Origin of the sequence: Coleofasciculus sp. H7-2, from assembly GCF_042747725.1 — a bacterium.
GTDB lineage: Bacteria > Cyanobacteriota > Cyanobacteriia > Cyanobacteriales > FACHB-T130 > FACHB-T130.
Genome location: NZ_JBHZGO010000015.1, coordinates 1 through 44,025 on the forward strand (window position 1 = coordinate 1; position 44,025 = coordinate 44,025).

Here is a 44,025-nt window from a genome sequence, read left to right on the forward strand (position 1 = left end):
GCACCATTTCTCAAAGCATGGAGGCATTGCGTCGGGTGTAGTTTCCTTCATGGGTATTTTTCAACGTGAACTTCTTATCTGGCATGGATCATAACTCATTTGGTTTTAATTCATTGTTTAAGTCCCGATAAGTGTTTCTGAACCAAGTTTTTTGACCATGATGCCCTAGTTTTTATGCTTAGTGTGCAAACATTGCACTTGGGCTAGTTCACTCAAGGTTCTTAATGTGCTAATTTCACACATCCAATGCCTCAATGTAAAATCAGTTGTGAGCAAAGCACACATCTAGCTTGCTAAGGCGGTTTTACTATGCTGTGAGTGTCATGTTCAGGCACTGGAGCTTAGAGCTATGTCAGATGAATCTGGTAAACGTTCCTCTCGCAAACAACTTCTTTGTAAGGTAGAGGTGTCAACTTCTCTTCAAGGTTTGTCCGCTTCTCGTCGTACTGCTCTCAATTGCCAAATCGAGGCAGTAGATTTAGCAAATCGTCTGCAATCTCTTCAACTGCATGGATGCCTAAATCAAGCAGCCGAGAGAGTTCTAAGCGAAAAAATTGCCAATTGTTTAGATCATGCGGCTTATCACTTAGATCAAGAGCGTCACGCTTTCTGGGATGCTCAGGTTTGTCGAGAGAATGCAAATGCTTTGAGGAGCAATAATTGGGAGTCTCTAAAAACGCTCTATTTGCAGAATTTTGAACAGATTCGACAGCCAGTCATTGTCGCACCTGTCCCCGCCATGCACAACCATCCCGTTTTATGGTCAGGATTTGTGGCTTTGGTCAGGGAGAACTCAATGGCATCTGGCTTAGCTATCAATGATCCTAATCAATTAGCTCGTCTTAACACTACGCTCTACCCCGGTTGTCCAATTGGAATGGTGAGAACTCGGTTTGTGGGCGCGCATACGGTGAAGGCAACCAATATTCATCACCCTCCGTACTTTATTCCTGAATACCTACCAGATCCGCCAGAGATTTGTATCGAAAGTGTTGGCTATTTGTTAAATACCTATACTGCTCAGTCAGTCAACCACACTCTATCCGCTTTAGAGCCATTTTGGCTGCCTGAACAGTTAGCAGAAATTCGCCAACTGTTTGAGTTCTCAGATGCCAATGAGGTTCAAGCAGCTTTGATCAGTTTGCACAACATGACTCATTTTCTTGGTAGTCAGCCTATGAATCATAAGAACAAGGAATCTGCATCGTTCATGAGAGGTGTTGATGAAGAATTACGCGCCGACAGTGGCAGTAATGTTGGTTTGAATGCTCTGGGTTGTAATTTATTCAATCATCAACTCATTCAGGCTGTAACTTTGATGGATATTTTGGATAGAGCTTTCAAGTATACACTTGCTGCACCGAGTCAAAGTCTAGATAGGTTGATCATTTCTCACCACGATGCAGCGGCAGGACAAATGAGACTTAATGCACTTCGCCGTCACGGGGCGCTTAAACAGACTCAATCGAGAGATCAAGTTTTCTACTACCTTGATTATCAAGCCTGCCTTGAGTCTGACCGGATAATCTTGTCTGAGTTGGAAGCTTTGGATCAACTAGGTTTACAAGCCTCAGATTCTTATCAAACAAAGCGTCTGGAGTTTCTCACAAAATATTTGGGAACTAATAAAGAGGAAGACTGGAAACTTGATGCGTTCTATGATGAAGTTCGCGCTGCCAATCCCTGGTTGTCTGCTCAACTGGTTTTTGAGTATCCAGTTGAACTAGAGCTGTTTACAGATTTGGCACATGTAGCCTAAAAAAGGCTGAAAACCAAGTCTGAAATCAGGTTGAGGGGTATGCAACTACAATCACGTTCACTATTAACAATTCAGGAATATCATCTTCGGTTTGCACTGAGCTAGAGTCTATTTCTGCCTTAATCACTAAGTCCTGGTTGACTTTAACAACTATCGGGTAATCCAGGAGATAAGGAATTCCTTTTTCAGTGGTTGGGAATAATGCATAGTCAATGATGTTGAAAAAATACTTTCCGGGAGATAGATCTGCTTGAAATCTACCTGAGCGATCTGTTATCCCAGATACCACATCTTCAGGGCTGTTGATTACCACACCGAGACAGTCCACCGGCTCGATGCTGTCTGGGTCGCTTGTGTTAAAGATCGAAATTGTGACTCTACTCATCCAATCACATAGAGTAAAAGCGATAATTGTTTGGTATGATGCCTAATCATAGCAAGCGATCGCTCTCCGTGGGATGCAAAAGTGAAATGCCATCTAACAAGCCTGGTGCAGCGGACGGTATCAAGATATTGGTGGTGATGCAAAGGTTATCTGCCGCCGCTGAAGGGGAACGTTATGCTTATCCTGAAAAGTTCTCTTAGGATGAGGATGTCACAACAGATTTGTATCCAGGGAGATCACCTGATCGGGTGCCAGAATACCTCCAACTGCGATCGCTTCCAGTCTTCCAGTTTCCTGGGGATGTTACACCTGGAAATGGCGATCTCTATCTGAATATCTGCTCTGATCCAGGTAGTCAATGCAGATCAACGAACTGGAATGTGTGCAAACATCAACGTTCTCAATTCAAACGTGACTCGCGAGAGAGAGTTTAGGAGAATCGTGACCGATAGGATCAGAGCAGGAAAGACGTATCGGGTCTGTCTTGTAGCTGACAACACGCCGACGGGTGCAGGGCGTTGGGTCACTTGCCAAGATCTTAGAGCTTTTGTCCCATCGTCTGGGCAATCGATCGTCATCAACTTACAACAGGCATCGCTACGATTCTTACGCCCTAATCCCTAATTGCAGACGCTAGTAGGGTGAGCATTAGCTTATCCTACCGACCTGTAAAATCTTATAAAGAAGTCTACGCAAGCCGAATAGCTATCAGGAGTCAGCCCATGCAAGCGATTCTGCTAAGCCGCGAAGAAGTTGCGCGACGTGCAAAGCAACTGTACGAGAATGGAATCCGTCAACAGGTCGAGAACGAAGACAACATTGGCAAGATGGTCATCATCGACATTGAGACAGGTGATTATGAAGTCGATAAAACAGGGTTGCAAGCATCTCGTAACCTTAGCAAGAAGCACCCAAACGCCCGACTCTTTGGGATTCGTATTGGATATAATGTTGCTGTCTCGTTTGGTGGTGTCATGGAGCGGGTCTACAAGTGATTTCTGGGACTGTGACGAATAGACACGCAATGGTCGCGTTGACATTCTTGCTGCTGAATGGTTGAAGCATCCCGATTGAGTTTGTCATCGATACAGGTTTCACAGGAGAATTGTGCCTTCCTCCGGAAGCGGTTTCATTGATGGGCTTGACCTTTAGACACGACACTCCTGCAAATCTGGCAGATAACAGTGAAGTCTTGCTACTACTTCACGAAGCGATCGTCCTTTGGGATGGTGCTGAGCGAGAAGTCTTGGTCATTGCAACAGGAAGGCGACCTTTTCTCGGAACTGCTTTGCTAGACGAACAAGAACTTGTCATTCAGTTCACAGAAGGCGGATTAGTGACAATCGACGAGTTGTAACCGCTAATCCAGCGTTACGCAGTACAGGCTAACAACTCAGTGGAGCGGACGGTACAGAGTCTTCGCGCTTCGTTCTAGTTCTTTCGTCGCCGCTCACTTTAGCCGTTATACAGCTCAGGTTATCAGTGGAGAAAGCATCTCCAGGCTATGTACTGGTGCTTATCGTTAAGCGAGGGAGTGGTGAGATAACCCTGTTCTTCCGCTCTCCGTGCCTACTTGAGGCTTGAGTAACCGTATTCAACCACCCTGATCCTTCAAATCTTCATTGACTGCTGATTCCATCAGTCGTCCGTCCGCTCATTTCGCTGGGGTGAATGCGGTAGATTACGACTACTTCCGCTCGTCCCCAAGCGTCAATCCACGTTCGGTTGATGGCAGGTGAAAGCGTTGGATTATGCTTTTGGATAAATTGCCTCGCATGATCGATGTCTGGTTGCTCTGTGAGCCGCTCGGCTTGACCCGTCACAATCACGCTGCGCCAATGAAGCGGGTTGTCAACTTTTTCAACCTGCAAACAGATTTCTGGATTTGCATCTATATCATGGGTCTTCATGCCGACCGTTGTGAACAGATAGATGTCTGAATCTTCGAGATAATAGTGCATTGGCATCACGTAAGGTTTTCCTTCGTGGATATAGCCAAGATGACCGAATCCTACCTCCTGTAGGAAGCCTCGTATTTCTTCTTGTCCCATTTCATCAATGTCTAACATTACAATTTTCCTCTTAAAAATTCAAAAGACAAATTCTATCTCTCACACTTTTATTTCCTCATCAACCATCAGTATTGCTAGTCTGCTTTGCGCCGAGCGATCGAATCAAAAATTTCATGGTCAACTTCTCTAAAGTTGGAGCAAAAGCAGCGTAGTGATCCTCTCTGTCTCCGTCAGACAGTTAATACATAAAGGTCAATGCTTAGAGTCAAGAGATCCTTCAGAAAGTATCAACAAGAATGTCAGGTTTGCCATCGCTTTGAGGGCATGAGGTGTGGCAGCAGGCATAAACACAAAGACTCCTGGTTCCAGGACAATTTCTTTGTCTTCAAGGGTTAACATTCCCTGCCCTTCAATCACATGCACCGTAGTGTTGCGAGGAGACGCATGTTCAGCAATCTCCGTCCCCGCTGCCAGAGACACCAGCATGTATTGGCAACTCACATCCTTCAGTAAAGTTTTGCGCTGTACTCCAGTTTTGGGGTATTCAATCATGTCGGCTAGACAAATTGCGGTTGCCTTCAATGGCAGTAAGGCTGTAGTCATCGGATTACTCCTTAGATTTGCGAATTACGGAAAAACGATTTTGGCAATCGACGCATGTCCCAGAAAAAGATAGGCAGCCGATCGCAGCACGCTTTCGGAGTAAAGAATCTTCTGAATATCTAGACTGGGCGCACGTTTGGCAGTGGCATTATAGGTTGCGATTTCCCCTTCTAGACTAAAGTCACTGTTAGTCAGGTAGTGATCATTGTCATGTATTGCCTGAAAAATGAAGTTATAGATAGGATTGAGTCCTAGTGTCGTGTCATAACTCTCGGCAGATACCCAAACGTGACTTTGCTTAATATCAGCAAACATCTCTACGACACTGGGATAACGCTCATACCATGAGAACTCTACATTCAATGGTAAGCTTTGATACTCACCCCAGAGCCAATCACAAAATTGTGCGATCATTGCATCGGAAATCGTGGCGGGCTTGCTTTCCAAATAGAGCTTGGCAAGAACTTCGACTTTGACCGATGCTGAGCTTGGTTGAATACGCTGAAGCGAGTTGTTTATGCCGATCGCCATATCTTACCTCTCATGAACGACACACACTCATCTTGACACATTCTTCTCAATATGTATCTGGACAATTTCATATCTCATCCTTTTGACAAGCAGTATTGCCGCTTGTGCCCATAGGCGAGTCTTCAATGGAAATTTATCACCGCTGCATAACAACCCCAGTGCAGCGGACTACCAGTATCTGCAGGTGGAGTTGCGAAGGTTATTAGCAGCCGCTAACCGGGAACGTTATGCGTATTGTTATTGAAGAGTCAAATCATGAAAAAGAAATTTGAATACAAGAATATTCGCTTTGATTTCAAAGGTCGTGGCATTACACAAGAAATAAATCTTCTTGATATCGACGGAAAAAGAGTGAAAGGATGGTTGGCTAACACTGAGGAAGTACCTACTCTTCCAAACCTCCTGAATGCTGCTGGAGTCGATGGATGGGAACTTGTATCACATAGCGTCAACCAAGATAACCAAGCTAATGCAGTGACATTTCACTATCTATACTTTAAGAGAGAGGTTGTTTAGTGTCAGATTCTGAACTTGACAGAATTATTGCTTTAACCAGGGCGAAAAAGACAAAAAATAGCAATAAAAATCACATATTCTTTATCGCTTTGGGCATTTTAGTGTTTGCTTTAGTAATATCGAAAAATCTAATCTTTTTGCTTCTTATAGTACTTTTGCTATTCATCTTTGGAATAAGAGAAAGCATAGAGTGGATGGGTTGAGGCGATCGCAAAAGTTAAGAATTGAGAAGCGATCGAGGCATAACAAATCATTGGAGCGGACAAATATGATATTTTAGTTTTGAGTTTTAGGCGATCGCTTGCCGCTCAATTCAGCCGTTAGGCTTATCCTGGGAAGTTCTCTCAGGATGAGAAAGTTATAACTGGTTTGTATCCAGAGAGATTACCTGATCGGGTGCCAGAATACCTCCAACTGCGATCGCTTCCAATTTTCCTGTTTCTTGGGGATGCTGTGTCTTGACCTTAGCGATCGCCTCCTCAATCCCTGCTGCCTGAGCAATGTAGATATGTGAAGCTAGCAAAGATGCAGAGATCAAAGACTTACCGGAAGCTTGAGGAACCAAGGATTCAATTTGACGCTGAATCTGGATTGTAATGGCATCAAAATCCGGCTCCATCAAAATGTGCCCTAAATGCTCTCGCAACAAACGCTTCAGTTTCTCATCTTCGATCGCTATGCCGCGAGTGCTGAAATAACCTTAACTGCCCTAACTGCAAGATTGGCAGAAAGCCCAAATTGTTGTCTGACTTGAGCGTAGACAAGAGTTTGAATCCTGACGTTGTTTGTCAGTTTTGCGTCAACATTCTGATTGATGTAGTTGCAAGCATCTGCTCTCCGCCTGAAGGGTTGCCTGAATCATGTCCGCCTGCTCAGATGTTGGTTGAAGTTTGCAGCTAATATTCAGGATGCTTTTCATCCTTTTAGGATATCACTGCAATGAAAGAAAATATTTACAGGCTGTTTTAACCGCTAATCGCTTACCTCCCCATGTCGCGCATCCAGGGGCTTCCGCTCGTTTTTCGGTGACATGAGTTTTGACTCCCTAGCACTCAATTTCGATCTCCTCAACTCTGCGATAAATTGGGAGGCTAGGAGAAGTTTACCCGCTTAAAAAGGGGCTAAGGCGGGATCGACACCTTAACTGAGACGTATTGCTAGCGCCCTGAAGAAGCGATTTATTGATGCAGATGATAGCTGAAGATTGCATTTGGGCACCCTTGAAATAGAAGTATCTAGCTGCGTGACTTTAATTTCACGCTCACCCCCAGCCTTACTCATGAATTACACCGATAATCAAGAGCTACTTCAACTGTTTATCCAGCAAGCGCCAGCAGCCGTGGCGATGTTCGACCGCGAGATGCGTTACCTGCTGTTCAGTCATCGATGGCTGACGGAGGGCAATCTTGGCGAGGACATTATCGGGCGCTCTTACTATGAAATTGAGAGTGAAGTTTCCGATCGTTGGCAGGCAATCCATCAGCGTTGTTTAGCGGGAGGCATAGAGAAGTTTGAAGAATCTTTACCCCGTACTGATGGGACTGTGGACTGGGTAAGGTGGGAAGTACAGCCGTGGCGCACTGGCACAGGTGAAATCGGCGGATTGATTGTGTTGAGAGAAGCGATCGCCGAGCGCTATCAATTAGAGGAACACCTGCACCTGTTGGAGAACGCGATCGCTGCTAGCAAGAATGGTATTGTCATTAGCGACGCCAACCAGCCAGACAATCCCCTGATTTATGTCAACCCCCGTTTCGAGGAAATGACGGGGTACTCCCACGAAGTCCTAGGGCGCAACTGCCGCTTCTTGCAAGGAACCGATACAGAGCAACCCGCTATCGCCGAGTTGCGAACGGCAATCCGGGAGGGAAAAGAGTGCAATGTCATCTTGCGGAATTACCGCAAAGATGGAACCCTTTTCTGGAATGAACTGCGAATTGCGCCAGTAAAGAATGCCGCAGGGAAACTCACAAACTTCGTCGGCGTACAGACTGACATCACCGACCGCGTGGAAGCCCAAGAACAGCTCGTTCGCATTAGCAAAGCCGTTGAAAATGCCAGCGATGCCATCATCATTACGAACGCCAAAGGGCAGTCCCTATATCACAATCAGGCGTTTGTGGAATTATTTGAATACACCACAGACGAAATAAATGCGGCTGGAGGGCCAAGCATCCGCTACTGCGATCCGAATATTGCTCGTGAAGTCATCAGCGCCATCACCCAAGGCAACTCCTGCTGGAGTGGTGAAGTCGAGATGCGGACTCGTAGCGATCGCACCCTATCAGTGTTGCTAAGAGCTGACGCTATTACCGATGACAATGGCAATGTGGTGGGGTTGATTGGGATTCACACTGACATTACAGCCCGCAAGCACGCTGAAGCAGTTTTACGGCAAATTCTGCGACGAGAGCAGCTCTTAGGAGCCATGCAAGAGCGTATCCGCCAATCCTTGAAGCTGGAGGATGTCCTCAACACCGCCGCAGAGGAAGTGCGGCAGTTTCTTCAGACAGATCGGACGATTCTGTACAGCTTTGAGCCGGATTGGAGTGGCAGTGTCATTGTAGAGTCGGTGGGTGAGGGTTGGATGCCAACTTTAGGCATCAATATTCAGGACACTTGCTTTCAAAACGAACACGCACCCTTATATAAATCCAGTCGAATCCGAGTGATTGATGATATTTACACAGCGGGTTTAGCGCCGTGTCATGTCCAATTGCTGGAGCAATTGCAGGTGCGAGCTAACTTAGTCGTGCCGATTTTGCAAGGAGAACACTTGTGGGGGCTGCTGATTGCCCATCACTGTCGATCGTCGCGGCACTGGCAATTTGAGGAAGTCGAACTGCTAGAGGCACTGAGCGTGCAGATAGCGATCGCCATTCAACAAGCCGCTTTGTTCGAGCAGGTGGAAGCGGAACTTGCGCGATCGCAAGCTGCTCAAACTGCCTTGCGCGATAGCGAGGAACGTCTGCGGACTGTGGTAAAAAGTGCGCCAATCCTTCTATTTGCCTTAGATCGTCAGGGTGTCATTAGCTTTTCAGAAGGTGCGAGAATGGATGCTTTGGGATTGCCAGCGGGTGAGGTTGTCGGTCAATCCATCTTTGACGTGTACCGCCACATCCCCCAAATTCTCGAAGATGTTCGGCAAGCGCTATCCGACAAAGCCTTGACATCACTGGTAAAAATGGGCAAATTGACCTTCGAGGTGCGCTATTCGCCCCTACGAGACGCGAACAACGAAGTGACTGGCGCAATTGGCGTCGCCACCGACATCACCGAACGCATCTTCGCAGAGGAAGCACTCCGCCAAAGCGAAGTCCTGCGCCAAAGCGAAGCCAAAACTCGCGCCCTCCTCGACGCGATCCCAGATTCGATGTTTCGCATCCGCAAAGATGGCACCTTTCTAGACTTCAAAGCGGCTAAAAATGACGTTCGGGCGCTCAGTCCCGATCGAGTCATGGGTCAAACTGTGCAGGAGATTTTGCCAACCGAGGTAGCGCAGCAGATGCTGCATTATGTAGCCAAAGCGCTGTCTACTAACGAGATACAAGTCTTTGAATATCAACTGCTCGCTCCCTTGAATCCCGCTTACCAAATGGGACAAGGCTCTGGGCGCGATTATGAAGCTCGCGTTGTTGTCAACGGAGGGGATGAAGTGCTGGCAATCGTGCGCGACATTACCGAGCGCAAGGAGGTGGAGCAACTGAAAAACGAATTTGTCTCCATCGTCAGCCATGAATTGAGGACGCCGCTAACTTCGGTGCGCGGTTCCTTGAGTTTAATTTCTGGAGGCGTGGCGGGTGAAATTCCAGATGAGGCAAAGGCGTTAGTGAATATTGCTCATAAAAATACTGAGCGTCTGATTCTCCTAATTAACGACATTTTAGATATTGAAAAGATTGAATCCGGCAAAATGGATTTTCATCTCAATCCGGTGGAACTAATGCCACTCGTAGAACAGGCGCTGGAGGCGAACCGTGGCTATGGCGAACAGTATGGGGTGCAGTTGGTATTGGAGTCTGGGTTGCCCGGTGTTCAGGTGAATGTCGATCGCGATCGCCTGATACAGGTACTGACTAACCTACTCTCCAACGCCGCCAAATTCTCTCCCCCCAATGGCACCATCACCCTCTCCGTTTCCCGCTTCCAGAAGCATGAAACAGCAAAAACCAAGGATAAATTAGATTCGGCGGTGGAAGTCATCGCTTCTGAATCTCAGCTTTCAACCGATCAACTCATTCATCCCACCCTTCGGGAAGGACAAAGCCCTACATCCCTCATCCCTAATTCTTTCATTCGAGTTGCCGTTACCGACTGGGGTTGTGGAATTCCCGAAGACTTTCGCCCCCGGATTTTTCAGAAATTTGCCCAAGCGGATTCCTCCGATACCCGTCAAAAGGGAGGAACTGGCTTAGGCTTAAGTATCTGCAAAGCAATCGTCGAAAAACTCGGAGGAGATATTGGTTTTGAAACTCAAACTAATGTCGGGACTACCTTCTACTTCGATTTACCTGAATGGCACGAAGCACTGATATCGAAAATTACGACTTCCAACTCACCGGAAACTCTCCCCATCCTCATCTGTGAAGACGATCCTGATATTGCCACTCTGCTGTCGCTGATGCTAAAACAAGAAGGTTTAAGCGTAAACATCGCCTATAATGCCGCGCAAGCCAAGCAGCTTCTGGCACAAAACTGCTATGCAGCGATGACTGTAGATTTAGCGCTACCCGGTCAAGATGGCATCTCCTTGATCCGCGAACTGCGGGAAGATGAAAATACCCAAAGTCTACCGATTGTGGTTGTTTCTGCCAAAGCACAACAGGGGCGCGAACAACTCAGCGGCGGTGGGTTGCCGGTGATAGACTGGCTGGATAAACCAATCGATCAGGCGCGGTTGATGGCAGCAGTCCGGCAAGCAGTTCGGCAGCACTCAGACAGTAAGCCTAATATTTTGTATGTTGAGGACGATCCGGATTTAACTCAGGTCGTCTCAACTATTTTGCAGAATATAGCCGAAATTGATTCAGCTAAGAATCTTGATGAGGCAAGACACAAGCTAGTTTCTAAAACTTTTGACTTAGTGATTCTTGACCTCAGTTTACCGGATGGTTCTGGTCTAGAATTGCTAGCGGATCTCCACAACCAGACTTGTTCCTCCATCCCCGCCGTCGTTTTCTCTGCCAATACAATTGGTATGGAGGCGGCGCATCAAGTGGCTGCGGCACTTGTCAAATCCCGCACCTCCAATCAGCAGTTGCTGGAAACGATTAAATCCTTAATTGGACGCAATAATTCCACTTCTTAATTCTGAATAATTACTAATTTTTGAACTTCGGAAAATTTGAAAATTTGTTATAAATTCAATTTTGTTTGAATACTCATTATTAAGCTTTCTCAGCTCGGCGGTTAAAATCAACATAATTTGTGGAAGCGGCTAATGGGTAGTTCATGGTTCAGGGTTCATTGGGTAAGAACAATGAACCCTGAACCATGAGCAATTAGCAATTTTCGTTCAAAGACAAGAAATGTAAAATTCTGCTTCTCTACCTGATTTATCCACTCTCTTTTTTTCCACTCAGTTTAAATTAATGAGTAATCAATTAAAAGCAATATGACAACTCCACCTTTAAATCGTATCTTGTTTGTGGAAGATGACCTGGATATTCAAACCGTTGCCTGTTTGGGTTTGAAAGTAGTCGGCGGTTTCACGGTAGAAGTTTGTAGTTCTGGGAGTGAAGCGATTCAGAAAGCGCCGATATTTGCCCCAGATTTGATTTTGCTGGATGTGATGATGCCTGGTATGGACGGGATGACTACGCTGAAGGCACTGCGGGAACTCCCGCCAACTTTAAGCACTCCTGTAATTTTCCTGACTGCCAAAGTGCAAACCCATGAAGTAGTTTATTATAAGCAACTCGGTGTGTTGGATGTGATTGCGAAGCCGTTCGATCCAATGACCCTTTCTGCAACTCTCAATCGTATGTGGTCTCAGTACCATGATTGATGCGCTTCAAGATCCGCAAGATCAACTCAATGCCTTACGCCTTGCGTATAGGCAACAACTGCCGAGTCAAATTGAGCAGATTGAAACAATTTGGCATCAGCTGCTGCTAAGCCTTGAGGAAAGAGGGACAGAGGGAGCCGAGGAGCAAGGGTGTGGGGATGTGGAAACCCCACCCGGCGCAGGAGAGAATCAAGAACATCAGCGCCTCAGCACCTCAGATGTTCATCCCCTCTCGTCCTCTCCCAATCCGCCTCAGTCCCTGCTAGAAGCCGCTGGCTCACCTTTAGAGACGCTACACCACCTGATGCACCGTTTGGCGGGTTCTAGTGGCACGTTTGGGTTGCTGGGGTTAGGTAATGCGGCACGAACCTTGGAACTGGTGTTCAAAGCGATTCTGGATAGTGGAAAGTTGCCAACCGCAGAAGAGCAAGCACAAATCTGCATGCTGGTAGGAGGATTGAAACAGGCGATGACTGTGGAGGACACCTTTGTACTGGATCTAAACCTCCCTCCGCCGCAGTCTCAAGAGCCTTGGTTAGAGAATCGGCTGATTTTTTTGGTGGAAGACGATCCGCATCTGTCGCAGGATTTGGCGCTGCAAATCAGTTGTTTTGGTTATCAGGTTCGCACTTTTGACCAAATTGCTGAATTGGAGGAGGCGATCGCGCAAACGCCACCCGCTGCTGCAATTGTGGATGTTGTTTTTCCCGAAGACAGTCTCGCAGGTCCAAAAACCATTACTGCCATCCAGCAGCACCGCGAGCAACCGCTGCCAGTTTTGTTTATCTCTGCCAGAAACGATCTAATGGCTCGTTTACAGGCGGTGAGAGCGGGTGGAAAGGCGTATTTTCCCAAGCCGATTAACATTGGAGAATTGATTGATGCTCTGGATTTGCTGACTGTGCCGCAAATACCAGAGCCGTATCGCATTTTAATTGTTGACGATGATGCACCTTTGGCATTCTTCTATGGTTGGACTTTGGAACAGGCGGGAATGACGGCTGTGGTGGTGACAGATCCGTTGCAGGTGATGGCACCTTTAATTGAGTTCAGACCGGATCTAATTTTGATAGATATGTATATGCCGGGATGCAATGGAGTGGAACTGGCAGCGGTTATCCGTCAGCAACCGGCTTATGTGGGCATTCCGATTGTGTTTCTGTCGATGGAGACGGATGTGAATAAGCAGCTGGCGGCGATTCAGCTAGGTGGGGATGATTTTTTAACAAAGCCGATTCAGCCAAATCATCTGATTGCGTCGGTGATGCCGCGAGTGCAGCGATCGCGTCTTTTACGTTCGGTGATGGTGCGCGATAGTCTGACTGGGCTGCTCAATCATACGACGATTAAGGAGCAACTGAGTATTGAGGTGGAACGAGGTCAGCGGGAAAACACGAACATTGCCTTTGCCATGATTGATATTGATGATTTTAAGTCAGTGAACGATTCCTATGGTCATCTCACAGGCGATCGCGTACTGAAAAGTTTATCCCGTCTGTTGCAGCAGCGTTTGCGTAAAACTGATATTACGGGTCGTTATGGCGGGGAAGAGTTTGCGGCTATTCTCCCGAATACAGATGGTGCAACAGCCGTGAAAGTTCTCAATCGAATCCGCGAAGGTTTTGCACAAGTTCGGCAGCAGTCTGACGGCGCTGAGTTTTCGGTTACTTTTAGCTGTGGCATCGCTGTCTTCCCCAACGTAGATGAAGCGACACAACTCAATGAAGCCGCAGATAAAGCTCTCTATGAAGCTAAACGACGCGGACGCAATCAGGTGATCCTTGCTATGTGAAGAGTAAAAGATTACAACTGCTTTTAACTAATATTAAAGATTTAAAGCGATCGCAAATAGCCAATCCAATAATATTGGCAAGGCTTACCCTACACTGTTACCAGAGCTTTTTCCATACAATATATTAAGTTAAAACAGATGGCTGACATTGTTGATATTGCAGTTAGTGCTGGTTCTTTCAAGACTTTAGTAACTGCTGTCCAAGCGGCGGGTTTGGTGGATACGCTGAAAAGTCCTGGTCCTTTTACTGTCTTTGCACCTAATGATGATGCCTTTGCCAAACTGCCACCAGGAACGATTCAAACCTTGGTGCAAAATATTCCCCAGCTTGCCAGAATTCTCACGTATCATGTCGTCCCTGGCAAGTTAATGAGAGCTGATTTGGAGAAAGTAAGTTCTGTCATCTCAGTTGAAGGTTCACCCATCAAAATTGATTGTTCTGATGGTTTTGAGGTGAAAAATGCCACGGTTCTCGCAGCAGATATCGAAGCGGATAACGGCGTTATTCACGTTATCGACACGGTAATTTTGATGGGTTGAATCAAATGAAAGGGAGCGATCGCTCCCTTTTAAAAAACCTATTTAAGGCGTGTTGGAGGAATCAAGGCATTCATCAGCGATCGCTTCAAAAAAAGCCCCCCTTTTTAAGGGGGGTTGGGGGGATCTCCTATCGATAATCCGACCGCTGAATATCGCGCAAACGAGCTTCAGGACGCTTAAATCGATCCATCTGAGTTTCAAAAAACTCGCGATTTGCTTGTAAATGCTTCTGATTAGAGTCGTCTAAAGGATACAAAAGTGCAGTCCGCAATGCTTGGATGACAGCAGAAGTAACGCAGTACATCGATCGTTGGAAAGTAATCCCTAACTGGATTAACATATCATCTTCACCCCGGCAGTGTTGGCGATAGTAATCCACAAGATAGGGTGGCAGGAAATGCAGCATATCCTGCATTAATAATGTCGGCGGAATGCCAGCATTTCCCACCGGAAATACATCAGCATAGAGAATTCCATAGTGGAAGTCTTTCTGATTTTCAGGAACTTGCTTCGCCTGAGCATTGTAGGACTTTGTACCCCGGAATGGAGCGGTGCGGTAGAAAACTGCTTCCACATACGGTAATGCTGCCTCGTACAGCCATGTGAAACCGCAAGATTTGGGGATAATTTCATATTTTTCACCGCGAATGTAAACGTGATGATAAATGGGACGACCCGCGATCGCAAAAATTCCATTTACTAGAAAATTCATCGCTTCCGGCACACTGGTAATTTTCCCCTCATCGTAGAGGTCGGACATTTCAAAGAAAACCGGAGCCATCACTTCCCAGAACAAGCCTAAATTACTGTAGTAAGACAGTTGACGCACCTGTTCTAAGAACATATCTGGGAACAGATTATACAGTCCCAGCATCGCCGGATTACCCTGGAAGTAAGCCTTAATTGCTCTGTCTGCATTAGCTTTATATTCATCGCTATCCAGATAGGCATCGAATTTACCCCAACCCATGTCTCTGCCGTGCCAAAGCATTGCTTGCATACAAGCTTCGGCAAATTCCATATTTATCCGGTCATGCCCTAAGTGATGGAATAACTTGGGCATTTTAGAAGTTTCGCCCTTCTCAATAAACTCTAGAAGTTCGGGATGAGCAGTGGCTTCTCCACGCCAAATCCGCAAATCTGCATCGTCTCCAGCGTAATGATTATGTAACTCCAAATATTCCTTGGGCAGGAAGTATTTAAAGAAGGGAAAGGGATTTAAAAAGACACGCTCGGCAATATACAGCAGGTCGCGCCAGTAGAAATCCATCGGTACTGCATACGCTTTATAAATACCGATAATTTGCATGAGATTTTCCGGCGTATCCGGGAGCATTGCACCACCAGCTTCTAAGCGGTGAATTATTTCGGCAAATTCATGATTAGAAGGAGGTAATTTAGTTGCAGGCTTAGGTGTAGTTTGTACCATTTTTAGTTCCTTTAGATGAATTGTTGAAGGTTTTTTGATGAGTCGTTATTTTGTTGTGCGGACAATGTTTTTGACCTTTCCCCCAACCCCTTCCTTGGCTTTTAAGGGGACTTAGGTTTCTCGTTTTCAGGCTGAGCCAAGGAACGAAAGCTGTAGTAGCACGTCTAGACTAAAATGCTGGGTTGATAAAATTCGCTCAATCAAAATTTGCCAACCAGGACTTACGCAACATCACCACATCTGAGGGCAACCACAGAGGGATTGCCCCTACAAAACGCTATATGTATAAGCTTTGCGTAAGCTAGTAGGTTGGGTTGAACGATAGTGAAACCCAACGCTCTATAGGGGTTGCTGGGTTTCGTTCCAAGGGCCCAGCCTACGGAATTTTGGTTTAAGTCAGTGCCATTCGACTTAGGTTTCTCGTTTCCAGTCTGAGCGAAGGAACGAGAGTAATGAAAGTAACTTTCTATTGCTGTGAAGACTGGTAGTTGATAGCAACTTGCTGATTAGTAGTCTTGGGAATAGTAGCAACCATTGCAGCTGTTGTCGGTTCGCTCCAACGCACCAGCCAAGTGGGATAAATTCCCAAGAAGAAGATTAAGGCTGCTAAAACTAAAGCTGGTGTGCGCTCAACCCATTCAACTTTGGGATAGTATGCTGCGGTATTGTTCAGTTTGCCGAAACAGGTGCGGTTAATGAGAATTACAAAATAAACTGCCGTTAAACCGCTACAAATCACACAAACTAGGGTTGGAATTGGAAATACTGTGAAACTGCCTTGCAGCACTAAAAATTCAGCGATAAAGCCTACCATACCGGGGATACCAGCACTCGCCATTCCGCCCAGAACTAGCAAAGCAGTGGTAAGAGGTAAACCGCGTTGGGGACTCAACAAACCATTCAAGACATCTAAATCGCGGGTGCCGACTTTGGTTTCGATAACGCCCACTAAATGGAAGAGGATGGCTAAGATGATGCCGTGACTAACCATTTGTAAGACGGCACCGAGTACACTAAGCGGTGTAGCGGCGGCAGCGGCTAACAGAACATAGCCCATGTGACCGATAGAGCTATAAGCAACCATGCGTTTGATATCTTTTTGAGCGATCGCACTCAGCGCACCATAAGCGGCACTAAACGCTCCGACAATCGCTAACCCAGGTGCCACAATTGTCCACGTTTCGGGAAACATTCCCAAACCAAACCGTACCAAACCATACGTTCCTAACTTTGCCAGGATGCCACCCAAAAGAATGGCTACGGGTGGGGAAGCTTCTACATAAGCATCTGGCAACCAAGTATGCAACGGAACTAAGGGAATTTTGATTCCGAAACCGACCACCAGCATTGTTAGCAGGATCAGCTGCGCTTGTAGCGGTAAACCTTGAGCGATGTGGACATTGTAATCAAAATTAGGAGCGTTACCCAGCCAAGTTATACCCAAAAATGCCGCCAGAATTAAAATTCCAGAAAGCGCTGTATAAATGAGAAACTTCATCGCTGCGTAGCCACGCTTTTCAGTTCCACCCCAGATGGCAATTAACAAGTACAGCGGAATCAGTTCCAGTTCGTAGAACAACACAAACAGCATCAAATTCTGCGACAGGAAGGCACCAGCAATTCCGGCATTGACCAGCAGCACTAAAGAATAGTAAAGCTGAGGACGAGTAATCTGCTTTGAGGTGCTGTAAATAACAATCCATGTCAGCAGGCTATTCAAAGCCAACAGCGGTAAAGACAAACCATCAACACCGAGGCGGTAATTCAATCCCAAAGTGTCAATCCAGGGCATAAATTCAGAGAATTGCATCCCGGCATTGTTCAGGTCGAATTGAGTTAGTAGAAATCCTGTCTCTAGTAAAATTCCACTGACAATCGCTAACGCGAGTAAACGTGTCTGACTAGCAGATAAGTTAGGTAAAAATCCGACGAGAGCGGCACCTAAGAATGGCAGCCAAATTAAAGTGCTGAGCATAGTTTGTTATTTGCTGATTCCGGTTGACTAACTGAACTTGGGAACTCTAGAAATGGCGATTGGGGCATATAGAAATCCTGATTTAGGTATGAGATATTCTCCTCTATTTTATGCGTTGACTAATGCGCGATCGCGTTTCGGCAACTAAAGAATATCTCACCACTTAAATAGGATTGCTATAGTTCTGGCTAACTCAGCAAGGTAACTTTGCCAGTGTCCAAATCGTAATAACCACCTACAACCTTCAGTTTTCCTTCCTCAACTAACTGAGAGATAACAGGAGAAGATTTCAAGTTTTCTACTTGAACCAAAACATTTGCTTTGCTAGCATTCTCTAGCCAATCGCCGGGTTTTCCTTTGGATTTTTCTACACCGGGTTTAATCGCCTCAAGTAAGCTACCGATCTGACCGGGGACTGGGGCACCTTTAATGGTGGCATCTACCGCCCCACATCTTTTGTGTCCCATGACCATTATTAGCTTGGTTCCTAATATTAAACTGCCAAATTCTAGGCTGCCAGTTTCCTCCGGAGTGGCGACATTTCCCGCGACGCGGCATACAAACAAATCTCCAAATCCCCGGTCAAAGATAATCTCAGAAGGAACCCGCGAATCCGCACATCCGAGAATCGCTGCAAATGGCTTCTGGCTTTTCGCAACGGCTACCAAACGTTCAAAATCTCGGTTGATATTTTTAGTTTTTCTGGTAATAAACCGTTGATTCCCCTCCATTAAACTTTGCAGCGCTTGATCGGGTGTCATGTCATTTTCTGCAACAGCTTGGTCGGGAAAAAACAACTTGGCTCCGAGTCCGGCTGTTACGACCCCTGTTCCTAGTGCCCCGGCGCTAAATTTCAGCAAGTTCCGTCTGGAGAAATGTCCTTTCTGTTTTTTTGCGTTCATTGGTTCGTACCTTCCTTTCTAATGGGTAAATACTCGTTTTGTTTGTCTGTTGTCATTAGTCATGTCTTGTTTCCGATTGACAAATCACTAATGACAGGAAGTTCTAAATCAACCAGGTTGTCAGTTAGTTCAGTAGGGTAGCTATTGCCCACACTTTACCTACTGAGCGAGTGCTACAAACAGCGGTGAAGCCTCATGAAAAAAGCGCCAGTATAACATCATTCCCAACCCGATTATTCCCATTACTATCGTCAGCGCATAAGCTTGGGATTGTCCGGAAGTGCTGTATTTCAAACTTTGTCCGCCGAAAAGGGAAGCAAAGCCGACAAAATTAACGAAGCCATCCACTAAGTAGCGATCGAAGGTAGAGATGAAGCGGGAAATTAAATCAACGCTGAAAACAATACTCACGCGGTAAATTTTGGCGGTGTAAAAGTCATAAGTCAACAAATCTTGCAGAGGTTTCCAGGGAAGTTGGACGGGTTTTTGCCACGTTTTACCGAGATAAATCACACCGCCAAGGCTGCAACCAAAGATGCTAGACCAAATTAACAGCAGCGCCATATCTTTATTGAAGGTTGCCCAACTCGGTAGTAGCGACAAACTTTGTAAAACTAAGGGGAGGTGGAGGGTGAAGCCGAGCAAAATTATCATGGGGAAAGTTAAAGGCCAAAATGCTTCTGGCGATCGCACAGTCATTTGTTTGGGTTCTCCGCCAAAAATCAGCCCAAACACTCTCGTTAAACTGAAGGCTGTCAAAACATTGACCACCAGCAATAACCCGACTAGCCAAGGTTGAGTTGCCCACAAACCATCTGCCAATTTCAGCAATGCCCAGAAGCTGCCTAGAGGCGGAAAAGCGATTAATCCCAGCGTCCCAACCACAAAGGCTAATCCAGATATAGGGCGGCGCGACCATAAACCGCCGAGTTGCGTTAAGTCTTGGGTGACGTTGTTCCAAATAATTGCACCAACACTCATTACTAACAACGCCATTGCGATCGCATGAGTCAAGATCAACAACAAAGCTGCATCATCTTGCTGAGTGCCTACGGCAATAAATACCAATCCCATGTAGGCGCTGACGGAATAAGATAAAGCGCGTTTGATATCAATTTGCGCGATCGCAATTAAGGAACCGCCAACCGCCGTCACCCCACCGATCGATATCAGCGCCAACGACACTACAGGAGAAAGTGCTAACACAGGTTGTAACTTAATTAACACCCAGGCACCCGTTGCCACTACGACCGAGTTCCGCAAAATCGTGCTGGGAAGCGGGCCTTCCATTGCCTCATCCAACCACAAATGCAACGGAAATTGAGCGCATTTACCCATCGGACCAGCAATTAAAGTTAAACCTAATAGCGCGGCTACTGTAGGGTCTAAATTAGCGGTTTTTGCCCATTCTGCTAACTCATTAAAATTCCAACTTCCTGCCAGGGGATATAAGGCAATTACTGGCATCAGCATGATTAAATCCCCAACCCGCTTGGTTAAGAAAGCATCCCGCGCCCCCGTCACCACTAACGGCTGGCTAAACCAAAGTCCTACCAGCAAATAAGTCCCCAAGGTGAGGATTTCTAGAATTACGTAGCTAAAGAACAACGAGTTGCACAAAGCTAAAGCACACATCCCTGCCTCAAAAAGCCCCAGCAAGGCATAAAAGCGTGCCCACCCCCAGTCCATCTCCATGTAGCCGATCGCGTATGTCTGCGCTAGCAGGTTCAATCCGGTTACTAAAGCGATCGCTGCAACGTTAATTACTGATATTTCCAGGGGAAAATTTAAATCCAAACCCGCTGCCGACAGCCATGTAAACGTGATTTCTTGAGGCGGCTGGTTCCAAATAGCTTGCAAAGTAACTAAGCTATGAACGAACGCCAAAAATGTCATCAACAAGTTAATGTAACCAGCGGGTCGCGGCCCTGTGCGACGGATGATACCGGGCGACCATAATAGCCCGGAAATAGCACCAATTAAGGCATAGCAAGGGACTAACCAAATAGTATCGATGAGAAACTGAACCATTGAATTACCTCCAAACTTGCAGCAAAGCTAGGGTTGCCTCAAGCCAACCCGTAATTCCTCAAGCCAACCTATGCAGTGAGTCGAATGCCGATTGATAATTTCTTAATCGTTCTGCTTATCTTATTTTCTAAAGCACCAAAAAGGGAATCCTTGATTTAGACAATTAAGCGATTAAGCCTCTAACAAAAACTTATATAACTCTGTGCCAACATAGGTTTTTAGGCTATCGAGCAGTCGCTATCAATAATCTATATGGTATTTATAGATAAACATCTATAGATAAAATTGCTATCGGTGGCATCAAATATGTTGGATGATGCAATGTGTTTAGCGAACCTTATGAAGGCTGTCCTGAAGCATCTTTGCAGGCGATAGGATTTTGTTATGACAGAACACAACACCTCTGCGATTCATTCCACTGCCTTACCTGACACGATTGCTGATGGGGCACGCACTCCTTGCCGGGGAAACATTACTTTCCCGTTGGTGTTGCATTGGTGTTGCACTACGTCGATGATATGGTGACGGTATCGGAAGAAGCCATCCGCACCACGATGTTTTTCTTGTGGGAGGCACGACTCTAAATTGGCTATCATCGCATGAGAACGATTTTCAGGCACAATCATGAGTGGATCTGCGTTTACAGTTCCAGAAAAAGTAACCTTTGAGAGTGCGATCGCGCTGACTCAATCTTTACTCTCCCAGATGCAAGCGGGTGAATTATCCGAGGCACAGATAGCCGAAGTAGTGGGAAAATTAGTGAAAACTGAAAATGGGGCGAGAGGCTTTTTCGTCACTTACCTAACCTCTGAGGGGACAATCGCCGATAATCCCTCTGCTGCTGTTGTACAGGCATTGCAGTCAAATCCAGACACAGTTTCAGAATTATTAGTCAAAAATGTAGCCATGTCTGCGGCGATGGCAGTTGCCCATCATCGCAATGGTAACGAAGAGATGGCGCAATCATCCCAAAGAGTGCGATCGCGTACCACTCGAATTATCGAACTGGTGGAACTTCCTTCTGTCTACGAACTGTCTCAAAAGTTATTGGAAAGTGCCGTCACTGGCGAAGGTAGCTACAAAGCATTTTTAGAACGCTGGGGTTACGATGCCGAACAACGGCAGGTTATCTCTGAGGCATTAGAACAAATTATCAAGCGGTAATAGGTAATCGTCAGTACTCCTTAATCCTTGGGTTGTGCTACTGACCAATTACCCATTACCTTTTTCCCAATTAGCAACAACTATGGTGACATCCCCGACTCAATTCTCCGATATTCAAACTCATTGGGCACGCTTATTCATCGAAGCTTTAGCCCAGCGTCGCATTATTAACGGGTTTCCCGATGGGACTTTTCGCCCGAATCAATCCATCACTCGTACTGAATTTGCAACCCTGATTAGCACAGCATTTTCCAGACCGGCGAAACGACAGTATATCCCCTTTATTGATGTTCCTTCTACTTACTGGGCGGCGAGTGCTATTCAAAAAGCTTACGAAACACTATTTATTAGCGGTTTTCCTGATAATCGCTTCCGTCCAGCAGACAGGATTACCAGGACGCAAGTTTTAGTTTCTTTAGTCAGTGGCTTGCAGATTGCCGCGAATGTAAAATCTGACCTGAAAACAGCACTGCCACAGATATATCAAGATGCCGCTGCAATTCCTAGTTATGCCACCGACGAAATAGCAGTAGCGACGAAAGCAGGGCTGGTGGTGAACTACCCGAATGTAAAATTATTCAATCCCAATCTGGCAGCAACTCGTGGCGATGTTGCGGCTTTTATTTATCAAGCTTTAGTGTATCTAGACGAAGCGCCTCGGATTGCATCTCCCTACATCGTAGTGCCTCCAAAACCCAACGCCCCCAGTCAGACTCCGACTGTCAAAGTCAGTCATCAGCGGGAGTTTCGGGGTGTGTGGGTAGCAACTGTGTGGAACAGTGATTGGCCTTCCAAACCGGGACTGACGGCTGCACAACAGCAAGCTGAACTCATCGGCATCCTTGACCGAATGCAAGCGATGAAAATGAATGCGCTGGTGTTGCAGGTACGACCGGAAGGGGATGCCTTTTATGCTTCGCAATTAGAACCTTGGAGTTATTGGCTGACCGGAAATCAGGGAAAAGCACCAGAGCCATTTTACGATCCGCTGGAGTATGCGATCGCCCAATGCCACAAGCGCAATATTGAACTTCATGCTTGGTTCAACCCTTACCGCGCCAGAGTCTCCATCAAAAACTCCCCGCCAGTCCGTCCTCACATCGCCGTCACCAACCCCGAAGCGGTTTATTTATGGGGTAATCAGACGTGGATGGACCCCGGATTGAAAGTGGTTCAGGACAGGGCATACAACGTCATTCTCGATGTAGTGCGTCGCTATGACGTGGATGGCATCCATTTGGATGACTATTTCTATCCCTATCCCATCGAAGGCAAATCTTTTCCCGACAATAAAACCTACGCCGCCTATACGGCTGCTGGTGGGAAACTCTCTTTAGGTGAGTGGCGGCGGGACAATGTGAATCAAATGGTTCAGCGCCTATCGCGGGGAATTCAGGCAACCAAGCCACACGTCAAGTTTGGTATTAGTCCTTTTGGCATTTATCGTCCGGGACAGCCGCCTCAAATTCGGGGACTAGATGCCTACAGCGTACTTTATGCCGATTCAAAAAAATGGCTAGATCAAGGCTGGGTTGATTATCTCGCCCCGCAACTCTACTGGCGCATCGACCAAACCGCCCAAAGTTACCCCGTATTGCTGAAGTGGTGGACGGATAATAACCCCAAAGATCGACATATTTACGCTGGTAATAATCTGGGACAGTTGGATGGCAAGGCTTGGACTCTTGGGGAGATAGAAAAGCAAGTTGAAATTACTCGCAACTTGAGCGGGAATTTGTCTCTGGGGAATATCTTCTTCAGTATGGAATCCTTTGTTGAAAATCGTCAGGGCATCTATGACAAATTCAAAACCTCGACTTATACCAAACCAGCACTAGCACCCGCGATGTCGTGGCGGGATACGACACCACCCGCGCCCCCAACGGCACTGGGGTTGAGAAATGGCAAGCTGACATGGAATGTTGCTACCAATCCCGATATTCGCTCCTGGACGCTTTATAAGCAAAGTGGTACAACTTGGACGCTGCAAAGAATCCTTTCGAGAGAGATAACGTTTGCGACGGTTGAGCCGGGAACTTACGCTGTGTGCGCGGTAGATAGGATGGCTAATGAAAGTGCGGGAGTCCTCGTCATCGTCTAACTTATAGTTAACAATAATTGTAGGTTGGGTTGAGGCAACGAAACCCAACATAACATAGCTTATGTTGGGTTTCGTTGCTTTGTGTTTCCTTTGTGCCTTAGTGTTTCCAGTCGTTAGTAGTTATAAGTCTAAAGACTCTGTTTTAGAGTTCAGGCGCTTGGAGATTTGGCTAATTATCCCACTGAGAATTGCGCCTCCCATGAGAATGCCAAGCGCTGGGGTAAATAAGGGTTGCCAAAGCTTGTACCACAAATCGAGACCGAGGGGAATGCCCACCGAGTGACCGAAAACAGCGATCGCTAGCCACCCAAAACTGAGCAAGACTAGGAACACATCCGCTACTAAAATCAGATTGAGCCAATTGAGGAGTTTATCTTTCATCAGAGTTCTTCAAATTTGTCCAAAAATTTTCGTTTAACAACGTTTGTTTGAGGTTGTTCATCCGCATCTGAAACATTGTCTCTAAACCCCAGCGGATTGCGGTACTGTCCAGAAATGGGTTCAGTTCAAAATTAATTACATCAACTAGGCGTGTCTCTGTGTCAGAAATGGGAATGAACTGATGAATATGTTCCCAGAATTGGAACGGGCCGCGCAATTGTTTATCAATAAATCTTCTCGGAGGTTCCCAGCGAGTAATTTGCACTTGCCAGTCGATTCCTATCTGCTCGAAAAGCTCTACCCGGATTGTAAAGCGCGTACCTAAACCACAAATAATGTTGGAATCTAATACCCTGACTACTGGAAACGGTGGAGAGATGCGTTCTAGCAGATGTACATCCTCGTGAGCTTCCCAGACGGTTTCTATGGGGAGGGAGACGGTTTCGCTAACCTCAAAGTGTTCCAATTCTCTTCACCACCCAAGTCATTTGCTCGTTGGTAAATTTTTTTTGCAGTTGACGCTTCGGAATCGCTTGCTTTGAAATTTTATCAATTACAAGACGTTTTTGATGATTTTTGCTAAAAAATTAAAGATATTTTTTAAGGGTTTATATTACCCTGGGAATTTCTTAAGTTTAATATCGAATCGCTTCCTACACAGCATGAGTGCGATCGCTGCGTCAGTCTCCACGAAGGCAATATTGACATCTGAATCTATGTTGCCTTCTCCTGCCTTGATGTATGACGAGGCTAATGGCTCAAAATTTGGAATTGCTCGGAATTGATCCGCCCCGCCTCGTACAGCGTTTCGGCAACTTCCCCCATCCCTAGCACAGAATGACCCCGATAGCCGTTTTCCTGAAGCCGATCTTTGACTCCTTTTTCATGGTCGATCAACACTACGATATCTTCGACATTTAATCCAGCATCTTTGAGTTTCGTTGCCCCCTGCATGACGCTATTGCCGCTGATGAGAATATCATCGACAACGACAATTGTTTCTCCCGCCTGGAAATGACCCTCGATCGCTCGTTGGGTGCCGTGAGATTTTACCTCCTTGCGCGGGAAAATCATCGGACGGTCTAGGCGCAGCGCTAACCCCGTAGCGGTGGGTAAGGAACCATAAGGAATTCCGGCAATTCGGTCAAAGTGCAAATCTTTGAGAATCTCGGCGTAAGCACTCAAAATTTGATGGAAGATTTGCGGTTGGGAGATGATGATCCGCAGGTCGATGTAGTAGGGGAAAATGGCTCCAGAGGCTTGCACGCGATCGCCAAACATAATGCAACCAAGGTCGTAAAGTTGCAAAATCAAAGCTCGGTGGGGAGAAGGCTGCAAGAAGCAAACATCTGGAAGCCACAAGTCACAGGTGGGGCTTTCCTGCACAATTTTGAGACGTGCTTCATTAACAGTGTCGCGTAAGGCTTGGACAGCCTCAGCCGGGTGTTCGGTGGTTAATAAATCTGGGGGTACTGGCAGGAGTAGCCCTTCTCCATAGCTGTTTAAGCCAGCCGCCAGCATCTGAGCTAAGTTTTGGTCTTCTGACCATTCCTGCACTAAAATCAGGCGTTCTGGCGCGATATTGCGGATGCGAGTCAGAATTTCCGGCATTGCAGCCCCCACTTCTAGCCCTAGTTGTTCTTGCGTGCCCCAAGTTTGGGCTTCTTTCACTAGATGTAGGTAAAAGGGTAGTCCTGTGCCTGGATATTCTTGCAACACGGCGGCTGATGGGTTGTCAGTGGTACATAGCACGAAGACAGCTTTGGCAGGATAGACCAAAAAGGGAGCCGCTAAGTCAAGTCCTGGGTAAGGACTCAAGGTGACAGCATCCACCTTCCAGTCTTCAAATACGGTTTGGGCAAAGACGGTGCTGGTGTTGAGGTCGCCGTGCTTGGCATCCAAAATCACTGGAATGTCGGCGGGGATGGCTGCTAGGGTTTGCTGAAGTAGTTCTAAACCTGTTGCCCCTAGCGCTTGATAATAGCCGAGGGTGAGTTTATAGGCGCAAACTAAATCGGCAGTTTCTGCAATGACCAATTGTAGCTGGTCGCTAAGAAGAGTGCGATCGACCGAAGGGAGAATGGCGCTAGCCCCATCGCGCTTTGCTAGATTCTCTATATCTGGGTCGAGTCCTGCGTACAGTAAGCTTTGATTGCGCTCGATTGCTTGCAGTAATTTATCGAAGAAGTTCATAGGTGTTTTTTTAAACGCTTTCGGTACGCAAAGGTAAGCGCAGAGGTACGCCAAGGAAGAGGGGTGAGAGGGTTACATGGATTGTTTGTATTGTTCTAAAATTTGGGGAATATAATCGTAGCCATCGACGCCGATGAGGGCGATAATTTGTGGGCGCGATTGTTGCAATTTTTTCTGGAAGGCTTCTGCTCCCATTTGTCCCTGCAAGATGGTGAGTAAGCCTGCGGTTTTCCGCCACTCTTCAGCAGCAATTTGCTCTAGGAGATACATTCCTAGGCTACCTGTCATGATTGTTTTATCTATGTTTTGCAGACTATAGTGAGCTTCGGATAAGTAAGCTAAGTTTCGTCCTTGTAGGTATAAATCCCCGGAAAATTGCGCGGCTTGTAAGCCGGATTCTAGGTATTTGATGGCTTCTTGGGGTTGTTGCACAATTAAGAGGGCGATTCCCAAACTGCTGCAACAAAGGGCTTTACTTTGACCGTCTCCTAATCGTTCTGATAACTGCAATCCTTGTTGCAAATAGTTGATGGCTGTCTCGTAAATTTCGGGTTCTACTTGTTCTAATTGTTGAGCTTGGAAGACTTCACTGTAGCCGAGATTGGCGAGGGCGTTGGCTTCTCCTAATCTATCTCCCGTTTGACGAGAGAGAATTAATGCCCGTTGGCTATAGCTGATGGCTTCGGCATAGTTTTTTTGCGCGACGTAGGTGCGACTGAGGTGATTAAAATTGGCAATTTCACAAGGGCGATCGCCTGCATTTCTGGCGATTTCTAAGGCTTGCTCATGAAATGCGATCGCTTCTGCATATCGACCTTGCGCCCGCTGGGAATAGCCCACTAATGTCAAAATTCGAGCTTTTTCTTGAGTTCCTTCGACTTGTCGCAGCGGTGCATCTAGATAGTCAAGGGTCGTGCGGAGATATGCGCCGGAAAATGAGGCGAAAATGCCACCGTAGAGGGGGAAGTATTGCCGCTGTGAAAAGGTTCTGAGGATTTGTAGGGTAATTTGAAAACAGCCATTCACCAAGCGATGTCCCAAGGGGACGACCCCTTCCAGGGGTTCGCGTGAAGTAGAATTGAGAATTGTTGCCTGATTCAAGCCATTCGCTAACTGCGACCAAATAACGGCAAAAGTCAGAAAAGTGGAAATCGACAGCTTCGCGCCCACTTTGGAGTCGTAAACCAGTTTGTCAAACCAGTTCGCCAATCCCCGCTGCAAGTATTGCAAAATTACCGCTAACTCAACCAAGGAAATTAAGTCAGGCGGTTGTTTTGCTACTAATTCGGTTAATGATTCGTTGAGGGCAAGCGTGTGGAATAATGCCTGAGGATAGGGGCTATTGACTTGTTTTTCCCAGACTGCCCAAGGGCCATTTTGCGCCGGTGTGCCTTCAAATCCTAACGAGCGGTTTTGGTCGTAGATCCAGCTTACCAGGTGCCCTTCCAAGCGTTGCCAAGATTCTAAGCCACGGGCAAGACCTTCAGCAAGTTGCTGCACATCTCGATCTTGTTCGGGATGGGTAATTTCTGGCGCTTGTTGCTTCAGTGCAGATGCCAACTGCGATAAGTTCAAAACTTGCGCTAAATTAGGGTCGATAACCCGTAATAAAGCCGCTAGCTTGTCGTCTGGTGGAGAAGCGATAATTTGTTGAACAGAGGTAGCGATCGCATCCGTCGCCCGATTTTTTTCCTGCGCCCGTTCCCATTCTCCCCGAATCGTCTGCATCGCCCTCAAGGTACGAGTCGCCTTGGCAAGCTTCATTTCATCCTTTTGAGTGTCCACCTGTTGCTGGGTGGCGCTTAAGGTTTCTTCTAAAACTCGCTCGAAAATTTCGCCCGTACCCGGAGTCACATCCTTGACGACCATTTTATACACCTGCTCTTTTGAGCGAATCTGCCCTTTGAGGGTGGTTTGCACAATTTGGTCGATTAATTGTAAGTAGCGATCGCGCAAAGGCAGAGAGTCTGTCATGGGGAGTGGTTAAGTGGAATTGTAGGCAATACGGTTCGGTTCACTTCTCCCTCTGTTTTGATCCCTCTTCCTTGCAGGGAAGGAGGGTTAGGGCTTACCTTTCTTTTTTAAGAGGGGAGAAAATAACTCATTTACTTTGCAGTGTACTGAATAATTTACTTAGTTCGCATCCTAAAAAGCGTGGAGAAACACTAACGCTGATGTTTGCCGATTTTCTACCCTCCCAAGTTCAGCAGTTGCGCGAGTCCGCATCCATCGCCCTTGCCCAAAAAATTGAGCGTCAGGCGATTAAAACTTCTCTCTCGCCACAACCGATAGCTACAGCTTACGTCCATCAGGGGAACGGCGGCACCCCAATTCTGTTACTACCAGGTTTTGATAGTTCGGTGCTGGAGTTCCGCTGCTTGCTGCCACTACTCGCCGCCCAAAATGAAACGTGGACGTTAGATTTGTTGGGATTTGGCTTTACAGATCGAGTGCAGGGAATTTTGTATAACCCCGACGCCATCAAGACGCACCTGTATTACTTCTGGAAAACTTACATCCAAGTGCCAGTCATGTTGGTAGGCGCTTCGATGGGAGGTGCAGCAGCAATTGACTTCACCCTCACTTACCCGCACGCTGTCAAAAAGCTGGTTTTAATTAACAGTGTGGGTTTCAGTGGTAGCTTCCCGCTTGCCTCTTATCTATTTCCTCCCTTAGACTTTCTGGCAGTAGAATATTGGCGTCAGCGCAAACTCCAAGCGCTGTTATGGGGCAGCACTTTTGGTAACTTGGAACCGACTGCAATTGAGGCGATTCGGTGTGCGGCGCTGCACATGGAAATGCCCGGTTGGCACGAGGCTATAATCGCGTTTATGAAAAGTGGTGGTTACGGGGATTTGGCAGATAAAATTCCTCAAATTGATAAGCGGACGCTGATTCTGTGGGGTGAGTCTGATGATATGTTGGGTACAGACGATGCCCATAAGTTTAAGAGAGCGATCGCTCATTCTCAACTAATTTGGATCGAGAATTGCGGGCACGTTCCTCAATTTGAACAGCCGGAGATTACCGCTAAGCATATTTTGGCTTTTGGGTGATTGTAGGATTTATTTTTAACGCAAAGGTACGCAAAGGAATTTGAATGGTAAGGGTAGCGTTAAAGTTATGAATCAGGATTTTCTCTGCAATCGGTGGGTAGTCAGTTCAGAAGAAGCGCGGCAATTGATTGAACAGGGGGCGACAATTCTGGATGTTCGCAATCAAATTTCCTGGTTGCTTGGGCATATTTCTGGTGCTGTTCATGTCACTTGGCAGCAATTCTCGCAACAACAATCACCGCATAAGGGGAAATTGATTGACAATCCAGAAATTTTGTCAGAAAAACTTCGCGCTGTCGGCATTTGCAACAATAAACCTGTCGTTGTCGTTGGCAATCCAGTTCACAATTTTGGCGAAGAAGGGCGTATTGTTTGGATGTTACGCACTCTAGGGCATTCACAAGCAGTATTTGTCGATGGGGGACATTCAGCACTTGTTAACGCAGGTGTACCGATTGTTTGGGGCGTGACTCAACCCAATCCTGGCGATTTTGTTATGCAGCGAACTTCGTTATGGGAAATTCAGCGCGATGAACTCAAAGCCAATCTTGCAGCAAAAGATATATCCCCAGATTTGATTGTAGTTGATGCCCGCGAAGCGAGGGAATATGCAGGAACTCCCTCTTACGGCGAACAGCGAGGAGGACATCTCCCTGGTGCCGTGCATTTCTACTTCCAAGATTTGAAAGATGCCCAGGGTAATTTGCTGCCTCGTGACCAGATTATTAATAAGTTAAAAAGATTAGGAATTCAGCGTCATACTCCTATTATTACTTATTGTACGGGCGGCATCCGCTCAGCTTTTTTGACTGCTGTACTTGTTGATTTAGGATTTAATAATGTGAAAAATTATGCGGGTTCAATGTGGGAATGGTCAGCTTCTCCAGCAAATAATTATCCTCTAGAATCTGAACATAAGTAGGAAAACTAAATTAACCTAGCTTCCGCTCTAACCAGGTTACAAATAATTAAGCTCCTCTAATTATCCATAAATTTAATAATATTTTATCATCTTTATGCCACCACCTATCCGCGCTCAAATCATAAAATTTTAAGTCGTTTTTTTTTAGTGTTCGCTTTCCATCCTGCATCTGGGAGGGTTGATAGGACAAACGCATCTAAGGTGATTTTAGTCGCTGCTTCAGTTGGATAATTATGCTGACATCTTCACCCACTCAATCATTCCACTTCTAGCCTATCGACATCTAGGATGCCTTCTATTAAGGGTAGCGATCGCCATCTTCGCAGCATCTGAACGACAACAGCTAGCGTATACTGCCCGCAGCCGCGCTTCTCGCTTTGTCTCCAGAAGCACAAATCTTAAATCTCAAATCAAAAATATTATCAGAAGCCTCGTACAATGAAATATTGCTGGGAATATTGCTGGGACTGGAGGAACTGATTTTATGCCACAGGCAGTGGGAACGATCGAAACGTTAGGATTCCCAGCTGTACTAGCAGCAGCAGACGCAATGGTTAAAGCTGGTGCAGTCACGCTGGTTCATTATGGACTTGTAGAAAAAGGGAACTTTATGGTTTCCGTTCGGGGAAAAGTTTCTGAAGTCAACATCGCTGTTACTGCTGGGATTAAAGCCGCAGAGACAGTCTACGGAGGTCAAGTCATCTCCCACTACATCATCCCCAATCCTACTGAAAATGTTGAAATGGTTATGCCCATTCATTTTACCCAGAAAGTTGAACAGTTCCGTATGTCGTAGTTGGTTAACAACAGTAACTTAATTTTGGGCGGACATTGCCAGCCATCCCAGCAATTCTTGGGATTTTGTCCACCCGATTGTTTGCTCTTTTGTCAAGTCAAAAAGCTGGAAAGTAAAGGCAAGGGGCATTTCCATCAAAAGGTGCATCGAAAATTCGTACAATTAGTTCTTAGCTCCACGTAACTCAATTAAATTTAGATTCAGGAGATAGATAGCCAATGCCACAGGCAGTTGGATCGATAGAAACAAAAGGCTTTCCTGCTGTCCTAGCAGCGGCAGATGCGATGGTTAAAGCTGGAAGAGTTACCCTAGTCGGCTATATCCGAGTTGGTAGCGCCCGTTTTACTGTCAATATTCGGGGGGATGTTTCAGAAGTGAAAACTTCAATGGAGGCGGGAATTGCTGCCGTAGAAAAAGTTCATGGTGGTGCTGTAGAATCCTGGGTGATCATTCCCCGTCCCCATGAAAATGTCGTCAGCGTTCTGCCAATAGGCTTCACTGAAGAAGTGCAACAGTTCCGAGATGCTGTCGAACAACCCATAGTATACAGGTAGTGGAAACAGCTGTTAGCGAAAGGCGCGATCGCAGCGCCTGCTGAGTAGAAAGACTGCCTGCAAGCGATCGCCCAAAATCAAAGCTGCTATTACAACCCGTTTTCTTCAAGAAAATGGGTTTTTTTAGCAATATTTCTTGGATAAGACTTGCTCTTTCCTTAAAAAGGAGAAAACATAGCTCTTACAACTGGTTAGCGGTGATTAGTTTTTCGCCTCACCCTAGAGGCAATTTCTCAAACCCTTGATTAGTCAGGGTTCTAAAATTAGGAGTTTCGTATAGCGAAAATTTCGTGACACTACCATCGTACAAACACTAGCAAAAATTGGAAATTACTAAATCTTTACTAAAATTCAATATATTTTCATCAAAATTACACAAATTTTGCCCTATTTGTATATAAAAATTGACTAATTGTGAATATTATTACCAGACTTAGCCAAATTAGTGGAGTCAGATATTGCAAACATTACCTGCTAAAGCTTCATCGGTAGGGACTCGCCCTGAAATCGAAGTGCTGCTAATCTGTGCCAGCGCTCAGATGGAATTGGAAAAAGTTGAGCGGCTAGTCACTCTACTTCAGGAAAATCACCTAGATTGGGCAGAACTGATCCAAATGGCGACTGAGCATAAGGTGATGCCGCTTTTGTATTGGAATCTAAACAGCACCTGTCCGGAAGCGGTTCCCAAGAACATTCTGACTAAGTTGCGGGCTGATTTTCAAATCCTAACTCGACGCAGCCTGTTTTTGAGCGGCGAACTGGTTAGACTCGTGAATCTATTTGAAGCACAAGGAATCCCGGTTCTACCTTTCAAAGGGCCAGTTTTAGCCGCTTGTGCCTACGGCAATTTGTTGAGAAGACAGTTCTGGGATTTAGACATCCTGGTGCAAAAAAGAGACATCGAACGTGCAAAGGCGCTGTTTTTGTCTCAAGGATACCAGATGAAAATCGAGCGCATCGAAGTGACTCAAGAACAGGAAGCAGCTTTTGTGACTTCGCCTCATATTCATCAATTTGTGCGCGAAGCTGCCTATCCATTTAGAAACCACCAGAAAGGAGTGCTGGTGGAACTGCACTGGGGAGTGATGCCGAAGTATTTTTCTTTTCCTATCGATTCTAAAGAATTGTGGGATGACCTTGAGCCTGTCTCCATTGCTGGCACGACAGTTCCCAACCTCTCGCCAGAGAATTCGTTGCTAACTATCTGCGGACACGGAACCAAAGACTGCTGGACACAACTGGCAAGAATCTGCGACGTAGCCGAACTTATCCGCAGCCATCCACAGCTAGACTGGGGCAAACTGATGCAGCAAGCTAGCGCCAAGGGCGGTCAGCGAATGTTGTTTCTGGGTTTAATGCTGGCACATCGTCTTCTGGGAACTGCCTTGCCAGATGATGTCTGGCAAAAGATTCAGGCTGACCCAGCGGTAGAATTGCTAGCGGCTGAAGTATGCGAACAGCTTTTTTGTTCGTCGGACGGTTCTGTTAAAGACGGGACAACCACCCGCTTCCATTTAAACGCCAGAGAACGCCTGATTGACAGGGTGCGGTACTCTCTGAATTTAGCAATCACGCCGACTACTACCGACTGGCTGCTACTACCCTTGGCGGAATTTCCAGCTTTCCTTTACTATCTGCTGCGACCAATCAGGCTATTAGGAGAGCAGGTATTGAAAAGATTCAAGCTGAGGAAAAAAAGTTATGATTTTCATGCTTAAAGTATAAAATTTCTTCCTTAATGAAGATGGTGTTGGAAAAGAAATAAAATTTTTTCAATTTTAAATTAAATATTATGAGCTTTTTACCAATCTGTTTAAATCAAAAGCTCATAATATTTATGCTGTGATATTCTTGAGGATATTAAATAGTTATTTGTTCGCAAAAGCCCGATAATTATATTATTTATATATTGATGATAAAAACCAATTATTTATATCTTGACATTAGAATATCTTAAGGTTAGCTTAGGGTTAAGATAAGCGAAACAAAGCTTGGTAATATACTCGAAGCCCCCCATAATCATGAATCATTCAGAAATCTTCAAGGTGAATGCTCCTAAGGTTGTCCACGAAACCATTGATGGTGAAGTTGTAATCGTCAACTTGGATAAGGGAGATTATTATAGTCTGGTTAAAGTTGGAGCTGATATTTGGGAAGAAATTATTAAAGGTACTTCCAAAAGCAATATTATCCAAAAAATAATTCAGTGCTACGAGGGCGATCGCCAAAATATTGAAAATACTGTCAATGATTTTATTGCCAGATTGCAGCAAGAAGAACTAATTATCTTTGACGGCACAGAAGAGTCGAAAGATTCAAATATAGCTAGCTTACCAACCACAACAAACGGTAAGCCGGAAAAGCTCACTTTTTCACCCCCAAGCTTAGAAAAATACACAGATATGGAAGAATTGCTGGCTTTAGACCCCATCCATGAAGTTAATGAGGTGGTGGGCTGGCCTAATGTTAAAGTTGAGGTCTGATTAAATCAGCATTTGGCATCATTATCAGTCAGCTTCAAAGTGTATTGGGAAGGGGCAGTCGTCAGGATTTGCCCCTAGGTTTCAGCTAATTCCTTAAGTTTTTTTCAACATGATTACTAACGAATTGGCATCCGAGATTGCCACCAAAACAGAACAGAAAGACGCTTTAGCTTTTTTTAATACAGTTTATGAACTATACGAAAAAGCTGAGGCTGCATCTGGTTCTATTGACCGTTTTTATTGCTTAGGCGGGTTTAAAATTCGGTTGCGTTTTGCTGGTTCAGCTTTAATTCCCTACATGACACCAGCTTTAGGACATTTAGCTACAGAACCTGTTTCAGATCCAGCGCTGACAGTTTGTTTGTGGGATAGTGCCTCGACAAACACCGTAATGCCGCCTCCACCTTGGCAAAGAAATCATCATCATCCAAAGCGCGGGGAAATTATCGGGTTTACTAATGAACGCATTCATACGAGTTTCCAATGGGGTGCGTTTGCGTTAAGCATTTTAGATAGCGATCGCAACCTGGGAATCTATTGGGTTGAGACAACCGAACAACTTCCTTACTGGGAAGCAGGTTCTCCGCTACGGACAATTTTTAACGTCTGGATGAGTAAGCGGGGACTGCAACTGGTTCATGCGGGTGCAGTTGGAATGCCAAGTGGCGGCGTGTTGCTAGTCGGAAAAGGGGGGTCTGGTAAATCAACTACAGCTTTAACCTGCCTTAACTCTGAGCTTTTCTATGCCAGCGACGACTATAGTTTGATTGCTTCTGACCCCACTCCAACTGTTTTTAGCATTTACAGCACTGGCAAAAAAAATGCCGATGATGTTCAAAGATTGCCGTTTCTCGCTAAGGCAATTAGCAATAGCGATCGCCTCGATTCGGAAAAAGCGCTTTATTTCATTAATGACCATTTTCCCGAAAAAATATTGCCCAGTTTTCCCCTCCGATCAATTTTAATCCCACGCATTACTGGGGAAACAAACACCACCTTGAAACCGACCTCGGCGGCAGCAGCCTTAGCAGCACTTGCGCCGAGTACAATTCTACAACTACCGGGTGCTGGCAAGGAAGCTTGCCAGATGATGATGAAAATCGTTAGCCAGCTTCCTTGTTATTACTTAGAACTCGGCACCGATTTAAGGGAAATTCCTGAAGTGATTTTAAACCTCATTACAAAGCAATAAACAATGGACGATAACCAATTATTCGTTAGCGTTATTATTCCGGTTTACAACGGGGAGAAGTATCTCTCAGAAGCCATTAAAAATGTCAAAAACCAGGACTATCAACCTTTAGAAATTATCATTGTTGATGATGGCTCAACTGATGGAACAGCAGAAGTAGCAGCGCGATCTAAAGATAGTATCCACTATGTTTATCAGGAAAATAGCGGCCCAGCAGCGGCTCGTAACCGTGGTTTAAGGATAGCGAAAGGGGATGCGATCGCTTTCTTGGATGTTGACGATCTGTGGTCGGAAGATAAGCTTAAACTTCAAGCTAATTATTTGGCAGCTAATCCCTCGGTAAAGATTGTTCAGGGATTAATTCAACAAATGAAGCTATCTCAACTGGCGGTGAACAATCAACCCCTTTTTGAACTTGCTTACCAACCTTACAGCTATATTAATTTAGGAAGTGCAATTTATAGAAAATCAGTTTTTGATATAGTTGGCTTTTTCGATGAAACGCTCAATTATGCTGAAGACATTGATTGGTTTATCCGAGCGTGGGAAAAGGGCATTTCAAAGGTTATATTAGAACAGGTAAGCCTGTTTTATCGCAAGCATAAAGATAACATGACAGTAGGAAAAAATTTAGTCGAACTTGGGTTTGTAAGGATTTTCAAAAACCATTTAGATCGATGCCGGAAACGTGGGAATTTTCAAAATAATTCCTTATCAGATATACCGATTAATGAGTACCTTGGTACCTCTCCTGAAATCCCAAAAATAATGTAATGGTTGCAGAAAATAACCCGAACAAAAATTTACCGCTAGTCAGTGTAATTATAGTTGTCAAAAATGGAGAGCGTTACTTAACAAGAGCCATTGAAAGCATTCTAGCTCAGACTTACGAACCCTATGAAATTATTGTTGTGGATGGTCAATCAATAGATAACACTGAAAATATTGCTAAATCTTTTCAGCAGGTTCGCTATGTCCGCCAAACTACTCAGGGAATTGCAGATGCTTATAATCAAGGAATTGATTCTGCTAGAGGAGAATTTATTGCTTTTCTTTCCCATGACGATACTTGGACACCTAACAAATTAAGCACCCAAGTTAGTTATATGATTCAACATCCAGAAATCCAATACACAGTTGCCAAAGTCAAGTTTTTTTTGGAGGAAGGGCATTCCATTCCACCAGGATTTAGACCAGAGTTACTTGAAGGTGAGCATATCGGTTGCATTATGGAAACTTTGGTAGCGCGAAAGACTTTGTTTGAAGCGATTGGCAAGTTAAATCCTGAATTTACGGTGGCTGAAGATGTTGATTGGTTCTCTCGCGCTAAAGATAATAATATTTCAATGACTGTTATGGCTGAAGTGTTACTTCATAAACACATCCACAATACAAATCTTTCACTAAATTCAGCAGTTAATAACCAAAATTTACTGAAGATTATGAAACAATCAATCGAACGTAAACGCCATCAAAAACTGGAGAAAGAATAAAAATGAGCGGTTCTTCTTTGGTCAGCGTTATTATTCCTGTATACAACTGCGATCGCTATCTGGCTGAAGCTATCGAAAGCGTACTAGCTCAAACCTATCAACCCATAGAAATTATTGTCGTAGACGATGGTTCAACGGATGGTAGTGCAGAAGTCGCAAAACGCTTTGGCTCATTAGTACGATACTATTTTCAAACTAACAGTGGTAGTGCTGCTGCCCGCAATCACGGCATAGAATTATCACAAGGCAACTTCTTTGCTTTTCTCGATGCTGATGATTTGTGGGTAGAAGATAAACTGGCAAGTCAAATGACAGCTTTTGAAAGCGAACCTGAACTAGATATAGTATTCGGATTAGTCGAACAGTTTTATAGCCCAGACTTAGAGGAGAGTATGAGGGCAAAAATCCACTGTCCTACTGAGTTAGTATCGGGACATATCCCCTCAGCCTTACTGATAAAACGAGATGCTTTTTTCCGTGTAGGTTCTTTTGAAACTAAGTGGAATCTAGCCGAATTTGCCTGTTGGTATGTACGTGCTGTTGAAGTAAAACTTCGGATGAAAATGTTACCATATTTGGTTGCAAAGCGACGGATTCATAAAACAAATAAGGGAATTAGAGAAAGGCAATTCCAAACTGAATATATTAAAATTCTCAAAGCTTCTCTTGACCGACGACGCGCCGCAGGTGAGCAGGTAAAGAACTCATAGTTATTGTCATGCAAATCAATTTTAAAACTCGTTTAAAAGCCGCCTTAAAATCATTCATTAATCCATCTCCATCTATCCCTCCAAAGCCAATTATTCATATCCTAGAAGTAGATACTTCTAGGGTAATAGATAATCAACTGTTAGTAGGAAAAAATGTTTTGATAACTGGGGCTGGTAAAAATATTGGCAGAAGCATTGCCCTTGAGATGGCTAAACAAGGCGCAAATGTTTTTTTCACCGAAATTAATCAGGAAAGATGTGAAAAATTAGAACAAGAATTAACTAGCTATTCAGTTCAAGTTAAAAGTTTTTTATCTGACATAACAAAAATTGAAGATATAGATGCTTTAAAAAGTTTCTTTGTACAGAACAATATTACTATTGATATACTGATTAACAATGCAGGCATTCAATTTGAAACAATAGGCATAAAAAATCTGAATTTAGAAGAATGGCATAAAACTTTTAATACAAATGTTTTCGGCCCCATGTATCTAACGAAGCTTATCTCAATCATGATGATAGATATGCAAATTCAGGGAACTATTATATTTATTACTTCTTTACACCAAGAGACACTTGTACGTTGGCCTAGTTATAGTTCTTCAAAAGCTGCCTTAAGAATGATTATAGAAGAATTGGCTATCGACTTAGCAGCCTATGGGATCAGAGTGAACGGAATAGCTCCCGGTTGGGTAGCGGAAGATGACCAGGGAATTCCCCTCCCTGATAAATATACGCCGCTGCATCAAAGTTCAATTAGTCCTCGTTATATTGGTCGAGCGGCTGTTTATTTAGCCTCAGAATATTTTTCTGAATTTACTACGGGAACAGTGTTAAAGATTGATGCAGGACTGTCATTATATAATTATCGTGTTAGCCAACATCCACCTCAGTAGAAAAGTTCTATTAGTTTTTATTCTGTTACTTGGATTTGGATTTTTCATAAGTATATTCAGGAAAAATAAAAGGAAAATGTTTCTAATAGAGAAATGGATAAAACCCCTATTAGCCTCTGGTTGTCTAGAGGCAAAGCATCAAAATTTTAAAACTATTTTTCCTGAAAAAGTAAAGCTCGAACGGGTGGCAACCGGATTTCAATTTACTGAAGGGCCAATTTGGTTTAACCAAGAAAAATCTATTCTATTTAGTGATATTCCGGCTAACAAAATCTTTAAACTGACCCCCAAGAATGAGGTAATAGTCTTTAGAGAGCCTAGTCGTAATTCCAACGGGTTGACTAGAGATAAGCAGGGACGACTCATTGCTTGCGAACACGGCACGCGCCGAGTTACCCGCACCGAAAAAAATGGTTCGATTACTGTCTTAGCCGATAAATTTCAAGGTAAAAACCTGAATAGTCCCAATGATGTAGTTGTCAAAAGTGACGGTGCTATTTATTTCACAGATCCGCCTTATGGCATCAAACCCGAACAGCAAGAACAACCGATTCAGGGAGTTTACCGCCTTTCGCCTGATGGCAACGAAATTATTATAGTAGCCGACGATTTTGATAAACCCAATGGATTAGCATTTTCACCTGATGAAAAAAAGCTTTATATCGACGATTCGGAACGCCGTCATATTCGATTATTCGACGTTCAACCGGATGGCACGCTTGCCAACAGTCGCATTTTTTACAATATGAATGGTAAGAAACCTGGTTTACCTGATGGGATGAAAGTAGACGTGCAAGGACATATCTACTGCACAGGTGCAGGAGGCGTGTGGGTTTTCGATCCAGAAGGGAATCATTTAGGAACAATTGTTACTCCGGAAGTGCCAGCTAATTGTGCTTGGGGAGATGACGATTTGCAAAGCCTTTATATTACGGCTTGCACCTCGATTTACAAAATTAGAGTAAACATTCCAGGCATGAAATTACCTTAATTGATTATTAAATTATGCTTAGAAAAAATCCTAAATTACCTGAAATGCATAATCTCAATTCAGAAAATAATTATAGCTGTAGCTGGCCTAATTTCGAGCAAACATTGCTGTTGCGGGCAGCACTTTTGCAGGGAGAAGAGGCAATGGATTCCTGGCATAAATGGAGAACATCTGCCGATATTGAGGCTCTCGATGTAGAATCCTATCGGTTGCTGCCTTTACTTTATCGCAACTTATCCGCACATGACGTGACGGATCTGCATATGGCAAGACTGAAGGGAGTTTACCGACGTACATGGTGTGAAAACCAAGTTTTGTTGCAACAAGTCGCAGCTATTATCAGTTGTTTTCAAAAGGATGGTATCAAAACAATATTGCTCAAAGATGCAGCTTTGAATATACATTACTACAAAGATTATGGCTTGCGGATGATACATAATTTTGATTTTTTAGTTCATCCAGCAGATGCTTTAGCAGCCGTAACTCTGTTACAAAAAAGTGGCTGGAGAGCCAAAGGAAAAATACCAGATACAATTACACCCTTCTTCCATACTCTAGGATTTGAGAATGAATTAAAACAACAGTTTAATCTTCGCTGGCATCTGTTTGCAGATGGTTTTCAAGAAGATGCTGAAAAGGATTTCTGGGATAGTGCGATATTAACCAAGCTGGATGACTTATCAACTTATGTTTTAAATCCCACCGAGCAGCTATTATACGTTTGTGTATATGGAGGAATGAATAATTTTGTTTTTCCAATTAGTCGGCTAGCTGATGCCGCAATACTTCTCAATTCATACCAAGCAGAAATTGATTGGAACCGGCTGGTGACTCTGGCACAAAAGTACCGCTTAATTTTGCCGTTACAAAATATACTGGCAAAATTACCTGAAATTCTCAATGCCCCAATCCCTCTGTCGATTTTACAACAAGTACAAAATCTACCTGTTTCTAAATTTGAGCGCAGCGAATATCAGCTTACGAGTAGAAAAGAAAAATCAGCTTCCGAGCGTTTGATAATCAGATATCTACAATATTCAAGAACAGTAAATACAGATAATTTTAAATTAAGATTTTTAGGTTTTCCCAGATATCTACAATATATCTGGGGTTTGGAACACTTATGGGAAGTTCCATTTCAAGCAATGATTCGGGGTATAAAAAGGCTCATTTGGTAATAGCGATCGCTTCCACCTGAAAAGAGATGTAGCCCGTTACACATTTCCCTACCAGCCGGAAGAGGCAAGTTTCATACATGAGATAGAGCTTAGACACTCCAAAATCTGAGAACTTAAGAACAAATAAAGAAAATCCTCAACAACTGCTTTCTAATCATCATGTTTGGAAACCAAATTAAGACAGCAGCATTGCTGGGACTCCTCAGCGGTCTTCTGGTTCTGGGTGGCTATTATCTAGTCGGCAACGAGCAGGGGCTATACTTAGGTCTGGCTTTTGCTGCATTCAGTAGTTTTGGCTCCTGGTACTATTCCGACCAAGCCGCCTTGATGGCGTATCGCGCCAAACCGCTAGAGCGTCAGGAGGCTCCAGAACTCTACGATATGGTAGCTTCTTTGAGCCAAAGGGCGGGGATTCCCATGCCGAAATTGTTTTTAGTGCCAACTAAATCGCCCAATGCTTTTGCAACCGGACGAGATCCGGATCATGCGTCTGTGGCAGTGACTCAAGGGATTATAGAATTACTCTCCCGCGAAGAACTCGAAGGTGTTTTGGCTCACGAACTCACCCACGTCAAAAACCGCGACACTCTAACTCAGGCGGTTGCAGGCACTATCGCTGGAGCAATTACATTTGCTGGACGGATTCTGACGTTTGGAGCGCTTTACGGCCCTGTCACCCGCGATGACCGTCGAGGGGGAAACGCTTTGGGTGCCTTGTTTCTAATCGTTTTGGCTCCGGTTGCTGCGGCGCTGATCCAGTTTGCGATTTCCCGCACTAGGGAGTTTTCTGCTGACTTGGGTTCGGCTGAAATCACGGGGAATCCTTTGGCGCTTGCCAGTGCGTTGGAGAAGCTGGAGGCAATGGGTCATCAGATTCCGATGAACGGCAATCCAGCGATGTCGCCGCTACTGATTGTCAATCCTATTTCGACAAAAGGGTTGCAATCTCTTTTCCGTACCCATCCCCCGACTGAGGATCGGATTCGTCGTCTCGTAGAATTGGCTCAGCAACAAAAGCAAATGACTCCATCGATCGCATAATGTGCAAGCTGTGCTGGTGATGCTTGATTTTAGCCGGTGGTAACGCCGGTTTTTTTTATTGAATGAGGATGCTAAAGAGGAGATGTCTCGCGTTTCGATTATTATTCCCACGCTGAATGAGGCGACGTGTCTGGAACGCACCCTGCGACAGCTGAGTTTGCTTGCGCCTCCTGCGTGGGAAGTGCTGGTGGTAGATGGCAAAAGTGAAGATGAGACGGTTGCGATCGCCCAGCAGATATTACCAGCGATCGCACCGTCATCTCAAGCGCGTGTCCTCATTTCCAAGGAGCGCGGGCGTTCGGTGCAGATGAACCGAGGCGCAGAGGCGGCGACGGGGGATATCCTGTGCTTTCTGCACGCAGATACCTCGGTTCCAGATGACTTTGTGGCAGTGGTTGAGCAAACTTTAGCCGATCCAGCCGTTGCTGGCGGCGGGTTTATTTCTCTGATGGCAGGTTCCCAGACGACGCGCTGGGGAGTGTCGCTGCACAATTACCTCAAAACTTACTACGCGCCGCTACTTTTCCGACCTTGTTTGTTTTTTAAGGGTTTGCGATTATTATTTGGCGATCAGGTAATGTTTTGTCGCCGCGCTGATTTCTGGGAGTGTGGCGGATTTGATGTAGCATTACCGATTATGGAGGAAGCGGACTTGTGCCTGAAGCTGGTGAAACGAGGACGGATTCGCCAAGTAAATCGCATTGTCCAAAGTAGCGATCGCCGTGTGGCAAAATGGGGTTCTCTTAAAGCTACAGCAATATACCTCTACATTGGCTTTCTTTGGGGTATCGGAGTTGAAGCAACTTACCTCAAGAAGTTCTATGAGGAAATCCGCTAATTAGTCATTAGTTTTTAAAATCTGTTTGTAGAACAAACATTAAGAAAGAAAAATGAAGTGTCTACAGTTTGTTTCCGAGCATCTAGTCGAACAGATCGTTGAACGACGCAAAACCCCAAGTGTATGCTGTTTGGAAGAAGTTGCAATAGACCTGGATGACTACAACAGTGCCCTTGTAGTTGGTGATTACTACAAAGTTTATGATAGTTTTCTAGTAAACAAATGCACCATTCGCATACTGGCGATGGAACTGTGGAGATGGGATAATATTCCTGGGCGACTGTGGCGTGGCGAGACCAATACAAACGCCGATGGTTGCAATCCCTCCGATAAACCAAATGTCCCCAACGATCCCGCCAGCGTATGAGCTTCCTTGCAATTGACCAGGAATGGGAACAGGAGGATCGGGCGCGGCGTTGGGTAGAAATTTAGGAGGAAGTGAATGCGACGGGCACTTTGGCTAAAATCGGCTCCACGCAGGTCAACCCGACTCAGGTTAATGCGACTGATCTCCAGATTTTGAAAGTTTCTATCTTGGTCGCCATACCGTTGGAGAATTTCATTCGCCTTCGTGGTGTTCATTGGCTTTGACTATGAACCGATAGATTTAATCATAGAAATTTAGACGTGACTACGGCTTTGGAGTTTTCTTGAGATAAATCCTATCTGTCCTGCTACTCTTGAGCCTAATTCTGCGACTGATATTTTGAGCCGTCTGGCATGATAGCACCTTCAAGAAAAGCCGCCTTCAGTTCAGAAATGCTGACTTTAGCACCTTTGAGATTTGCACCACTTAGGTAAGCACTATCTAGGTTAGAACCACTCAAACTTGCATTTCTCAAATTAGCACCGCTCAGATTGGCATTACTCAAGTCCGCACAAATTAAGTTAGTGTTACTGAGATTAGCGCTACTGAGATTAGCCTGATTTAAGCGAATAAAACTTAAATGGGCATGACTGAGATTGGCACCACTCAGTTTTGCCTGACTGAGGTTAGCATTATCGAAGTTTGCGTGACTCAGATTGGCATTACTGAGATCGGTTTCACTCAAATTCGCTCGACTCAAATTGGCTTTAGGAAGATTAATATCTACTAACTCTGCACCAGGAGAATCCAAACCTCTAAGAGAAACACCATCCTCATTCAAATCTTGCAATGCCAGAATTCTTGCATAACTAACTTTTACGCCATGCGATGCATCAACCGTACTCCAAGCTTGGTAGTGAAATTGTTTTCTGCGATCGGGAGCTTCCTTAATAAATAGAACTAAGGCAACCACGAGACTGACAGTATCAGCGCCACCCAGTGCCTGTCCAATCAAAGAATTTGGCTCTTCAGTACTTTTTATGCCAAAACATTAGTTATAATTAGAAAAAACATTAAAAAATATCTCAAAAAGTTACTAAAAAGATTGAACAGATTAACATGTAAAGACTATTTTTTATTAACTATAAATATAAGCATAGTATTTTTAGGTGAATTTACAGCTATGGCTAGCAAAAGAGATATTAAAATTCTAACAGAGCTTCTAGATTTAGACTCTCTCAAAG

General features: G+C 45.0%; 44 protein-coding genes and 1 pseudogene. 29 read left to right on the forward strand and 16 right to left on the reverse strand.

Translation table 11 applies throughout. The features are described 5' to 3' along the window. The first annotated feature begins 349 nt into the window (after positions 1–349). Positions 350–1,759, forward strand: coding sequence for a hypothetical protein (locus ACFW2W_RS02430; RefSeq protein ID WP_378172856.1), 1,410 nt, complete (start codon positions 350–352; stop codon positions 1,757–1,759). Positions 1,760–1,784: 25 nt separating this feature from the next. On the opposite strand, the gene ACFW2W_RS02435 is transcribed toward ACFW2W_RS02430, so the two are convergent. Continuing rightward, positions 1,785–2,144 carry a hypothetical protein gene (locus tag ACFW2W_RS02435; RefSeq protein ID WP_378172859.1) on the reverse strand — a complete coding sequence of 120 codons (360 nt, stop codon included), beginning with the start codon at positions 2,142–2,144 and terminating at the stop codon, positions 1,785–1,787. 35 nt (positions 2,145–2,179) lie between these two features. On the opposite strand from ACFW2W_RS02435, the gene ACFW2W_RS02440 reads away from it, so the two are divergent. The 3 genes from ACFW2W_RS02440 (at position 2,180) to ACFW2W_RS02450 (ending at position 3,501) form a co-directional block, all read left to right on the forward strand. Beyond that, positions 2,180–2,344, forward strand: a complete 165-nt coding sequence (locus ACFW2W_RS02440; RefSeq protein WP_378172861.1) for a hypothetical protein — start codon at positions 2,180–2,182, stop codon at positions 2,342–2,344. 522 nt (positions 2,345–2,866) lie between these two features. Beyond that, on the forward strand, positions 2,867–3,139 hold the full coding sequence (locus tag ACFW2W_RS02445; RefSeq protein WP_378172970.1) for a hypothetical protein: 273 nt from the start codon (positions 2,867–2,869) through the stop codon (positions 3,137–3,139). A 68-nt stretch (positions 3,140–3,207) separates the two neighbouring features. Continuing rightward, on the forward strand, positions 3,208–3,501 hold the full coding sequence (locus tag ACFW2W_RS02450) for a clan AA aspartic protease (RefSeq protein ID WP_378172972.1): 294 nt from the start codon (positions 3,208–3,210) through the stop codon (positions 3,499–3,501). A 262-nt stretch (positions 3,502–3,763) separates the two neighbouring features. On the opposite strand, the gene ACFW2W_RS02455 is transcribed toward ACFW2W_RS02450, so the two are convergent. The 3 genes from ACFW2W_RS02455 to ACFW2W_RS02465 form a co-directional block, all read right to left on the reverse strand. After that, complete coding sequence (locus tag ACFW2W_RS02455; protein ID WP_378172864.1) at positions 3,764–4,213, reverse strand: pyridoxamine 5'-phosphate oxidase family protein; 450 nt, start codon at positions 4,211–4,213, stop codon at positions 3,764–3,766. 195 nt (positions 4,214–4,408) lie between these two features. Then, positions 4,409–4,759 (reverse strand): cupin domain-containing protein, encoded by a 351-nt coding sequence (locus tag ACFW2W_RS02460; RefSeq protein WP_378172867.1) that lies wholly within the window; start codon positions 4,757–4,759, stop codon positions 4,409–4,411. 24 nt (positions 4,760–4,783) lie between these two features. Then, entirely contained in the window at positions 4,784–5,290 is a 507-nt protein-coding gene (locus ACFW2W_RS02465; protein WP_378172869.1) for a transposase, read from the reverse strand. A gap of 255 nt (positions 5,291–5,545) precedes the next feature. Between ACFW2W_RS02465 and ACFW2W_RS02470 the strand changes: the two genes are divergently transcribed. Further along, positions 5,546–5,806, forward strand: a complete 261-nt coding sequence (locus ACFW2W_RS02470; RefSeq protein ID WP_378172872.1) for a hypothetical protein — start codon at positions 5,546–5,548, stop codon at positions 5,804–5,806. Continuing rightward, positions 5,806–6,009 (forward strand): hypothetical protein, encoded by a 204-nt coding sequence (locus ACFW2W_RS02475; protein WP_378172874.1) that lies wholly within the window; start codon positions 5,806–5,808, stop codon positions 6,007–6,009. The genes ACFW2W_RS02470 and ACFW2W_RS02475 overlap by 1 nt, the downstream gene beginning before the upstream one ends. Before the next feature lie 155 nt (positions 6,010–6,164). Here ACFW2W_RS02475 and ACFW2W_RS02480 read toward each other — a convergent pair whose 3' ends face one another. Then, positions 6,165–6,455 carry a hypothetical protein gene (locus tag ACFW2W_RS02480; RefSeq protein ID WP_378172877.1) on the reverse strand — a complete coding sequence of 97 codons (291 nt, stop codon included), beginning with the start codon at positions 6,453–6,455 and terminating at the stop codon, positions 6,165–6,167. A 630-nt stretch (positions 6,456–7,085) separates the two neighbouring features. Between ACFW2W_RS02480 and ACFW2W_RS02485 the strand changes: the two genes are divergently transcribed. From ACFW2W_RS02485 to ACFW2W_RS02500, 4 genes are all read left to right on the forward strand, one after another. Continuing rightward, positions 7,086–11,114 (forward strand): PAS domain S-box protein, encoded by a 4,029-nt coding sequence (locus ACFW2W_RS02485; protein ID WP_378172880.1) that lies wholly within the window; start codon positions 7,086–7,088, stop codon positions 11,112–11,114. A 306-nt stretch (positions 11,115–11,420) separates the two neighbouring features. Beyond that, on the forward strand, positions 11,421–11,813 hold the full coding sequence (locus ACFW2W_RS02490; protein WP_378172883.1) for a response regulator: 393 nt from the start codon (positions 11,421–11,423) through the stop codon (positions 11,811–11,813). After that, positions 11,806–13,605 (forward strand): diguanylate cyclase, encoded by a 1,800-nt coding sequence (locus ACFW2W_RS02495; protein WP_378172886.1) that lies wholly within the window; start codon positions 11,806–11,808, stop codon positions 13,603–13,605. The genes ACFW2W_RS02490 and ACFW2W_RS02495 overlap by 8 nt, the downstream gene beginning before the upstream one ends. A gap of 138 nt (positions 13,606–13,743) precedes the next feature. Then, positions 13,744–14,145 carry a fasciclin domain-containing protein gene (locus ACFW2W_RS02500; protein WP_378172889.1) on the forward strand — a complete coding sequence of 134 codons (402 nt, stop codon included), beginning with the start codon at positions 13,744–13,746 and terminating at the stop codon, positions 14,143–14,145. Between the two features lie 127 nt (positions 14,146–14,272). Here the strand turns inward: ACFW2W_RS02500 and ACFW2W_RS02505 are convergent, their stop codons facing one another. The 4 genes from ACFW2W_RS02505 to ACFW2W_RS02520 form a co-directional block, all read right to left on the reverse strand. Then, a complete protein-coding gene (locus tag ACFW2W_RS02505; RefSeq protein ID WP_378172891.1) occupies positions 14,273–15,574 on the reverse strand; it encodes a CO2 hydration protein in 1,302 nt (433 codons plus the stop codon). 466 nt (positions 15,575–16,040) lie between these two features. After that, a complete protein-coding gene (locus ACFW2W_RS02510; RefSeq protein WP_378172894.1) occupies positions 16,041–17,549 on the reverse strand; it encodes an NADH-quinone oxidoreductase subunit M in 1,509 nt (502 codons plus the stop codon). Positions 17,550–17,737: 188 nt separating this feature from the next. Continuing rightward, on the reverse strand, positions 17,738–18,451 hold the full coding sequence (locus tag ACFW2W_RS02515; protein ID WP_378172897.1) for a carbonic anhydrase: 714 nt from the start codon (positions 18,449–18,451) through the stop codon (positions 17,738–17,740). 159 nt (positions 18,452–18,610) lie between these two features. Continuing rightward, the gene (locus tag ACFW2W_RS02520; protein ID WP_378172899.1) at positions 18,611–20,482 is read right to left on the reverse strand and encodes an NAD(P)H-quinone oxidoreductase subunit F; all 1,872 of its coding nucleotides are present in this window, start codon (positions 20,480–20,482) and stop codon (positions 18,611–18,613) included. A gap of 423 nt (positions 20,483–20,905) precedes the next feature. Between ACFW2W_RS02520 and ACFW2W_RS02525 the strand changes: the two are divergent. From ACFW2W_RS02525 to ACFW2W_RS02535, 3 genes and pseudogenes are all read left to right on the forward strand, one after another. Then, positions 20,906–21,054, forward strand: a pseudogene (locus ACFW2W_RS02525) (pyridoxal-5'-phosphate-dependent protein); the annotation flags it as partial. Between the two features lie 52 nt (positions 21,055–21,106). After that, positions 21,107–21,646 carry a hypothetical protein gene (locus ACFW2W_RS02530; protein WP_378172902.1) on the forward strand — a complete coding sequence of 180 codons (540 nt, stop codon included), beginning with the start codon at positions 21,107–21,109 and terminating at the stop codon, positions 21,644–21,646. Between the two features lie 82 nt (positions 21,647–21,728). Continuing rightward, entirely contained in the window at positions 21,729–23,747 is a 2,019-nt protein-coding gene (locus tag ACFW2W_RS02535; protein ID WP_378172905.1) for a family 10 glycosylhydrolase, read from the forward strand. 120 nt (positions 23,748–23,867) lie between these two features. On the opposite strand, the gene ACFW2W_RS02540 is transcribed toward ACFW2W_RS02535, so the two are convergent. From ACFW2W_RS02540 to ACFW2W_RS02555, 4 genes are all read right to left on the reverse strand, one after another. Then, the gene (locus tag ACFW2W_RS02540; protein WP_378172908.1) at positions 23,868–24,128 is read right to left on the reverse strand and encodes a hypothetical protein; all 261 of its coding nucleotides are present in this window, start codon (positions 24,126–24,128) and stop codon (positions 23,868–23,870) included. Then, positions 24,118–24,594 carry an SRPBCC family protein gene (locus ACFW2W_RS02545; RefSeq protein WP_378172910.1) on the reverse strand — a complete coding sequence of 159 codons (477 nt, stop codon included), beginning with the start codon at positions 24,592–24,594 and terminating at the stop codon, positions 24,118–24,120. The genes ACFW2W_RS02540 and ACFW2W_RS02545 overlap by 11 nt, the downstream gene beginning before the upstream one ends. Positions 24,595–24,878: 284 nt before the next feature. Continuing rightward, a complete protein-coding gene (locus ACFW2W_RS02550) occupies positions 24,879–26,321 on the reverse strand; it encodes a bifunctional orotidine-5'-phosphate decarboxylase/orotate phosphoribosyltransferase (protein ID WP_378172913.1) in 1,443 nt (480 codons plus the stop codon). Positions 26,322–26,393: 72 nt separating this feature from the next. Beyond that, positions 26,394–28,295, reverse strand: a complete 1,902-nt coding sequence (locus tag ACFW2W_RS02555) for a tetratricopeptide repeat protein (RefSeq protein WP_378172916.1) — start codon at positions 28,293–28,295, stop codon at positions 26,394–26,396. Between the two features lie 200 nt (positions 28,296–28,495). Between ACFW2W_RS02555 and ACFW2W_RS02560 the strand changes: the two genes are divergently transcribed. Together ACFW2W_RS02560 and ACFW2W_RS02565 are read left to right on the forward strand one after the other, a co-directional pair. Continuing rightward, positions 28,496–29,377, forward strand: coding sequence for an alpha/beta fold hydrolase (locus ACFW2W_RS02560; RefSeq protein WP_378172919.1), 882 nt, complete (start codon positions 28,496–28,498; stop codon positions 29,375–29,377). Positions 29,378–29,444: 67 nt separating this feature from the next. Continuing rightward, complete coding sequence (locus tag ACFW2W_RS02565; protein WP_378172921.1) at positions 29,445–30,299, forward strand: sulfurtransferase; 855 nt, start codon at positions 29,445–29,447, stop codon at positions 30,297–30,299. A gap of 257 nt (positions 30,300–30,556) precedes the next feature. On the opposite strand, the gene ACFW2W_RS02570 is transcribed toward ACFW2W_RS02565, so the two are convergent. Then, positions 30,557–30,694 carry a hypothetical protein gene (locus ACFW2W_RS02570; protein ID WP_378172924.1) on the reverse strand — a complete coding sequence of 46 codons (138 nt, stop codon included), beginning with the start codon at positions 30,692–30,694 and terminating at the stop codon, positions 30,557–30,559. 89 nt (positions 30,695–30,783) lie between these two features. Between ACFW2W_RS02570 and ACFW2W_RS02575 the strand changes: the two genes are divergently transcribed. Continuing rightward, a complete protein-coding gene (locus ACFW2W_RS02575; protein WP_378172927.1) occupies positions 30,784–31,095 on the forward strand; it encodes a carbon dioxide-concentrating mechanism protein CcmK in 312 nt (103 codons plus the stop codon). An 18-nt stretch (positions 31,096–31,113) separates the two neighbouring features. Here the strand turns inward: ACFW2W_RS02575 and ACFW2W_RS02580 are convergent, their stop codons facing one another. Beyond that, positions 31,114–31,242 carry a hypothetical protein gene (locus ACFW2W_RS02580; protein ID WP_378172929.1) on the reverse strand — a complete coding sequence of 43 codons (129 nt, stop codon included), beginning with the start codon at positions 31,240–31,242 and terminating at the stop codon, positions 31,114–31,116. Between the two features lie 71 nt (positions 31,243–31,313). On the opposite strand from ACFW2W_RS02580, the gene ACFW2W_RS02585 reads away from it, so the two are divergent. From ACFW2W_RS02585 to ACFW2W_RS02645, 13 genes are all read left to right on the forward strand, one after another. After that, entirely contained in the window at positions 31,314–31,649 is a 336-nt protein-coding gene (locus ACFW2W_RS02585) for a carbon dioxide-concentrating mechanism protein CcmK (RefSeq protein ID WP_378172932.1), read from the forward strand. Between the two features lie 458 nt (positions 31,650–32,107). Continuing rightward, positions 32,108–33,367 carry a nucleotidyltransferase family protein gene (locus tag ACFW2W_RS02590; RefSeq protein WP_378172935.1) on the forward strand — a complete coding sequence of 420 codons (1,260 nt, stop codon included), beginning with the start codon at positions 32,108–32,110 and terminating at the stop codon, positions 33,365–33,367. A 303-nt stretch (positions 33,368–33,670) separates the two neighbouring features. Beyond that, positions 33,671–34,132 carry a PqqD family protein gene (locus ACFW2W_RS02595; RefSeq protein ID WP_378172937.1) on the forward strand — a complete coding sequence of 154 codons (462 nt, stop codon included), beginning with the start codon at positions 33,671–33,673 and terminating at the stop codon, positions 34,130–34,132. 109 nt (positions 34,133–34,241) lie between these two features. Further along, a complete protein-coding gene (locus ACFW2W_RS02600) occupies positions 34,242–35,324 on the forward strand; it encodes a serine kinase (protein ID WP_378172940.1) in 1,083 nt (360 codons plus the stop codon). A gap of 3 nt (positions 35,325–35,327) precedes the next feature. Next, entirely contained in the window at positions 35,328–36,098 is a 771-nt protein-coding gene (locus ACFW2W_RS02605) for a glycosyltransferase family 2 protein (RefSeq protein WP_378172943.1), read from the forward strand. After that, positions 36,098–36,817 (forward strand): glycosyltransferase, encoded by a 720-nt coding sequence (locus ACFW2W_RS02610; RefSeq protein ID WP_378172945.1) that lies wholly within the window; start codon positions 36,098–36,100, stop codon positions 36,815–36,817. The genes ACFW2W_RS02605 and ACFW2W_RS02610 overlap by 1 nt, the downstream gene beginning before the upstream one ends. 2 nt (positions 36,818–36,819) lie before the next feature. Beyond that, on the forward strand, positions 36,820–37,527 hold the full coding sequence (locus ACFW2W_RS02615; protein WP_378172948.1) for a glycosyltransferase family 2 protein: 708 nt from the start codon (positions 36,820–36,822) through the stop codon (positions 37,525–37,527). Positions 37,528–37,535: 8 nt separating this feature from the next. Beyond that, positions 37,536–38,426, forward strand: a complete 891-nt coding sequence (locus tag ACFW2W_RS02620) for an SDR family NAD(P)-dependent oxidoreductase (protein ID WP_378172951.1) — start codon at positions 37,536–37,538, stop codon at positions 38,424–38,426. 76 nt (positions 38,427–38,502) lie between these two features. Then, entirely contained in the window at positions 38,503–39,417 is a 915-nt protein-coding gene (locus tag ACFW2W_RS02625) for an SMP-30/gluconolactonase/LRE family protein (RefSeq protein ID WP_378172954.1), read from the forward strand. A gap of 14 nt (positions 39,418–39,431) precedes the next feature. Next, the gene (locus tag ACFW2W_RS02630) at positions 39,432–40,595 is read left to right on the forward strand and encodes a nucleotidyltransferase family protein (RefSeq protein WP_378172956.1); all 1,164 of its coding nucleotides are present in this window, start codon (positions 39,432–39,434) and stop codon (positions 40,593–40,595) included. A gap of 159 nt (positions 40,596–40,754) precedes the next feature. Continuing rightward, positions 40,755–41,636: a M48 family metalloprotease gene (locus tag ACFW2W_RS02635; protein WP_378172959.1), complete on the forward strand. Its 882-nt coding sequence runs from the start codon at positions 40,755–40,757 to the stop codon at positions 41,634–41,636. A gap of 82 nt (positions 41,637–41,718) precedes the next feature. Continuing rightward, complete coding sequence (locus ACFW2W_RS02640) at positions 41,719–42,474, forward strand: TIGR04283 family arsenosugar biosynthesis glycosyltransferase (protein WP_378172962.1); 756 nt, start codon at positions 41,719–41,721, stop codon at positions 42,472–42,474. 52 nt (positions 42,475–42,526) lie between these two features. Further along, entirely contained in the window at positions 42,527–42,841 is a 315-nt protein-coding gene (locus tag ACFW2W_RS02645) for a hypothetical protein (protein WP_378172964.1), read from the forward strand. Between the two features lie 319 nt (positions 42,842–43,160). Here the strand turns inward: ACFW2W_RS02645 and ACFW2W_RS02650 are convergent, their stop codons facing one another. Next, entirely contained in the window at positions 43,161–43,796 is a 636-nt protein-coding gene (locus tag ACFW2W_RS02650) for a pentapeptide repeat-containing protein (RefSeq protein ID WP_378172967.1), read from the reverse strand. Positions 43,797–44,025: the final 229 nt, after the last annotated feature.

Coding starts and splice junctions, on each gene's coding strand:
- ACFW2W_RS02585 (WP_378172932.1), top strand. CDS start 31,314: ATGCCACAGGCAGTTGGATCGATAGAAACAAAAGGCTTTCCTGCTGTC.
- ACFW2W_RS02445 (WP_378172970.1), top strand. CDS start 2,867: ATGCAAGCGATTCTGCTAAGCCGCGAAGAAGTTGCGCGACGTGCAAAG.
- ACFW2W_RS02430 (WP_378172856.1), top strand. CDS start 350: ATGTCAGATGAATCTGGTAAACGTTCCTCTCGCAAACAACTTCTTTGT.
- ACFW2W_RS02560 (WP_378172919.1), top strand. CDS start 28,496: ATGTTTGCCGATTTTCTACCCTCCCAAGTTCAGCAGTTGCGCGAGTCC.
- ACFW2W_RS02540 (WP_378172908.1), bottom strand. CDS start 24,128: ATGAAAGATAAACTCCTCAATTGGCTCAATCTGATTTTAGTAGCGGAT.
- ACFW2W_RS02520 (WP_378172899.1), bottom strand. CDS start 20,482: ATGGTTCAGTTTCTCATCGATACTATTTGGTTAGTCCCTTGCTATGCC.
- ACFW2W_RS02625 (WP_378172954.1), top strand. CDS start 38,503: ATGTTTCTAATAGAGAAATGGATAAAACCCCTATTAGCCTCTGGTTGT.
- ACFW2W_RS02505 (WP_378172891.1), bottom strand. CDS start 15,574: ATGGTACAAACTACACCTAAGCCTGCAACTAAATTACCTCCTTCTAAT.
- ACFW2W_RS02485 (WP_378172880.1), top strand. CDS start 7,086: ATGAATTACACCGATAATCAAGAGCTACTTCAACTGTTTATCCAGCAA.
- ACFW2W_RS02620 (WP_378172951.1), top strand. CDS start 37,536: ATGCAAATCAATTTTAAAACTCGTTTAAAAGCCGCCTTAAAATCATTC.
- ACFW2W_RS02510 (WP_378172894.1), bottom strand. CDS start 17,549: ATGCTCAGCACTTTAATTTGGCTGCCATTCTTAGGTGCCGCTCTCGTC.
- ACFW2W_RS02565 (WP_378172921.1), top strand. CDS start 29,445: ATGAATCAGGATTTTCTCTGCAATCGGTGGGTAGTCAGTTCAGAAGAA.
- ACFW2W_RS02575 (WP_378172927.1), top strand. CDS start 30,784: ATGCCACAGGCAGTGGGAACGATCGAAACGTTAGGATTCCCAGCTGTA.
- ACFW2W_RS02515 (WP_378172897.1), bottom strand. CDS start 18,451: ATGAACGCAAAAAAACAGAAAGGACATTTCTCCAGACGGAACTTGCTG.
- ACFW2W_RS02500 (WP_378172889.1), top strand. CDS start 13,744: ATGGCTGACATTGTTGATATTGCAGTTAGTGCTGGTTCTTTCAAGACT.
- ACFW2W_RS02555 (WP_378172916.1), bottom strand. CDS start 28,295: ATGACAGACTCTCTGCCTTTGCGCGATCGCTACTTACAATTAATCGAC.
- ACFW2W_RS02455 (WP_378172864.1), bottom strand. CDS start 4,213: ATGTTAGACATTGATGAAATGGGACAAGAAGAAATACGAGGCTTCCTA.
- ACFW2W_RS02630 (WP_378172956.1), top strand. CDS start 39,432: ATGCTTAGAAAAAATCCTAAATTACCTGAAATGCATAATCTCAATTCA.
- ACFW2W_RS02470 (WP_378172872.1), top strand. CDS start 5,546: ATGAAAAAGAAATTTGAATACAAGAATATTCGCTTTGATTTCAAAGGT.
- ACFW2W_RS02495 (WP_378172886.1), top strand. CDS start 11,806: ATGATTGATGCGCTTCAAGATCCGCAAGATCAACTCAATGCCTTACGC.
- ACFW2W_RS02550 (WP_378172913.1), bottom strand. CDS start 26,321: ATGAACTTCTTCGATAAATTACTGCAAGCAATCGAGCGCAATCAAAGC.
- ACFW2W_RS02440 (WP_378172861.1), top strand. CDS start 2,180: ATGATGCCTAATCATAGCAAGCGATCGCTCTCCGTGGGATGCAAAAGT.
- ACFW2W_RS02595 (WP_378172937.1), top strand. CDS start 33,671: ATGAATCATTCAGAAATCTTCAAGGTGAATGCTCCTAAGGTTGTCCAC.
- ACFW2W_RS02535 (WP_378172905.1), top strand. CDS start 21,729: ATGGTGACATCCCCGACTCAATTCTCCGATATTCAAACTCATTGGGCA.
- ACFW2W_RS02600 (WP_378172940.1), top strand. CDS start 34,242: ATGATTACTAACGAATTGGCATCCGAGATTGCCACCAAAACAGAACAG.
- ACFW2W_RS02465 (WP_378172869.1), bottom strand. CDS start 5,290: ATGGCGATCGGCATAAACAACTCGCTTCAGCGTATTCAACCAAGCTCA.
- ACFW2W_RS02530 (WP_378172902.1), top strand. CDS start 21,107: ATGAGTGGATCTGCGTTTACAGTTCCAGAAAAAGTAACCTTTGAGAGT.
- ACFW2W_RS02645 (WP_378172964.1), top strand. CDS start 42,527: ATGAAGTGTCTACAGTTTGTTTCCGAGCATCTAGTCGAACAGATCGTT.
- ACFW2W_RS02490 (WP_378172883.1), top strand. CDS start 11,421: ATGACAACTCCACCTTTAAATCGTATCTTGTTTGTGGAAGATGACCTG.
- ACFW2W_RS02635 (WP_378172959.1), top strand. CDS start 40,755: ATGTTTGGAAACCAAATTAAGACAGCAGCATTGCTGGGACTCCTCAGC.
- ACFW2W_RS02610 (WP_378172945.1), top strand. CDS start 36,098: ATGGTTGCAGAAAATAACCCGAACAAAAATTTACCGCTAGTCAGTGTA.
- ACFW2W_RS02640 (WP_378172962.1), top strand. CDS start 41,719: ATGTCTCGCGTTTCGATTATTATTCCCACGCTGAATGAGGCGACGTGT.
- ACFW2W_RS02435 (WP_378172859.1), bottom strand. CDS start 2,144: ATGAGTAGAGTCACAATTTCGATCTTTAACACAAGCGACCCAGACAGC.
- ACFW2W_RS02580 (WP_378172929.1), bottom strand. CDS start 31,242: ATGCACCTTTTGATGGAAATGCCCCTTGCCTTTACTTTCCAGCTTTTT.
- ACFW2W_RS02615 (WP_378172948.1), top strand. CDS start 36,820: ATGAGCGGTTCTTCTTTGGTCAGCGTTATTATTCCTGTATACAACTGC.
- ACFW2W_RS02605 (WP_378172943.1), top strand. CDS start 35,328: ATGGACGATAACCAATTATTCGTTAGCGTTATTATTCCGGTTTACAAC.
- ACFW2W_RS02460 (WP_378172867.1), bottom strand. CDS start 4,759: ATGACTACAGCCTTACTGCCATTGAAGGCAACCGCAATTTGTCTAGCC.